The organism is Bradyrhizobium sp. UFLA05-108, from assembly GCF_059803455.1.
The window spans coordinates 1-47,799 of the sequence record NZ_JBANAZ010000071.1 but is presented as its reverse complement, the minus strand read 5'-3'; the positions used below and the strand labels follow the sequence as shown (position 1 = coordinate 47,799).

Annotated in this window: 51 protein-coding genes and 2 pseudogenes; 20 read left to right on the top strand and 33 right to left on the bottom strand. The window is 63.2% G+C overall.

What is annotated here, in order from left to right; genetic code table 11:
- Nucleotides 1-145: 145 nt before the first annotated feature.
- Nucleotides 146-2,119 (bottom strand): aq_1923 C-terminal domain, encoded by a 1,974-nt coding sequence (locus tag SO140_RS36730; protein ID WP_449382552.1) that lies wholly within the window; start codon nt 2,117-2,119, stop codon nt 146-148.
- 248 nt (nt 2,120-2,367) lie between these two features.
- Here SO140_RS36730 and SO140_RS36725 point away from each other — a divergent pair, with 248 nt between their 5' ends.
- Nucleotides 2,368-4,680 (top strand): NADP-dependent malic enzyme, encoded by a 2,313-nt coding sequence (locus SO140_RS36725; RefSeq protein WP_449382551.1) that lies wholly within the window; start codon nt 2,368-2,370, stop codon nt 4,678-4,680.
- A gap of 283 nt (nt 4,681-4,963) precedes the next feature.
- Nucleotides 4,964-5,416 (top strand): DoxX family protein, encoded by a 453-nt coding sequence (locus tag SO140_RS36720; protein WP_449382550.1) that lies wholly within the window; start codon nt 4,964-4,966, stop codon nt 5,414-5,416.
- 333 nt (nt 5,417-5,749) lie between these two features.
- On the opposite strand, the gene SO140_RS36715 is transcribed toward SO140_RS36720, so the two are convergent.
- The 6 genes from SO140_RS36715 to SO140_RS36690 form a co-directional block, all read right to left on the bottom strand.
- Complete coding sequence (locus SO140_RS36715) at nt 5,750-6,676, bottom strand: nucleoside hydrolase (protein WP_449382549.1); 927 nt, start codon at nt 6,674-6,676, stop codon at nt 5,750-5,752.
- A gap of 212 nt (nt 6,677-6,888) precedes the next feature.
- On the bottom strand, nt 6,889-7,530 hold the full coding sequence (locus tag SO140_RS36710) for an HAD-IA family hydrolase (RefSeq protein ID WP_449382548.1): 642 nt from the start codon (nt 7,528-7,530) through the stop codon (nt 6,889-6,891).
- A gap of 124 nt (nt 7,531-7,654) precedes the next feature.
- Nucleotides 7,655-8,218 (bottom strand): DinB family protein, encoded by a 564-nt coding sequence (locus tag SO140_RS36705; RefSeq protein WP_449382547.1) that lies wholly within the window; start codon nt 8,216-8,218, stop codon nt 7,655-7,657.
- Nucleotides 8,219-8,384: 166 nt separating this feature from the next.
- On the bottom strand, nt 8,385-11,360 hold the full coding sequence (gene uvrA, locus SO140_RS36700; protein ID WP_449382546.1) for an excinuclease ABC subunit UvrA: 2,976 nt from the start codon (nt 11,358-11,360) through the stop codon (nt 8,385-8,387).
- 265 nt (nt 11,361-11,625) lie between these two features.
- Nucleotides 11,626-12,294 (bottom strand): outer membrane protein, encoded by a 669-nt coding sequence (locus SO140_RS36695; RefSeq protein WP_449382545.1) that lies wholly within the window; start codon nt 12,292-12,294, stop codon nt 11,626-11,628.
- A 236-nt stretch (nt 12,295-12,530) separates the two neighbouring features.
- A complete protein-coding gene (locus SO140_RS36690; protein ID WP_449382544.1) occupies nt 12,531-13,301 on the bottom strand; it encodes an outer membrane protein in 771 nt (256 codons plus the stop codon).
- Between the two features lie 446 nt (nt 13,302-13,747).
- Here SO140_RS36690 and SO140_RS36685 point away from each other — a divergent pair, with 446 nt between their 5' ends.
- The 3 genes and pseudogenes from SO140_RS36685 (at nt 13,748) to gyrA (ending at nt 17,755) form a co-directional block, all read left to right on the top strand.
- Nucleotides 13,748-14,239, top strand: coding sequence for a single-stranded DNA-binding protein (locus SO140_RS36685; RefSeq protein WP_449382543.1), 492 nt, complete (start codon nt 13,748-13,750; stop codon nt 14,237-14,239).
- Nucleotides 14,240-14,453: 214 nt separating this feature from the next.
- A pseudogene (locus SO140_RS36680) lies at nt 14,454-14,851 on the top strand (DUF2306 domain-containing protein).
- Between the two features lie 168 nt (nt 14,852-15,019).
- Nucleotides 15,020-17,755, top strand: coding sequence for a DNA gyrase subunit A (gene gyrA / locus SO140_RS36675; protein ID WP_449382541.1), 2,736 nt, complete (start codon nt 15,020-15,022; stop codon nt 17,753-17,755).
- Nucleotides 17,756-17,812: 57 nt separating this feature from the next.
- Here the strand turns inward: gyrA and SO140_RS36670 are convergent, their stop codons facing one another.
- Together SO140_RS36670 and SO140_RS36665 are read right to left on the bottom strand one after the other, a co-directional pair.
- A complete protein-coding gene (locus SO140_RS36670; RefSeq protein ID WP_449382558.1) occupies nt 17,813-19,666 on the bottom strand; it encodes a potassium transporter Kup in 1,854 nt (617 codons plus the stop codon).
- Nucleotides 19,667-19,846: 180 nt separating this feature from the next.
- Nucleotides 19,847-20,104 (bottom strand): hypothetical protein, encoded by a 258-nt coding sequence (locus SO140_RS36665; RefSeq protein ID WP_449382557.1) that lies wholly within the window; start codon nt 20,102-20,104, stop codon nt 19,847-19,849.
- A 247-nt stretch (nt 20,105-20,351) separates the two neighbouring features.
- Here SO140_RS36665 and coaD point away from each other — a divergent pair, with 247 nt between their 5' ends.
- The 5 genes from coaD (at nt 20,352) to queA (ending at nt 23,563) form a co-directional block, all read left to right on the top strand.
- Nucleotides 20,352-20,849, top strand: coding sequence for a pantetheine-phosphate adenylyltransferase (gene coaD, locus SO140_RS36660; protein WP_449382540.1), 498 nt, complete (start codon nt 20,352-20,354; stop codon nt 20,847-20,849).
- A gap of 36 nt (nt 20,850-20,885) precedes the next feature.
- A complete protein-coding gene (locus SO140_RS36655; RefSeq protein ID WP_449382539.1) occupies nt 20,886-21,461 on the top strand; it encodes a peptidylprolyl isomerase in 576 nt (191 codons plus the stop codon).
- An 8-nt stretch (nt 21,462-21,469) separates the two neighbouring features.
- Nucleotides 21,470-21,880 (top strand): UCP034077 family protein, encoded by a 411-nt coding sequence (locus SO140_RS36650; RefSeq protein ID WP_449382538.1) that lies wholly within the window; start codon nt 21,470-21,472, stop codon nt 21,878-21,880.
- Nucleotides 21,877-22,341 (top strand): peptidylprolyl isomerase, encoded by a 465-nt coding sequence (locus SO140_RS36645; protein ID WP_449382537.1) that lies wholly within the window; start codon nt 21,877-21,879, stop codon nt 22,339-22,341. The genes SO140_RS36650 and SO140_RS36645 overlap by 4 nt, the downstream gene beginning before the upstream one ends.
- 145 nt (nt 22,342-22,486) lie before the next feature.
- Nucleotides 22,487-23,563, top strand: coding sequence for a tRNA preQ1(34) S-adenosylmethionine ribosyltransferase-isomerase QueA (gene queA / locus SO140_RS36640; protein ID WP_449382536.1), 1,077 nt, complete (start codon nt 22,487-22,489; stop codon nt 23,561-23,563).
- A gap of 120 nt (nt 23,564-23,683) precedes the next feature.
- Here the strand turns inward: queA and SO140_RS36635 are convergent, their stop codons facing one another.
- The 4 genes from SO140_RS36635 to SO140_RS36620 form a co-directional block, all read right to left on the bottom strand.
- Nucleotides 23,684-24,721, bottom strand: a complete 1,038-nt coding sequence (locus SO140_RS36635; RefSeq protein ID WP_449382535.1) for an aspartate-semialdehyde dehydrogenase — start codon at nt 24,719-24,721, stop codon at nt 23,684-23,686.
- Nucleotides 24,722-24,953: 232 nt separating this feature from the next.
- A complete protein-coding gene (locus tag SO140_RS36630) occupies nt 24,954-25,571 on the bottom strand; it encodes a PepSY domain-containing protein (protein ID WP_449382534.1) in 618 nt (205 codons plus the stop codon).
- Nucleotides 25,572-25,812: 241 nt separating this feature from the next.
- The gene (locus SO140_RS36625) at nt 25,813-26,553 is read right to left on the bottom strand and encodes a TetR/AcrR family transcriptional regulator (RefSeq protein WP_449382556.1); all 741 of its coding nucleotides are present in this window, start codon (nt 26,551-26,553) and stop codon (nt 25,813-25,815) included.
- A gap of 141 nt (nt 26,554-26,694) precedes the next feature.
- Nucleotides 26,695-27,810, bottom strand: a complete 1,116-nt coding sequence (locus SO140_RS36620) for a patatin-like phospholipase family protein (protein ID WP_449382533.1) — start codon at nt 27,808-27,810, stop codon at nt 26,695-26,697.
- A 272-nt stretch (nt 27,811-28,082) separates the two neighbouring features.
- On the opposite strand from SO140_RS36620, the gene tgt reads away from it, so the two are divergent.
- Nucleotides 28,083-29,231 carry a tRNA guanosine(34) transglycosylase Tgt gene (gene tgt, locus SO140_RS36615; RefSeq protein ID WP_449382532.1) on the top strand — a complete coding sequence of 383 codons (1,149 nt, stop codon included), beginning with the start codon at nt 28,083-28,085 and terminating at the stop codon, nt 29,229-29,231.
- A 3-nt stretch (nt 29,232-29,234) separates the two neighbouring features.
- On the opposite strand, the gene SO140_RS36610 is transcribed toward tgt, so the two are convergent.
- Nucleotides 29,235-29,450: a hypothetical protein gene (locus SO140_RS36610; protein ID WP_449382531.1), complete on the bottom strand. Its 216-nt coding sequence runs from the start codon at nt 29,448-29,450 to the stop codon at nt 29,235-29,237.
- 221 nt (nt 29,451-29,671) lie between these two features.
- On the opposite strand from SO140_RS36610, the gene cysK reads away from it, so the two are divergent.
- Nucleotides 29,672-30,649 (top strand): cysteine synthase A, encoded by a 978-nt coding sequence (gene cysK, locus SO140_RS36605; protein WP_449382530.1) that lies wholly within the window; start codon nt 29,672-29,674, stop codon nt 30,647-30,649.
- Between the two features lie 2 nt (nt 30,650-30,651).
- Nucleotides 30,652-30,891 carry a BrnA antitoxin family protein gene (locus tag SO140_RS36600; RefSeq protein ID WP_449382529.1) on the top strand — a complete coding sequence of 80 codons (240 nt, stop codon included), beginning with the start codon at nt 30,652-30,654 and terminating at the stop codon, nt 30,889-30,891.
- Between the two features lie 208 nt (nt 30,892-31,099).
- Here the strand turns inward: SO140_RS36600 and SO140_RS36595 are convergent, their stop codons facing one another.
- From SO140_RS36595 to SO140_RS36550, 10 genes and pseudogenes are all read right to left on the bottom strand, one after another.
- The gene (locus tag SO140_RS36595) at nt 31,100-31,696 is read right to left on the bottom strand and encodes a tetratricopeptide repeat protein (protein ID WP_449382528.1); all 597 of its coding nucleotides are present in this window, start codon (nt 31,694-31,696) and stop codon (nt 31,100-31,102) included.
- Between the two features lie 46 nt (nt 31,697-31,742).
- Nucleotides 31,743-32,048 (bottom strand): RHS repeat-associated core domain-containing protein, encoded by a 306-nt coding sequence (locus SO140_RS36590; protein WP_449382527.1) that lies wholly within the window; start codon nt 32,046-32,048, stop codon nt 31,743-31,745.
- Nucleotides 32,032-32,706: a transposase gene (locus tag SO140_RS36585; RefSeq protein WP_449382526.1), complete on the bottom strand. Its 675-nt coding sequence runs from the start codon at nt 32,704-32,706 to the stop codon at nt 32,032-32,034. Before SO140_RS36585 ends, SO140_RS36590 begins: the two co-directional genes overlap by 17 nt.
- Before the next feature lie 30 nt (nt 32,707-32,736).
- A pseudogene (locus SO140_RS36580) lies at nt 32,737-32,961 on the bottom strand (hypothetical protein); the annotation flags it as partial.
- 18 nt (nt 32,962-32,979) lie between these two features.
- Nucleotides 32,980-33,450, bottom strand: coding sequence for an SEL1-like repeat protein (locus SO140_RS36575; protein WP_449382555.1), 471 nt, complete (start codon nt 33,448-33,450; stop codon nt 32,980-32,982).
- A 373-nt stretch (nt 33,451-33,823) separates the two neighbouring features.
- Entirely contained in the window at nt 33,824-35,263 is a 1,440-nt protein-coding gene (locus SO140_RS36570) for a caspase family protein (protein WP_449382524.1), read from the bottom strand.
- A gap of 190 nt (nt 35,264-35,453) precedes the next feature.
- The gene (locus SO140_RS36565; protein ID WP_498541065.1) at nt 35,454-36,326 is read right to left on the bottom strand and encodes a DMT family transporter; all 873 of its coding nucleotides are present in this window, start codon (nt 36,324-36,326) and stop codon (nt 35,454-35,456) included.
- Between the two features lie 217 nt (nt 36,327-36,543).
- On the bottom strand, nt 36,544-37,089 hold the full coding sequence (locus SO140_RS36560; RefSeq protein ID WP_449382523.1) for a hypothetical protein: 546 nt from the start codon (nt 37,087-37,089) through the stop codon (nt 36,544-36,546).
- A complete protein-coding gene (locus SO140_RS36555; RefSeq protein WP_449382522.1) occupies nt 37,034-37,384 on the bottom strand; it encodes a hypothetical protein in 351 nt (116 codons plus the stop codon). The genes SO140_RS36560 and SO140_RS36555 overlap by 56 nt, the downstream gene beginning before the upstream one ends.
- Before the next feature lie 186 nt (nt 37,385-37,570).
- Nucleotides 37,571-38,158 carry a formyltransferase family protein gene (locus SO140_RS36550; RefSeq protein ID WP_449382521.1) on the bottom strand — a complete coding sequence of 196 codons (588 nt, stop codon included), beginning with the start codon at nt 38,156-38,158 and terminating at the stop codon, nt 37,571-37,573.
- A 201-nt stretch (nt 38,159-38,359) separates the two neighbouring features.
- Here SO140_RS36550 and SO140_RS36545 point away from each other — a divergent pair, with 201 nt between their 5' ends.
- The 3 genes from SO140_RS36545 to SO140_RS36535 all read left to right on the top strand — a co-directional run bounded on the left by SO140_RS36545 (nt 38,360) and on the right by SO140_RS36535 (nt 39,469).
- On the top strand, nt 38,360-38,512 hold the full coding sequence (locus tag SO140_RS36545) for a hypothetical protein (protein ID WP_449382520.1): 153 nt from the start codon (nt 38,360-38,362) through the stop codon (nt 38,510-38,512).
- A gap of 123 nt (nt 38,513-38,635) precedes the next feature.
- Nucleotides 38,636-38,929 (top strand): hypothetical protein, encoded by a 294-nt coding sequence (locus tag SO140_RS36540; RefSeq protein WP_449382519.1) that lies wholly within the window; start codon nt 38,636-38,638, stop codon nt 38,927-38,929.
- Nucleotides 38,930-39,250: 321 nt separating this feature from the next.
- On the top strand, nt 39,251-39,469 hold the full coding sequence (locus SO140_RS36535; protein ID WP_449382518.1) for a hypothetical protein: 219 nt from the start codon (nt 39,251-39,253) through the stop codon (nt 39,467-39,469).
- An 11-nt stretch (nt 39,470-39,480) separates the two neighbouring features.
- On the opposite strand, the gene SO140_RS36530 is transcribed toward SO140_RS36535, so the two are convergent.
- The 4 genes from SO140_RS36530 to SO140_RS36515 form a co-directional block, all read right to left on the bottom strand.
- Entirely contained in the window at nt 39,481-39,783 is a 303-nt protein-coding gene (locus tag SO140_RS36530) for a hypothetical protein (protein ID WP_449382517.1), read from the bottom strand.
- 91 nt (nt 39,784-39,874) lie between these two features.
- Nucleotides 39,875-40,012 carry a hypothetical protein gene (locus SO140_RS36525; protein ID WP_449382516.1) on the bottom strand — a complete coding sequence of 46 codons (138 nt, stop codon included), beginning with the start codon at nt 40,010-40,012 and terminating at the stop codon, nt 39,875-39,877.
- Between the two features lie 103 nt (nt 40,013-40,115).
- Nucleotides 40,116-40,289, bottom strand: a complete 174-nt coding sequence (locus SO140_RS36520; RefSeq protein WP_449382515.1) for a hypothetical protein — start codon at nt 40,287-40,289, stop codon at nt 40,116-40,118.
- Between the two features lie 246 nt (nt 40,290-40,535).
- Complete coding sequence (locus tag SO140_RS36515) at nt 40,536-40,760, bottom strand: hypothetical protein (RefSeq protein WP_449382514.1); 225 nt, start codon at nt 40,758-40,760, stop codon at nt 40,536-40,538.
- Nucleotides 40,761-41,025: 265 nt separating this feature from the next.
- Between SO140_RS36515 and SO140_RS36510 the strand changes: the two genes are divergently transcribed.
- Entirely contained in the window at nt 41,026-42,105 is a 1,080-nt protein-coding gene (locus tag SO140_RS36510; RefSeq protein ID WP_449382513.1) for an AI-2E family transporter, read from the top strand.
- 356 nt (nt 42,106-42,461) lie between these two features.
- Here the strand turns inward: SO140_RS36510 and SO140_RS36505 are convergent, their stop codons facing one another.
- From SO140_RS36505 to SO140_RS36485, 5 genes are all read right to left on the bottom strand, one after another.
- Nucleotides 42,462-42,890 carry a GFA family protein gene (locus tag SO140_RS36505; RefSeq protein ID WP_449382512.1) on the bottom strand — a complete coding sequence of 143 codons (429 nt, stop codon included), beginning with the start codon at nt 42,888-42,890 and terminating at the stop codon, nt 42,462-42,464.
- 289 nt (nt 42,891-43,179) lie between these two features.
- A complete protein-coding gene (locus tag SO140_RS36500; RefSeq protein ID WP_449382553.1) occupies nt 43,180-43,446 on the bottom strand; it encodes a DUF3551 domain-containing protein in 267 nt (88 codons plus the stop codon).
- Nucleotides 43,447-43,526: 80 nt separating this feature from the next.
- The gene (locus tag SO140_RS36495) at nt 43,527-43,718 is read right to left on the bottom strand and encodes a hypothetical protein (protein ID WP_449382511.1); all 192 of its coding nucleotides are present in this window, start codon (nt 43,716-43,718) and stop codon (nt 43,527-43,529) included.
- Nucleotides 43,719-43,766: 48 nt separating this feature from the next.
- A complete protein-coding gene (locus SO140_RS36490) occupies nt 43,767-43,988 on the bottom strand; it encodes a hypothetical protein (RefSeq protein WP_449382510.1) in 222 nt (73 codons plus the stop codon).
- 1,253 nt (nt 43,989-45,241) lie between these two features.
- A complete protein-coding gene (locus SO140_RS36485) occupies nt 45,242-45,454 on the bottom strand; it encodes a hypothetical protein (protein WP_449382509.1) in 213 nt (70 codons plus the stop codon).
- A gap of 347 nt (nt 45,455-45,801) precedes the next feature.
- Between SO140_RS36485 and SO140_RS36480 the strand changes: the two genes are divergently transcribed.
- The 3 genes from SO140_RS36480 to SO140_RS36470 all read left to right on the top strand — a co-directional run bounded on the left by SO140_RS36480 (nt 45,802) and on the right by SO140_RS36470 (nt 47,741).
- On the top strand, nt 45,802-46,044 hold the full coding sequence (locus SO140_RS36480; protein ID WP_449382508.1) for a hypothetical protein: 243 nt from the start codon (nt 45,802-45,804) through the stop codon (nt 46,042-46,044).
- Between the two features lie 877 nt (nt 46,045-46,921).
- Nucleotides 46,922-47,143, top strand: coding sequence for a hypothetical protein (locus tag SO140_RS36475; protein ID WP_449382507.1), 222 nt, complete (start codon nt 46,922-46,924; stop codon nt 47,141-47,143).
- A 355-nt stretch (nt 47,144-47,498) separates the two neighbouring features.
- The gene (locus tag SO140_RS36470; protein WP_449382506.1) at nt 47,499-47,741 is read left to right on the top strand and encodes a hypothetical protein; all 243 of its coding nucleotides are present in this window, start codon (nt 47,499-47,501) and stop codon (nt 47,739-47,741) included.
- The last annotated feature ends 58 nt before the right edge of the window (nt 47,742-47,799 follow it).

Genomic DNA, 47,799 nt, shown 5'->3' with positions numbered 1-47,799 from the left:
CCAGGTTGAATGGATTCAGCAACCTCAGTCTGGCCTCAGACCCGGTCGCTATCCACTCCCCATGGAATCTTCGCTGCAATCGCAATGACGAAGAATGAGGGCTGTCCACGAGTCTAATTTTCACCGAACCCGCGAAAGATGCGCCCTACAACCCCGTCGACGCCTCGATCTTGAATTGCGCGAGCGCGGTCTGCGGCTCGATCTGCAACAGTTGCATCAATTGCATCAGCGGCACCTTGGCACGCGGCGTGAGCTTGATGGTGAGCGTCTGACCGGGTGTTTCGACGAAGCTTGCGATGGCATCCACCGCCGTGCCCGCATCCGGATTGGCCGCGGCGACTTCCGCGCGATGCACCCTGACGCTGTCGGCGAGCGCTTGGCGCGCGGCGTCGCGGCTGAGATTTTTCCCCCGTGCATACTGCGTCACCGCGGAATCGACGCCGCCGCTGTCGCGCAGTGCGAACTCAATGGTGCCAGTCTCGACCTGGGCTACCTGGCCCATGAGCTGCGCCAAGTCGGCAGAGAACAGCCCGCGCGGTACGTTGCCGAGTGCGACGCGCAATTGTGCTCTTGCGATACCTCCGATGTCGAGGGTCGCCGGCGCCAGCGCGAAGCTGTTGGACTGCTCGGTCCAGGCTGCGCCGAGATCGAGGTCGATCGGGAGCTTGTCGATCCCGCCGGCGATCAATGGAAGCTGCTTCGGATCGGATGGATCGGTCGGCGTGACCAGTTTGGCGATGATGTGGGCCTTGGTCGGGATTGAGCCCACCATTTGCCCCCAGTTCACGCTCAGCGTGTCGATTGTGACCAGCTTCTTGGTGGTCTTATAGGGCGCGGCAACCCCCTTGACCTCGGCGCCTTCCAGCACCCGGAACAGACCGAGCATCTGATCCGGCGAGGGCGCCTTCCCGGGGCTCGCGACGCTCGCTGCCCAGCGCATCAGGCTCGCCACGCTGAAGGATTTCAGCGCGAAGCGCTCCACCTTGAACTGCCCCTGTGGCGCGGGTGCGTCGAGGCCCTCGAGCGAGAGCTCGCCTTGGGCGTATTTGATCGCATTCAGACGGGCGGTCCCTTGCGGCGTGCCCATCGACAGATTGCTGATCTCGATCTTGCCGACGCGCAGGCCCTCATACATCGCGGCCACCTTCTCCATCATCTCGCGCCCCTGCGCAGGCGTCGGTGGAGACGATGGGTCGTTTGGCAGCAAGGCCAGAAACTCGGCCGGCCGGAATTTTGACGGCTGAAATCCGAGGTCCTCGATGGCGATCCCATCGACTTGCGCGCGCACTCCTTGTGTCGATGTCAGCACATAGGGGCCGACCGAAATCCTCCGGTAGGCCTGATGATAGCTGTCGTCATTGGCCTTCTCTGGATCGAGGGCAGCGAGCACGGCACTCACGTCGACATCGTCGATGACCATGTCGGAAAACTCGCCGACGAGCTTGTCGGGCTTGGCCGCCTGTGGCGTGCCGAAGCTGAAAACGGCGCGATCGATCTTCGCCGTATCGACCTTCCCGCGGTTGACGTTGCGGATCGCGAGTCCCGAATAGGTGATCTCGCCGCTGCCGGCCGCGTTTGAGCCGGTATTCATGGTGACGCTCACGGTCGGCACCGAGACCGAGGCCGCCGTGATGCTCGCATACTGCTCGAGCGCGAAGCGGTAGGCGTCGACCAGCGAGGGTGAGGCCGGCGCGCCCTGGGCGCGGGTCGGGCCGGAGTAGCCGGTCACCGTGATCTGCGGGATCTTGTACGTTGCCTTTACCTTCGCCGGGCCGGCGGCTCCGTCGATGGCAAGCTCGGCGCCTGCGATGTCGATCGTCTCGGCCGAAAAATGCGCCTCGTCGGTCTGGCGGATGCCGGCCGCCTTGATGCTGGCGACCTTGAGCCCGGCGAGCGGTGGCTGTCCCGGCTCGATGGCGATGTCCTCGACCGTCAGGGTCCGCGTCATCAGGTCGAACGCCACCTTGCCATGGCTCGCCTTGCCGCCGCGGCTGCGGATCTGGTCGAAGCTCGCCTCGACCTCGGCGGTGGCGCGGTGCTGAACGTAGAGATTGAAGCCGAGCCATCCGCCTCCCACCAGAACGGCAAGCGCGATCAGGCCGGTCAGGATTCGTCTCATGCGGTCAGCTCCAGTTGCTGGCTCAGGGCAGAACAACCTGCCATATTCGCAATAGCTTGCACGGTCCAGGGAAAGCTATGGTTTTCAAATGTTTGACGGCGCGGTCTGTTGATGGGGCTGCAATCGGATGTTGCCACCAAGCCGCCGGCCGTGCTTGATCCCGTTTCCATGATCCGGAATACCGCCTTTTAGGGCGGGCCGGTCAGGGAAGAGACCTTTGGGCTGCAAAACGCGAGGCGAGGCACGGCATGTCGTCTTATTCTGAAGATCTCCACCAGGCGGCGCTGGCCTATCACCGTCTGCCGCGGCCCGGAAAGCTCGAGATCCAGGCGAGCAAGCCTCTCGCCAACCAGCGCGACCTTGCGCTCGCCTATTCGCCGGGCGTCGCCGCCGCCTGCACCGAGATCGCCAACAATCCGGCCGAAGCCGCCACGCTGACGTCCCGCGCCAACCTGGTCGCTGTGGTCTCCAACGGCACCGCGGTCCTGGGCCTCGGCAATATCGGCCCGCTGGCCTCCAAGCCCGTGATGGAAGGCAAGGCGGTCCTGTTCAAGAAATTCGCCGGCATCGACGTCTTCGACATCGAGATCGCCGCCGACACCATCGAACGCGTGGTCGAGACGGTGGCGGCGCTGGAGCCGACCTTCGGTGGCATCAATCTCGAGGACATCAAGGGACCCGAATGTTTCGAGATCGAAGCGCGGTTGAAGGAGCGCATGAAGATTCCGGTCTTCCATGACGACCAGCATGGCACCGCGATCATCGTTGCCGCCGCGATCAGCAACGGCCTGCGGCTGAACGGCAAGAAGCTCTCGGACGTCAAGATCGTCGCGTCGGGGGCAGGGGCGGCGGCGCTCGCGACGTTGAACCTCCTGGTCTCGATGGGCGCACAGCGCAAGAACATCTGGGTCTGCGACATCGACGGCCTCGTCTATGACGGGCGCAACACTCTGATGGACCGCTGGAAGGCGGTCTATGCCCAGAAGACCGATAAGCGCACGCTGGCCGACGTGATCGGCGGGGCCGATATCTTCATCGGGCTCTCGGCACCGGGCGTGCTGACGCCCGATATGGCCAAGGCGATGGCCGACCATCCGCTGATCATGGCGCTTGCGAACCCGACGCCGGAGATCATGCCGGAGGAGGCGCGCAAGGCGCGTCCCGACGCCATGATCTGCACCGGGCGGTCCGACTACCCGAACCAGGTCAACAACGTCCTCTGCTTCCCCTTTATCTTCCGCGGCGCGCTCGACGTCGGCGCCACCGCGATCAATGAGGAGATGAAGCATGCAGCGGTCGATGCCATCGCGCAGCTCGCGCGCGAGGCACCATCGGACGCGGTCTCACAAGGCAGCTTCGACACCGGCGAGGCGGGCGGCTTCGGCCCGGGCTCGCTGATCCCGAGCCCATTTGATCCTCGGCTTATCCTGCGCATCGCGCCGGCGGTCGCCAAGGCCGCGATGGAATCCGGGGTTGCGACGCGTTCCATCACCAATTTCGACGAATATGCCGCCCAGCTCACGCGCTTCGCCTTCCGCTCCGGCATCGTCATGAAGCCGATGTTCGCCAAGGCCAAGACCCAGCCGGTGCGCGTGATCTACGCCGAGGGCGAGGACGAGCGCGTGCTGCGCGCCACGCAGGTGGTGCTGGAGGAGAAGCTCGCGCGTCCTATCCTGGTCGGCCGTCCGTCTGTGGTCGAGGCCCGCATCAAGCGCTTCGGTCTCTCGATCAAGGCGGGCAAGGATTTCGACCTGGTCAACCCCGAGGACGATCCCCGCTACCGCTCGTATGTGCAGTCCTATGTCGAGGTCGCTGGCCGCCGCGGCGTCACGCCGGAGGGTGCGCGCACCGTGGTGCGCACCAACAACACCGTGATCGCGGCGCTTGCCGTGGGACGCGGCGAGGCAGATGCGATGCTCTGCGGCGTCGAGGGCCGCTACATGAGCCATCTGCGCCACGTCCGCGAGATCATCGGCTTCTCGAGCGGGATCAGCGACTATGCGGCGCTGGCGCTGCTGATCACCACCAAGGGCGCGTTCTTCATCGCGGATACCCAGGTGCGGCCCAATCCGAGCGCGGAGGAGCTGGCCGAGATCGCTGCGCTCGCGGCCATCCACGTGCAGCGCTTCACGCTGAAGCCGAAGGTCGCCTTCGTGTCACACTCGGATTTCGGCAGCTATGACACGGACTCATCGCGCAAGATGCGCCGGGCGATCCAGCTCCTGAAGGAGAAGCATCCGGAGATCGAGGCCGATGGCGAGATGCAGGCCGATACCGCGCTGTCGGGGGCGGCACGCAAGCTGGTCCTGCCGCACTCGAACCTGGAAGGCGAGGCCAACATCCTGATCATGCCGACGCTGGATGCGGCCAACATCGCCTACCAGACCATCAAGGTGCTCGCGGACGCGCTTCCCGTCGGGCCGATCCTGATCGGCCCGGCGCGGCCGGCACACATCCTCACGCCGGGTGTCACCGCGCGCGGCATCCTCAACATGACCGCGGTTGCCGTGGTGGAGGCCCAGGAGCGGGCGGCACGGCAGCAGCCGAGTTTGTTTACGTAAGGGGGCACCTCGCCCCGCTTGGCGGAGGAAACCGAATTCGAGCGCAGCTCGAATTCGGGCGAGGGGGAAGTTTCCGCGGGACCGTTTGTTACTCGCCTCTGGGAGGGGCTTCGGGGACTCCAACCAAAAATATCGAAAACAACCCCATGCAAAGTAGCGCGGTGGTCCCCGGCAAGGATGACAACTTCCGGATTTCTCCTTTGAAAACCGCCCGTAGAATCTTCATAATCGCGTCGTCGTCGCGTCAGCGTCCCGCCCTTAAAGCAATGCCAAGAGGCCGACCATGCCAGCGTTCGTGACTTTCGGGCGAATCCTGTTCGCCGTGCTGTTCATCTATACGGGCGCCACGAAGCTGTTCGCGATACAGGCGACGGCCGATTTCATCGCCAGCAAGGTCACCGTGCCCGAGATGATCGCGCCCTATGCGCAGCAGGTCGAGCAGGCCACCAGCATGACGACGCCGCAATTGCTCGCGATCGCCGTCGGCGGGCTCGAGATCATCGCGGGGCTGATGATCGCGCTGAACTTCGGCGCGCGCTTCTTTGCGATGCTGCTGATCATCTACGTCGCGATCTCGACGTTCCTGTTCTACGACTTCTGGAACCAGACCCCGCCCGAGAACGGCAAGATGCTGGTTGACGCGCTGAAAAACCTCTCGATCATCGGCGCGCTGTTCATGATCATGGGCTATGGCCGCGCCACGCGCCCGGTCGAGGCGGCCTACGGCGACGTGTAAGGTATCCAGCAAGTTCGCGCCCCAGCCAGCCTGCGCCTCCGAGAGCGCGGTGGTCGCGGTCCGTCCGTTGTCATCAGGGCTGCGCGCGCCGGGCAGGTGGCGCGTGATGGCATAGAGCATGATGGGATTAAGCTTGATTGTTGCCTCAACGAAGGTGCACTCCATCCCCCGCCTGCGGGGGAGGGCTGGGGAGAGGGTGTCTCCTCAGGTGAACAATCCCCAAGTGGAGAGAGCCCTCACCCGGCGCTTCGCGCCGACCTCTCCCGCAGGCGGGAGAGGTTGAGCAAGCCCGTGGCCAATCGATTCAACCAAAACCCATCGCGCTTTAGGCGGCTACGAATTCTTCGCTTCGGCAAATGCCTTCAACTTCAAAAAGAAGTCCCTCAGGATCGGATTCCGGTCCACGTAGGTCACGTACCTGATCGCATGTCGGCTGCGATCGATGCTCCACGTCATCTGCTCCGTTACGACAGGCGCCGGGATGATAACGCTCGGCGCCCAATCCGGGTTCAGGAGCCAGCCGACCGGCGCCATGTCCCAGATTTCCTTCGACCAGCCGAGGTGATCGGGCGCGTAGTCCTTGAAGCGCATCGCCAGGAACGCGCCGATGCTGCCGCAAGGTTCGACATAGCGCTCGATTTCCGGCACCGTGCTGTGAAGATGCGAGGTGACGCCCTTGCACGGCACCAGCACCAGGGGCACGCCGCTGTCGAACAGCACCTGGGCACCCCCGACATCCTGCTTGAGATTGAATTCGATCGTGTGTGGCCATTCCAGCGCATGGCCGCCGAGCCACACCACCACGACGCGATCCCTGATATCGGGCGCTTTGAGAAGTGCTGAGGCGACGTTGCTGATGGCACCAATGGCAACGATGTAGAGCGGCTTGTCAGGCGATCCGGCCCGCGCTCGCGCGATCATGTCTTCGACCGCGGGCGCCTCGCGGGCCTCCTTCCGAGGGCCGACATAGTCGGTGACGCCGCGATGAACCAGGCCGTCGGGTGAGATGTTCAAACGCTCCAACAGACGCAGGATTTCCTGGTAGCTCAGCTCCATGCCGTGGCCCGGGCTGGTCGCGCGCTTGTTGAAGAACGGGGCGGCGTAGATCGCCTCGACGTCGAAGCGCTCCTTCGAGAGCAGCATCTGGACGAGCGCGAACTGATCGTCGATTTCGTTGTAGGTATCGGTATCGAGCACGACGCGCACCTTGCCGACTGGCGGCGCCAAAAGCTTCAGACGGGCGGCTTCCGTGATGGGCATCGTCACCTCCTTGTTGGCGCATAGGATGGGTTGTTAGCTAGTTTTACTGCGTTACAAGACCCTCATGGTGAGGAGCGCGGAGCGCGTCTCCGGACGATGCTGCGCATCGCCGGGCGAACCATGAAGGCCGGGATCTCACCCGCGGCCATCCTTCGAGACGCGCGTTCCGCGCTCCTCAGGATGAGGGAAGGGGGGCTTGTGACGCAGTAGAGCTAACCCACCCTAAGCTTGCGGCACAATGCGTCCGCTATCTCGTCCATCTGTTCAAACGTGTGATCGGGCGCCAGCGCCCGCAACGCCGCCGGCGCCGCATAACCCCAGCATACCGCTCCGCACGCAGTCCCCACCGCGCGCGCCGCCTCGATATCGCGGACCTCGTCGCCGATCGCGATCACCTGGTTTGGCTGCACGCCGGCGCGACGGATGACCCGGCGGAATTTGGCGGGCTTGCCGAACAGCGAGGCGGCGCAGTCGAAATGCGCGAACAGGCTCGCTGTCGCACCTAGCTTCTCGCGCGCATTGACTTCGCTGTCCGATGTCACCATCGCGAGCTGTACGCCGCTTGCGGCAAGCGTGTGCAGCATGGCCTCGACGCCGGCGAACAGGGAAATCTCCGCAGTTGCCTCCGCCTTCAGCCGCCGCGCATGCCGCGCGATCGCCGGCAGCTTCCACAAGGGCACCTCGAGCCGCCGCAGGATCTCGCGCGTCGAAGCATGCCGCAGGCTCTCGACCTCCTCATCGGCCACGCGGCGAAAGCCGAAGCGATCGGCGACGTCGTTGATGGTGCGCAGAAACCACGGAAAGCTGTCGGCCAGCGTGCCGTCGAGATCGAAGATGGCGAGGGAGTAGGGCATGAAATCCAGACGTAGGGCGGCTTAGCGGAGCGTAACCCGCCGCTTTCGCCGAAGACAAGTTGGCGGATTACGCTCCGCTAATCCGCCCTACGAAGAGAGAGCTGACGCTGTTCGATCCGTCCAGCTAGGATTTCCACACCGTGTCCTCGGCCCAGCCGAGCTCGGCGAACTCGGCAGCCCGCAGCGGCGCTTCTCCCTCCGCAAAGAATTCGTCGAGCTGAGGCGGCGCAACGTTCGTTTCGGACAGCATGGCGTGCGCCTGCCCGCGATGATGGATCTGATGTTGAAACAGATGCATCAGCAGCCGGTCGCGGCGTTCAGTTTGGACGCGCGTGTCGCGGTTGATCCGGGCAGAGCCATTGAGAAGCTCAGGCGTCAGCGCGTCGCAGACGGCGATCAAGCGCTGGTCGGTTGCGGCTTGCGCGGGTTTCAGCGCGGCAATTGAAGGATACGGAATCTCGTTCTTCCAGGCAGCCGGTCCGAGCCATCCTCCCTCGAGCGCGTCTACATAGAAGAGGTCAATGACATGGATATGGTTCAGCGTTCGTTGAATGCTCGGGAAGAAGCCGGTCCGTTCGGCTTCGAAGTCAGCTTGGGACAACGCGGCGCAGGCGGTGAGCAGCCGATGGTTCGCCCAGGCATTATTGTGGGCGAAAGCGCGGTAGGTTTGGACGAGCCCGGCGGACATGTCGGTTCTCCCATGCAGTCAGCGCCACGAGTGCTCGGCCTGGCGATTGAGTAGTCCGCGTGAGCGAAGCGATATGCGGGGCCGTAAAACGGACTCTATAGTCCCGGATGTCGCTTCACTCGTCCGGTCTACGCCGATCTGACGCGAACGCATGCAGTCCAATCGCCTACTCCGCTGCCTCGCTCGTGCTCCTGCGCTTCGGCTTGCCCGCCTTCTTCAGCACCGGCTCAAGGAATTTCCCTGTGTAGCTCCGCGGCGCCTTCACGATGTCTTCCGGCGGACCCCAGGCGACGATCTCGCCGCCGCCGTCGCCGCCTTCGGGGCCGAGATCGATGACCCAGTCGGCCGTCTTGATGACCTCGAGATTGTGCTCGATGACGACGACCGTATTGCCCTGCGCGACCAGCTCGTGCAGCACCTCCAGCAGCTTCTTGACGTCGTGGAAGTGCAGGCCCGTCGTGGGCTCGTCCAGGATGTAGAGCGTGCGACCGGTGGCGCGTTTTGACAGCTCTTTCGCCAACTTGACGCGCTGGGCTTCGCCGCCGGAGAGCGTGGTGGCCTGCTGGCCGACATGGATGTAGTCGAGGCCGACGCGGTGCAGCGTATTGAAGGTTTCGCGGACGCGCGGTACCGCCTTGAAGAACTCGGCGGCTTCCTCGACGGTCATGTCGAGCACGTCGGCGATGCTCTTGCCCTTGAACAGGACCTCCAGCGTCTCGCGGTTGTAGCGCTTGCCCTTGCAGACGTCGCAGGTGACGTAGACGTCGGGCAGGAAGTGCATCTCGATCTTGATGACGCCGTCGCCCTGGCAGGCCTCGCAGCGGCCGCCCTTGACGTTGAACGAGAATCGGCCGGGCTCGTAGCCGCGTGCCTTCGCTTCGGGAAGGCCGGCGAACCATTCGCGGATCGGCGTGAAGGCGCCGGTGTAGGTCGCGGGGTTGGAGCGCGGGGTGCGGCCGATCGGCGACTGGTCGATGTCGATGATCTTGTCGATGTGCTCGAGGCCCTCGATGCGGTCGTGTGGAGCTGCGCCTTCGCTGGCGCCGTTCAGCTTGCGGGCGATGGCGCGGTAGAGCGTGTCGATGAGGAGCGTCGACTTGCCGCCGCCGGAGACGCCGGTGACGCAGGTGAACAGGCCGAGCGGAATCTCCGCCGTGACGTTCTTGAGGTTATTGCCGCGCGCATTCACCACCTTGATGGTGCGGCGATGGTTCGGCGGGCGCCGCTCCGGCACCTCGACCTCGAGCTCGCCGGTGAGATACTTGCCGGTGAGCGATTTCGGGTTGCGCATGATCTCGGCGGGCGTGCCTTCGGCGACGATGTGGCCGCCATGCATGCCCGCACCGGGGCCGATGTCGAGGACGTAGTCGGCGAGGCGAATGGCGTCCTCATCATGCTCGACCACGACCACGGTATTGCCGAGGTCGCGCAAGCGCTTGAGCGTATCGAGCAGGCGCGCATTATCGCGCTGGTGCAGGCCGATCGACGGCTCGTCCAGCACGTAGAGCACGCCTGTCAGCCCCGAGCCGATCTGCGAGGCCAGGCGGATGCGCTGGCTCTCGCCACCGGACAGCGTGCCGGAGGAGCGGGAGAGGGTGAGATAGTTGAGGCCGACGTCGAGCAGGAAGGTGAGGCGCTCGCGGATTTCCTTGAGGATGCGTCCCGCGATTTCGTTCTGCTGCTTGTTCAGCGCTTCGGGCACGCCCTCGAACCATTCGCCGGCGCGCTTCACCGAGAGCTCGGAGATCTCACCGATATGCCTGCCGCCGACCTTGACGCAGAGCGCCTCCGGCTTGAGCCGAAAGCCCTTGCAGGCCTCGCAGGGGACGTCGTGGAAATACTTCGCCAGCTCCTCGCGCGCCCACTCGCTCTCGGTCTCGCGATAGCGGCGGTTGATGTTGGTGATGACGCCCTCGAACGGCTTCTTGGTGTCGTAGGAGCGGACGCCGTCTTCATAGGAGAATTTGATCTCGTCTTCGCCCGAGCCATGGAGGATCGCGTTCTGCGTCTTCTTCGGCAGATCCTTCCACTTGGTTGTCAGCGTGAACTTGTAGTGCTTGCCGAGCGCCGTCAGCGTCTGCGTGTAGTAGGGGGACGACGATTTGGCCCAGGGCGCGATCGCGCCCTTGCCGATCGCGAGCTCCTTGTCGGGGATGACGAGGTCTTCGTCGACATGCTGCTCGACGCCAAGGCCGCCGCAGGCGGGGCAGGCGCCGTAGGGGTTGTTGAAGGAGAACAGCCGCGGCTCGATCTCGGGGATGGTGAAGCCGGAAACCGGGCAGGCGAACTTTTCCGAGAACAGGATGCGCTCTGGCCCGCTCTTGTCGTGGATCTTGGCGGTCTTCTTTTTCTCCTCGGTGGGAGCGGCCGCCGGTGCGTCCGCGAACTCGACGACGGCGAGGCCCTCGGCCAGCTTCAGCGCAGTCTCAAAGCTCTCGGCGAGGCGCTGGCCGATATCGGCGCGCACCACGATGCGGTCGACGACGACGTCGATGTCGTGCGGGAATTTCTTGTCGAGCGTCGGCGCTTCAGCCAGCTCGTAGAAACTGCCGTCGATCTTGACGCGCTGGAAGCCCTTCTTGAGCCATTCCGCAAGCTCCTTCCTGTACTCGCCCTTGCGGCCGCGCACGACCGGGGCGAGCAGATAGAGGCGGGTACCTTCGGTCAGCGCCAGCACGCGGTCGACCATCTGCGAGACGGTCTGGCTCTCGATCGGCAGGCCGGTTGCGGGCGAATAGGGTACACCGACGCGCGCCCAGAGCAGGCGCATATAGTCGTAGATCTCAGTCACCGTGCCGACGGTTGAGCGCGGGTTCTTCGAGGTCGTCTTCTGCTCGATCGAAATGGCGGGCGACAGGCCGTCGATCTGGTCGACGTCCGGCTTCTGCATCATCTCCAGAAACTGGCGGGCATAGGCCGACAGCGACTCGACATAGCGGCGCTGGCCCTCGGCGTAGATGGTGTCGAAGGCGAGCGAGGATTTTCCGGAGCCAGACAGCCCGGTGAACACCACGAGCTTGTCGCGGGGAATCTCGACGTCGATGTTCTTGAGGTTGTGCTCGCGCGCGCCACGGATCGTAATTGCGCGCAGGTGTGATCCCGCGTTCTGTTGTTGGCGCTTCGCCTTGATCACTTCGTCCATCCCAGTGGTCCCCAAGGAGATTCCCACGCTGCGCGGCCGCGCCGGCGTTCAGGCGCGCCTCGCCCGGAACCGGGGATGGACGCCGTTGGGTAGGCTGCGAACGTAGGAAGAACGAGAGCGGATTTCCAGTGCGAGTTGCGAATCGTCAACGGATTGTTGTGGCGCTGGCGGCACTTGGCAGTAGCGAGGGCGCAAGGCCCGTCCGGAACAAAAAAAGGCCGGCGCAAGGCCGGTCTTTCCGTCGAGAATTCGCGTCAGGCGAAGCTCAGTACTTCGCAACCACCGGGCCACCGAAGTGGTAGTTCACGCCGACCTGGAACGTGTGCAGGTTGAGCGTGCCCGAGGGAACGGTGCCGGTGAAATAGTTCTCGCTGCCGAGGCTGCGATAGAGGTACTCGCCCTTCACCGACCACTGCGGGGCGAAGAAGGCTTCGACGCCCGCGCCGACCGTCCAGCCCGAGTGGAACTTGCTGTCGGAGACGGTCACGCCGAGGGCCGAGACGCTGATCTTGTTGTCGATCCAGGCGTAGCCGCCGGTCGCGTAGAGCAGGACCTGATCGAAGGCGACGCCGACGCGGCCGCGCACGGTGCCGAGCGCATCGGTCTTCGAGCTCACCGTGACGCCGAGTGCGGTCGCCGAGGCATTCACGTCAGCCCAGCCGCCATCGGCTTCGAGACCGAACACGATGTTGCTGGTCTGCCAGTTGTAGCCGACCGTGCCACCGGCGAAACCACCCTTCAACTTCGGGTCAGTGGAGGTGTTTTCCCAGGCGTAGCCGCCGAAGCCACCGAGGTAGAAGCCGGTCCAGTTATAGACCGCCGCTGCGGCCACCGGAGCCTTGGTGTAGGGGCGGGCCGCCAGATCGGCAGCCATGGCCGGAGCGAACGCGCTGAGTGCGAACAAACTGGCCGAAGCCAACAAAACCTTCTTCATTTTCAACTTAATCCCAGTCCCAGTTTCTGTTTTTGCCTTCCGTGCGCGGAAGGACAGCGGACGCTCTGGTCCAACTGAGGTCGTGCTTACACCAGTGAAGCCCATAGTTGTGTACCCGAGAAGCCACACCACGCCAAAACGTGTAAGTGTAGCTGACCTATTCTCGCCGAATGCATGCGCGCAGCAAAAAGGCCGGCGTTAGCCGGCCTTTTCGAGAAGAATAGTTTTGGCGGAGATCAGTACTTCGCGATGAGCGGGCCGCCCCAACGATAGTTCAGGCGGACGAGGCCCATATCGACGTCCTGGCCGATTCGGTCGCTGCCGAACGACAAACCGCCGGGCGTTGTGAAGCCAATGGTGCGGTGGCCGAGGAAGAGGTGGTCGTACTCGACGCCCACCGACCAGTTCGGCGCAAAGCCAAATTCCAGGCCGGCGCCGACTGTACCACCCCAACGCGTTTCGCGAGCCGAAGCCAGCAGCGCGCCGCTTGGGACGTCGAAGACGTCATACTTGTCGCCGACAACCGCACCGCCGCCCTTCACATAGAACAGCACGTTGTTCCAGGCATAGCCGATTTGGCCAGTGATCAGGCCGAAGGAGTCGATGCGCGAACGGTTGCGGTCGGTCAGGAAGACGGCGCTGGTGTTGTCGCCCCGGAAGTCGGCCCAGTTGCCCTGGCCTTCGAAGCCGAACACCCACTGGCTGGTCTGCCAGCGATAGCCGATCTGACCACCGACCGTGCCGCCGGTTGCGTTGTGGCAGCCTTCACCCACGAGACTGCCGGGGACGCCAGTCACGAAGCCGGTGCTGTCCACGAAGTCCCAGCATTTGTGGGCCGAGCCGCCGCCGCCGTTGATGCCGATGTAGAAGCCGCTCCAGTCGTAGATTGCGGCGACCGCCGGGGGCGGAGCCTTCACGTATGGACGCGCCGCGAGATCCGCTGCGCTCGCCGGAGCCGACAGGCTCAGCGCAACGGCACCAACGACCCCCACCAAGATCTTCTTCATTTCTGTCCCTCCGGCTGTACCCGCTTCTTTAGTCCCCGAAGCGGTCAATCAGGCGCGACGCCCAATGAATTGATGTCGCACCAAGCGTAGTCTGATTTGGAGGTAGAGTCCGTCTCCAAAAAGCAACAGTCGCGAGTGAACTGGGAGGTTCCTAAGTTAATGAATGTTAAGCGGTATTTCGCGCGCGCTGGAACCCGAAAAAGTTCCATGCGGTTCCGGTGATTTTTCGAGTATGCAACCCCATGTTGCGCGCGCATCCGGTCGCCGCCCATAGGAACAAAGCTGGAACGCTGCCTGCCCAGGTGCTATATGTGGGGATAACCTGCGGGACCGCGGGCTCGGCGACGTCCGCCAGCGTATAGGGTCCTTCAGCAAGCGGCAGCGAGCGGTTTTGGCACGGCTCCGGCTTTTTCGAGCAATTTCGCAGTTTGGAGTGGAGAGCGGCGATGGCGGGAAGCATCAACAAGGTCATTCTGGTCGGCAACCTCGGCAAGGATCCGGAAATCCGCCGCACCCAGGACGGGCGGCCGATCGCCAATCTGAGCGTCGCGACGTCGGAGACCTGGCGGGACAAGGCGACCGGTGAGCGCAAGGAAAAGACCGAGTGGCACCGTGTCGTGATCTTCAACGAGGGGCTCGCGAAGGTCGCCGAGCAGTACCTGAAGAAGGGCGCCAAGGTTTATGTCGAAGGCGCGCTCCAGACCCGCAAATGGACCGACCAGAGCGGTGCCGAAAAATACTCGACCGAGGTGGTGCTGCAGGGCTTCAACTCCAACCTCACGATGCTCGACGGTCGCGGTGGCGGAGGAGGCGGCAGCTTTGGCGAGGAGCCGGGCGGCGACTTCGGCTCCTCTGGCCCGGTGAGCAGCGCGCCGCGCCGCGCTGTCGCGGCGGGCGGTGGCCGCAACAGCGATATGGATGACGACATTCCGTTCTGAGCTGACTTGCCGTCCTAAGAGCCTGGTTCGGCGCCTTCGCACAAAGGGTCAGCGTCTCTTACCAATCTTTTGATCAAGCTGGTATTTACCGGCCGCGCTGATGTTGCGCCTGAGGATTTGATGTCGGGCGATGTGAATGGTATTAACTTCATGTTAATGCTATTTACATTGCTCGCGCCGGCTTCTCAGGCGCCATCGCCAGGACGCCTCAGCCATGACCCTCGCGCCTCTGCTTGACGCTGCTCCAGCCATTCCGCTCCATGCCTTTGCGGCGATGGCCGCTTTTGCGCTTGGCGTCGTCCAGTTCGCGGCGCCCAAGGGGACGCTGCCGCACCGGACCGTCGGCTGGATCTGGGTGGCGCTGATGGCCATCGTGGCCGCGTCATCGTCTGGATCCACCAGATCCGGCTGGTCGGGCCGTTCAGTCCGATTCATCTGCTCTCGATCTTCACGCTTGTGATGCTGCCGCTCGCGGTGTGGCGGGCGCATACCCATCGCGTCGCCGATCACCGGCGCATAATGATCTTCATGTTCGCCGGCGCACTGGTGATCGCAGGGCTGTTCACGCTGCTGCCGGGACGCATCATGCATCAGGTGATATTGGGCTCATAAGGCAGGGTTCCAGAGGGGCCTTTCCGCTCCCTCCTGCCGAGTCTTCGCAGAAGCCGTAAGTCGTTGGAAAAATAAGCGGAAAAAGCGCCTCCCGGGACTGCGCGAGGGTGGTTATCAGACCCCCGATGCGCTATATGATTCCCGGACAAGAACTCACCGGATTTCCCCTTGGCTGACGACGATAACGACAAGCCCGGCGACAAGCCGGAGCATCCTTCGGATATTCGCCCGATCTCGATCCTCGACGAGATGAAGAAGTCCTACCTCGATTACGCCATGAGCGTGATCGTGGCGCGCGCGCTGCCCGATGCGCGTGATGGCTTGAAGCCGGTGCACCGGCGCATCCTCTTCTCGATGAACGAGGAGGGCTATACGCCCGACAAGAAGCACAAGAAGTCCGCCGGCATCGTCGGCGACGTCATGGGCCAATACCACCCGCACGGCGACCAGGCGATCTATGACGCGCTGGTGCGCATGGCGCAGCCCTTCTCGATGCGCGAACTGCTCGTGGACGGGCAGGGCAATTTCGGCTCGGTCGACGGCGATCCGCCGGCGGCGATGCGCTACACCGAGTCGCGCCTGACCAAGATCGCGCTCAAACTGCTCGAGGACATCGAGAGCGAGACGGTCGACTTCCAGGACAATTATGACGGCTCGACCAAGGAGCCGGTGGTCCTGCCGGCGCGGTTCCCGAACCTGCTGGTCAACGGCGCCGGCGGCATCGCCGTCGGCATGGCCACCAACATCCCGCCGCACAATCTGGGCGAGGTGATCGACGCTTGCCTGGCCTTGATCGACAATCCTTCGCTCACCATCGACGAACTGAACCACATTATCCCAGGTCCGGATTTCCCGACCGGCGGCATCATCCTGGGGCGCCAGGGCATCCGCAGCGCCTACCACCTCGGCCGCGGCTCGATCGTGATGCGCGGCAAGGTCGAGTTCGAGACCATTCGCAAGGAACGCGAGGCGATCGTCATCACCGAGATCCCGTATCAGGTGAACAAGGCGACGATGGTCGAGCGTATCGCCGAGCTCTACAAGGAAAAGAAGATCGAGGGCATTTCCGACCTGCGCGACGAGTCCGACCGCGACGGCTACCGCGTCGTCGTCGAGCTCAAGCGCGACGCCATGCCCGACGTGGTGCTGAACCAGCTCTACAAGTTCACGCCTTTGCAGACGAGCTTCGGGGTCAACAGCGTTGCGCTCGACTCGGGCCGTCCGCAGACGATGAACCTGAAGGATATGCTGACGATCTTCGTCGGCTTCCGCGAGCAGGTCGTCACCCGCCGCACCAAGTACAAGCTGCGCAAGGCGCGCGAACGCGCCCATGAGCAGGTTGGTCTTGCGATCGCCGTCGCCAATATCGACGAGATCATTCGCGTGATCCGGACTTCGCCCACGCCGGCCGCCGCGCGCGATACCCTGATGACGCGCGACTGGCCGGCGCGTGATGTCGAGGACATCATCACGCTGATCGATGATCCCCGCCACCGCATCAACGCGGACGGCACCATCCGTCTGTCGCTGGAGCAGGCCAGGGCAATTCTGGAGCTGCGTCTGGCGCGCCTCACCGCGCTCGGCCGCGACGAGATCGGCGAGGAGCTCTCAAAACTCGCCGGCGAGATCGGCAACTATCTCGACATCCTGCGTTCGCGCGCCCGTATCCTCGACATCGTCAAGACCGAGCTCGCCGAGGTGAAGGCGGAATTCGCCACGCCGCGCCGGACCGTGATCATGGAGCAGGAAGGCGAGGTCGAGGACGAAGACCTGATCCAGCGCGAGGACATGGTCGTCACCGTCTCGCATGCCGGCTACGTCAAGCGCGTGCCACTGTCGGCCTATCGGGCGCAGCGCCGCGGCGGCAAGGGCCGCGCCGGCATGCAGACCCGCGATGAGGACTTCGTCTCGCGCCTGTTCGTGGCCTCCACGCACACGCCGGTGCTGTTCTTTTCGTCACGCGGGCAGGTCTACAAGGAGAAGGTCTGGCGCCTGCCGATGGCCGCCCCCAACGCGCGCGGCAAGGCGCTGATCAACATCCTGCCGCTCGAGCAGGGCGAGCGCATCACCACCATCATGCCGCTGCCGGAGGATGAATCCACCTGGGGCCAGCTCGACGTGATGTTCGCTACCACCGGCGGCAATGTCCGGCGCAACAAGCTGTCCGACTTCGTCGATGTGCGCCGTTCCGGCATCATCGCGATGAAGCTCGACGACAATGAATCGATCGTCGACGTGCAGATCTGCACCGAGCGCGACGACGTGCTGCTGACCGCCGCCGGCGGCCAGTGCATCCGCTTCCCCGTCACGGACGTGCGCGTGTTCACCGGGCGCACATCGATGGGCGTGCGCGGCATCGCGCTGGCGGAGGCCGACAAGGTGATCTCGCTGGCGATCCTGCGCCATGTCGACACGACCTCGGACGAACGCTCGGCGTACTTGAAGATGCGCCGCGCGGTCGCCGGCGAAGGTGTGGCTGATGAGGCCGCAGCGGACGCCGAGGCCGAGGAGACGTCCGGCAGCTTCCAGCTCCCGCAGGAGCGCTATGTCGAGATGTCGGCGGCCGAGCAGGTGGTGCTGACCGTCTCCGTCAACGGCTATGGCAAGCGGACGTCGTCCTACGAGTACCGCACCACGGGACGCGGCGGCAAAGGCATCGTCGCGATGAGCGTCAACAACCGCAACGGCAATCTGGTGGCGTCCTTCCCGGTGGAAGAGGCCGACCAGATCATGCTGGTGACCGACAAGGGCCAGCTGATCCGCTGCCCGGTCGAAGGCATCCGCATCGCCGGCCGCTCGACGCAGGGCGTGATCGTGTTCGACACCGCCGACGACGAGCACGTCGTCTCGGTCGAGCACATCACGGAAGAGACCGAGAATGGCAACGGCGAGAATGGCGAGTAGTGTTTGGCGAATAGCGAATGGACAGATTTCCATTCGCTATTGGCTATTCGCCATCCGCTAGATCTCCAGCTCCGTACCGAACTCCACCACCTGTCCGGTCGGCACGCCGAAAAACGCGGCGGAACGTTCGGCGTTGCGTTGCAGGAAGGCAAACAGCGACTCTCGCCATACCCACATGCCCGGAATGTCCTCGCTCGGGATGATGGTCTCGCGGCCGACATAGTAGGTGATGTCGGAGAGGTCGATGCCCGGCAGCTTGCCCTGCCGGCAGGCGAGCTTCAGTCCCTCATAGATGGTCGGGTTCTGCATGAAGCCGTAATGCATGACCACGCGCGTGATCGCCGGGATGATCTCGATAACCTCGGTGCGCTCCTCGTCGGGCACGTGCGGGATTTCCTCGATCAGGACGGTCACGAGCAGCACGCGTTCGTGCAGCACGCGGTTGTGCTTGACGAATTGCGTCAGCGCCAGCGGCACGCCTTTCGGCGCCGAGGCGAGATAGACGGCGGTGCCGGGAAGCCTGGCGCGGCACTTGTTGACGGCGGTCTCGATCAGATCCTCCTCGGGCTGGCGGAGCTTCGCGCGGGCGCGCTCGACGAGCTTGACGCCGCTGCGCCAGGTCAGCATCAGGAAGGCGACGAGGCCGGCGAGCAGCAGCGGAAACCAGCCGCCCTCGAACAGCTTGATCGAATTGGCCGCGAAGAAGATCACGTCGATCGCAAAGAAGAAGCCGTTGACCGCAACGACCAGCCACGGCGAATAACCCCACTGGATCGCGACAAGCGCGGCGAGCAGCGTGGTGATCGCCATCAGGAGCGACACCGCGATGCCGTAGGCGCCGGCAAGCGCGTCCGACGTGCCGAAGGAGAGCACCGCGCCGAGCGTTGCGGCGGCCAGCAGCCAGTTCACCAGCGGTACATAGATCTGGCCGATCGCATCGCTCTGGGTGTGACGGATCTGCATCCGCGGCAGGAAGCCGAGCTGGATCGACTGCTGGGTCAGCGAGAACACGCCTGAGATGATGGCCTGCGAGGCGATCACGGTCGCAACAGCCGAGAAGGCGACCAGCAGGTAGTGCAGCGAATCCGGGCAGAGCTGGAAGAACGGATTCTCGATCATCGTGGGGTCGGTGATCAGGAGCGCGGCCTGTCCGAAATAATTGAGCACCAGGGCCGGCAGGCAGATGGCGAACCAGGCCAGCCGGATCGGCAAGCGCCCGAAATGCCCCATGTCGGCATACATCGCTTCGCCCCCGGTCACCGCCAGGAAGGCCGCGCCGAGGATCGCGAAGGAAATGTGGAAGTCCTGGTGGATCAGGAATTCAAAGGCATAGAGCGGACTCAGCGCGGCGAGCACCGCTGGCGCCTTGACGATGCCGTGGATGCCGAGTGCGGCGAGCACGCCGAACCAGGCCAGCATGACGGGGCCAAAGATCCGGCCGATGAAGCCGGTGCCCTGCTTCTGCATCATGAAGAGGCCGATCAGGATGGCGATCGTGATCGGCACCACGACCGGCGCGAGCGATGGCGCATCCACTTTCAGACCTTCGATGGCGCTCAGCACCGAGATCGCCGGCGTGATCGCACCGTCGCCATAGAGCAGGGCGGCGCCAACGAGGCCGACCACCAGGAGATGTGCACGCCATGTGCCCGGCTGGGCGTGACGCGCATGCAGCAGTGCCAGCAGCGCCACGATGCCGCCTTCGCCGCGGTTATCGGCGCGCAGGATCAGCAGTGCGTATTTCAGCGAGATGATCAGGAGCAGCGCCCACAGGATCAGGGACGCAACGCCGAGCACGGCGTCCTGGGTGACCGTCCCGCCATGGGCTGCCGCCTTGGCGGCCTCCTTCAAGGCATAAAGGGGGCTTGTTCCGATATCGCCGTAGACGACCCCCAGGGCGCCCATGGTCATGGCAAGGGGCAGCGGATTGGGATGGTGGCCGGTAGCGACAGCAGGCGTACTGGTCAATGGCAACCCCCTGATGGCGACGCGCCCGCCGGGCTATCCGGAGGGCGCGGTCGTCAGCTCAGTCTGCGACGAGACGCCGCAAATTTCCATGGGGTTTGTGTGACGCCGGATTAGGCAGCTTGCCTACGGCGTCCGGTCGGCGGTCACCAGGCGCACCTCGCGGACGTTTGCCTTGGTGCCGGCGCGGCGCAGGCAGGAGGCTTCGAAATTCGGCCAGGCCTGCTGCGAGCAATCCTTGCCGATGACGCGGATATCCAGCCGGTCACCCTTGGCGAGGGGCTGCGGCACGCTGGCTTCGACGGTCGGAGCGAAACCGGGCAGCACGGTAAGAGCCGCGGCAACGCATGCAGCAACAGCGATCGCTGAAAGAGTCTTGATCATAGACGGTCCCCTGTGATGCGGCCGCTGCGCCTGTTTGCGGCCCGTCATTTCGTTGCGCGGATTAGTAACCATGGCCAGTTTCCGGACGTCTTCGCGGATACGGGAAATGGTTTCGTTCGCGATCCGTTTTGTTTCGTCGCTGCCCTCAGGACGAAACAGTTCAGGGGGTTCCGACATTTCTTGCGGGAAAAGCGGGCAGGGAACCTGCCGGCTTGCCGGGCAATGCAGGGCGCGGTAGGAGGAGGCCATGCCGCGTATCGCCTTTTATCCGGGTTCCTTCGACCCCATCACCAACGGCCATCTGGACGTGGTCCGGCATGCCGTTCCCCTGTGCGACCGTCTGGTCGTTGCGCTTGGCGTGCACCCCGGCAAGAAGCCGCTGTTCTCGACCGAGGAACGGCTCAAGATGCTCTACGACGTCTGCGGGCCGATCGCTGCCCAGGCCGGCTGCGCCTTCGAAGCCACGACCTTCGACGACCTGACCGTGACCGCGGCGCGAAAGCACGGTGCGACCATCATGATCAGGGGGCTTCGCGACGGCACTGACCTCGACTACGAGATGCAACTTGCCGGCATGAACGAGGCCATGGCGCCGGAGGTGCACACCGTCTTTCTGCCGGCCTCACCCATGGTCCGCCCGATCACCGCCACACTGGTGCGCCAGATCGCCGGCATGGGCGGGGATGTCTCGGCATTCGTGCCGCCGCTCGTCGCAAGCCTGCTCAAGGCAAAATTCGCCGGCTAGCGGCGCGCGTTTCATCTCATCTGATCCGGAGTTTTCATGATCCGTCGTCTCGCAATTCTTGCCACGATCTTTGCCGCGCTGATCGGCATTGCCCCTGCCGTCGCTCAGACCCTGCCGGCGGGCCTCGACAAGGCCAACGCGCTCGTCATCGACACGACCAAGGGCCGCATCGTCATCAAGCTGCGCACGGATCTTGCGCCCCAGCATGCCGAGCGGCTGAAGCAACTCGCGCGCGAAGGCTTCTACAACAACGTGCCGTTTCACCGCGTGATGGACGGCTTCATGGCGCAGACCGGCGACGGCCAGAACGGCAACGGCACCGGCGGCTCGAAATATCCGAACCTGAAGCAGGAATTCTCCAAGGTGCATTTCGCCCGCGGCGTCGTCGGGATGGCCCGCCGCGGCGACAGCGTCGATAGCGCCAATTCGCAGTTCTTCATCATGTTCGCGGACGGCGGCAGTCTCGACGGCCAGTACACCGTAGTCGGCGAAGTCGTGCAGGGCATGGACGTCGTCGACAAGCTGAAGAAGGCACCGCCTGGTTCCGGCAGCGGCACCGTCACCGACCCCGACAAGATGGTGAAGGTGCAGGTCGCCTCCGACATCAAATAGGAGAGGCGATGACGCGCCGCGGTGAAAAGCTCCTCGTAGCTGCCGCGGTGCTCCTGCTTGGCATCACGAGTGCAGCGGCGCAGGACGAGCAGGTCAACACCATCCGCGATATCTTCGTGCGGTTGGGCCGTTGCTGGAAACCGCCGCCGCCCTCGAAGGCCCGCCCCATCGACATCACGGTCGTCGTGAGCTTTAACCGCGCCGGAGAGATTTTGGGCCACCCGAGGATCACCTACGAGTCCAAGGATGCCTCAGATAATGACCGGCTCGAATACCGGATCGCGGTGATGGAGGCATTGCAACGCTGCACGCCGATGCCATTTACCGAAACGATGGCCGGCGCCGCTGCGGGGCGTCCATTCGCGGTCCAGTTCCACGGCCGGAAGACTTCACCCCCAACCCCAGAGAGAAAAGCATGAGCGTCACCGAAAACACCCTGATCCTCGAGACCACGCAGGGCCCCGTCACCATCGAGATGCGGCCCGACCTCGCGCCTGGCCATGTTGCACGCATCAAGGAGCTGGTACGCGAGGGATTCTACGACGGCATCGTGTTCCATCGCGTGATCGACGGCTTCATGGCGCAGACCGGCTGCCCACACGGCACCGGCACCGGCGGCTCCGGCAAGAAGCTGAAGGCCGAGTTCAACAAGGAGCCGCATGTGCGCGGCACCGCCTCGATGGCCCGCGCCGCCAATCCCGATTCCGGGGACAGCCAGTTCTTCATCTGCTTCGACGACGCCCGCTTCCTCGACAACCAGTATACCGTGTGGGGCAAGGTCACCGCGGGCATGGAGAATGTCGACAAGATCAAGCGCGGCGAGCCCGTGATGAATCCCGACAAGATCGTCAAGGCGCGCATGGCGGCGGACAAGGAGTAAGTGTTTCCCCTCATGGTGAGGAGGCGCGAAGCGCCGTCTCGAACCATGAGGCCACCGCTGTAGCAGCAGTCGGGCCTTCATCCTTCGAGACGCGCGTTCCGCGCTCCTCAGGATGAGCGGCTGGCTGTACCGCGGCCGAGTCCAAATGCGCACCGATCTCTTCGACTTTGACCTGCCCACCGAGCGCATCGCACTGCGCCCGGCGCATCCGCGCGACTCCGCCAAGATGCTGGTCGTGGAGGGCGGCGCGCTGCGCGATCACCTCATCTCCGACCTGCCGCAGTGGCTGAAGCCGGGCGACCAGCTCGTCGTCAACGACACCAAGGTGATCGCGGCGCAATTGAAGGGCCGCCGCATCGGCCGCGAGACTGAGCCGAAGATCGAGGCGACGCTGATCAAGCGTCTCGACGGCTCGCGCTGGCAGGCGCTGGTGAAGCCGGCGAAAAAGCTCGTCGCCGGCGACCGCATCCGGTTCGGCAATGAAGGCAAGGTCTGCCTGCTCGGTCATCTCGACGCCGAGGTCGAGGCCAAGGGTGCGGAAGGCGAGGTGACGTTGTCGTTCTCGTTTCATGGGCCTACGCTCGACCAGGCGATATCAGATCTCGGCAGCCCGCCGCTGCCGCCCTACATCGCCTCGAAGCGCACGCTGGATGACCAGGATCTGGCCGACTACCAGACCATGTTCGCGGCCAATGAGGGCGCCGTCGCAGCGCCGACAGCCGGCCTGCATTTCACGCCGGCGCTGGAGCAGGCGTTACGCGCGCGCGGCGTCGGCCTCAACCGCGTCACGCTGCATGTCGGCGCCGGAACGTTCCTGCCGGTGAAGGTCGACGACACCGAAGGCCATAAGATGCACGCCGAATGGGGTACGATCTCGGCCGAGACGGCGGATGTGCTGAACACAACGCGAAAGAACGGCGGCCGCATCGTCGCGGTCGGCACCACGTCGCTGCGGTTACTGGAGAGTGCGGCTGACGAGGATGGCACGATCCAGCCATTCGCAGCCGACACGGCGATATTCATTACCCCCGGCTATCGCTTCCGTGCCGTCGATATCTTGCTGACCAATTTTCACCTGCCGCGCTCGACGCTGTTCATGCTGGTGTCGGCGTTTTCAGGGATCGAGACGATGAAGGCCGCCTACGCGCATGCGATCGCGGAGGGGTATCGCTTCTATTCGTATGGCGATGCGTGCCTGCTGTTTCGGGGCACAAGCAATTAGCCGCACGTTGTAGGGTGGGCAAAGCGAAGCGTGCCCACCGTCTTTCTTGACTGCGCGAGAGAAGAGGTGGGCACGGCGCTTGCGCGCCTCTGCCCACCCTACGCATCTACAACTCTTCCGCTACGCAATCACGCGCTGCGGCAGCAGCTCCGCGATCTGCACTGCGTTGAGTGCTGCACCCTTGAGCAGCTGATCCGCGGCCACGAACATCGAGATCGAATGCCCGCTCGGGTCGCTCAGATCCTTGCGGATGCGGCCGACGAGAACGTCGTCCTGGCCGGAAGCGTCAATCGGCATCGGGAAGTAGTTCTTGGCGCGGTCGTCGACGACCTTCACGCCGGGCGCCTGGGCCATGATCGCGCGGACCTGGTCCTCGGTGATCGGCTTCTCGCATTCGAAGGTGATGGCCTCGCAATGGGCGCGCAGCACCGGCACGCGGACGCAGGTGACGCCGATGGCGATCTTCTCGTCTTCGAAGATCTTGCGGGTCTCCTTGATGACCTTGGTCTCCTCGTCGTTGTAACCGGTCTCGGGATCAACGGCGGTGTTGTGGTTGAAGAGATTGAAGGCGTAGGGGTGCGGCATCACCTTGGGCGTGTAAACCTGCCCGTTGAGGTTTGCGCGGGTCGACTCGACGAGCTCCTCCATCGCGGCAGCACCAGCGCCGCTGGCGGCCTGATAGGTCGAAATGATCACACGCTTGATGCGGTTCTTCTGGTGGATCGGCCATAGCGGCACCAGCGCAGTGATTGCCGCGCAGTTCGGGTTGGCGATGATGCCCTTGTGGTCGCGGATGCGGCTCGCGTTGATCTCGGGGATCACCAGCGGCACGTTCGGGTCCATGCGGAAGGCGGAGGAGTTGTCGACCACGACCGCGCCGGACTTCACCGCGATCGGCGCGTACTTCTTCGAGATGCTGCCGCCGGCGGAGAACAGCGCGATGTCGACGCCGTCGAAGGAACGCTCGCCGAGTTCTTCGATCACGACCGGCTGGCCGCGGAACGACACCGTCTTGCCGGCGGAGCGGGCGCTTGCCAGCGCCTTCAGCTTGCCGACGCGGAAACCACGCTTGTCCATGGTGGCGATGAATTCGGCGCCCACCGCACCGGTGACGCCGACAATCGCGACGACGGGATCGTTACTCACATTCTCCTCCATTGAGCTTTAGACAACAAAAAAGCCCCGGACCATCACGGTGCGGGGCTGCGGTAGAGCTGATGCGTTAAGTCTGTGACTACGCGCGCACGCCTCCCCGGGCCCCGAAGGCCGTGGTGGTTTTCGTCGTGCGTTTCGTCGCGGTCATCATGGCGGCGACTTATGCGGGAGAGTCTTGGCGTCGTCAACGGCTTTTCAGCCCGATCCGGGGCTGTAATGGAGCAGGCGCCTCGTATTACCGCCGGCTCGCGGCGCCGGGCGGCTCGAGAATGACCTCCTTGAGATCGGTGCCGCTCATGACGACGATCGCGAAGTTCAGTCGGCCGCCCTCGCGGACCATGCCGCCGCTGATCGCCTTGCCGGAGGCCGCGTGCTCGGCCACGCGCACAGCGTCGGCCAGGCGGTGCTGGATGGTCTTGAGGGTGGCAAGGTTGCTGCGGTCATCTGCATCGAACTCGTCGAGCGGTGAGGCCGCGCCGCCGCCGACGATCTTGCCGGTTGTGGCGTCGATCGCGTGTTGCCAGACACGGTCGTTGTGCAAGGTTTTTACCCGGTAGACCGGCGAGGCGGCGGCCCCGTCGAAACTGACGTCCGCCGTCGTCGAACCCGCATGCTGCGCCTCGGCGATCGCCATCGCCTGCCTCAGCGAGATCGCGGAGTCGCGGAACAGCGCGAGCTCGCGGTCGACCGTCCGCTGGTCCAGGGCGGCGCCGTCGTCGGCCTCGCTCCGGAGCGCGGCTCTCGCGTCTGCCGTCGCCGCCACCGCATAAACCGGCGCAGGGAGCAGGGCCGCCCACAGAGTGAGCACGAGCAGTGATTTCCAGCGTTTCGGAGCGCGCATCGGTGCCGTCATCGTCTTCACCCGTGCGGAGGTGCAGGAAAGGGCGCGGCCGACCGGGGGCAACTGGCCGGCCGCGGAACGCCGCAACAGCGTAGGATGTTGCAGCGATCAAAGTCTTAAGAACGGTGCGGGCCTGCCAGGGGCTGGGAAGGCATCAGCCCGTACCTTGCTTATAAACAAAACCATACCGTATCGTTTTATTACGAGCAAGGTGCAATTCGTCATCGGGCGGAGATAACCGGTCACGAATCTGTCAGCGGGACGGGCGGCGCCGAACAGCACCTTTGGTCGCGGCCTGGACGCGGCCCGGGGGGCCGAGCGCACCGGCCAAAAACAGCCGGATCGCCGAGCGCATGCGCTTTTCGGCCGTCTTCATCTCAAGCGGTGTCCCGAACGTCGCCATCCGGTGGGTATGGCCGACCACGACGTCGAGAAAGACCTCGGCCGCGATACCGGTATCCTCGAGGTCCATCGCGCCCTGCGCGACCAGATGATCGAAGAACCGCGCCGTCGTGGCGACGGCCTTCATCCAGCCTTCCTCCTTGCCGAGCTTGGCGATGTCGGGGAAGTTGATGGCCTGTGACGTCATCATGCGGCTGAAGGCGACGGCGTCGGGGCCGCAGGTGAACATCAGCATCTCGCGCCCGACCTCGACCAGGCGCTGCTCGACCGAAATGTCCGAGGGGCGCGTGAGTTGCACCTCGGCGGCCTCGGCGAGCGGCGCCAGCCAGCGCGCGATCTCGCGCCTCAGAACCTCGGCAAACAAACCGCGCTTGTCGCCATAGCGCGCGTACACGGTGGGCTTGCTGACCCGGGCCGCCTCCGCCACGGCATCGAGCGAAGTCGCGTCATAGCCGCGATCGAGGAACAGGCGTGTCGCGACCTCGATCAGCCGCTGGTCGCGCTCGATGGCCGCGCTCTTGGTCGGCCGGCCGCCACGCGATTTCGGGACCTCCCGTTTCGCCGCTCTCGTCTTGATCGCAGTCAATCCCATGCCCAATGATTCCTGCGCGGTCGTGATCGTCGTCATCGCTCTATAACGCGCAGCAAGAGGGGCGTCACCGCGAATCTGGCCGAATCGGCCACATCATCAACTGTCTCGGCAACGCGCCGTTCCGCCGCGGCTCCTGCGGCCTTAGGGAAGCGTCGAGCTCCAGGCGCGGCCGGCCGCGGCCTTCTCGTACCCATACTGATAGAGCGCGCGCATATAGGCCGTGTCGAATCCTTGCGAGGGCGGCGGCGGATAATCGCGCTCGATATAGGACAGGTGAAAGCCGAGGTGATTGCGGCGCGCGAAATCGTAGGTCGAGAAGATCACCGAGCGTGTCTGTGACTGGGTGATCGAGGACAGGCTGCGCGAGGCGACCTCGATTGTGCCATTGGGTACGAGCTCGAAAGTGCGTTCGATCTTCTTGTTGACGAGAATGTAGATGTTCACCCGGCTGTTGCCGGGCAGGCGCCCGTGGAACAGTAGGTCTTCGGGAAGCGTCAGGACCGGCGCCGTGACGCCGCCATCGACATGCATCTCCTGAAAGCGCCGGCCCTGGCCTTCGGCTTCGATCAGGATCGGCGGAAACACCAGCGGAATGCTGGCGGAGGCCGCCATCACGTCGCGAAACAGCTTGAGCGCCTCGGGCGTACCGAGTGCGGCGATCCTGCCCATGTCCCAGACGGCGGTGCGCTGGGTGTCGAGATCGGTGGTCACGACGAGCAGCTTGCGGCCCTTGGCATGCTCGCGCGCGACCTGCGCCAAAATTTCCGGCCCGACATAGCGGGCAACCAGCTCGCGCAGCCGCGTGTTGCCGAACAGGCCCGAGCCGAACAGCACGCGCATGATGCTGGGATCGCTCAGCAGGCTCTCCGCGATGCCGCTGGTGTAGAGCTCCCTGAGCGTGTCGTCATATTGCGGCCCGAGGAACGCGAACGGTGCAATGAGCCCGCCGGTGCTGACGCCCGAGACGACCGAGAAGGCGGGGCGCCTGCCGGCCGCGGTCCAGCCGTTCAGCACGCCGACGCCATAGGCGCCGTCGGCGCCGCCGCCGGACAGCGCCAGGTACGTCGTGGCCGCCGCGGCGTCGTCCTTGCCTGAGCGGAATTTGTCGATGGGCTCGTCGGTGTAGCGGCGCAGGCCGTCGATATCGAGAACGCGCGAGCTGCTCGCATCGGCCGCCGAGTAGGGCGTCCGCGGCAGGGTCGTGCACCCGGCCAGCGCCAGGCCGCAGAGCAGGGTGGCCAAGCGCAGCAGGCGCATGCCCGTTCTGCAGATCCCGTCATCGAACAGGATCGATCCGGTCAAAAATGAAGGGGAAGGCATTCGCCGTAAGTCACCCACACGCACGCGGCCGCCGGCATATCGCCTGCGGCATTCCCATCCTGCCCCTTGTTAAAACTATACGGTATCGTTTTATTTAACAAGCGGAAGGCCGGCTGGGCGGCTCAATTGTGTCGGGCCGGGGACATGGACCAGATCCAGGCTTGCACAGGTGGTTGATCCGCACCCGCCGGCACGCAATAAGCAGCGCCATGAATCTTCCCAATCGCGGTCTTCCCAATCATTTCGAGCTGCTCGCAACCGATGGCGCTGCGCGCGCCGGCCGCCTGACCACGCCCCATGGCGTGGTGCGCACGCCCGCCTTCATGCCAGTCGGCACCGCGGGCGCCATGAAGGGCATGCATTGGCGCGAGGTACGCGAGGCCGGCGCCGACATCGTCCTCGGCAACACCTACCATTTGATGCTGCGGCCGGGCGCGGAACGCATCGCGGCGCTTGGCGGTTTGCAGAAGTTCACGGGGTGGAACGGCCCGATGCTGACGGATTCCGGCGGCTTCCAGGTGATGTCGCTGTCGGATTTGCGCAAGGTCAGCGAGAACGCGGTCACCTTCCGTTCGCATATCGACGGCGCCAAGGTCGAGTTGTCGCCTGAGCGGTCGATCGAGGTGCAGCGCTACCTCGGCTCCGACATCGCCATGCAGATGGACGAATGCGTGCGGCTGCCGGCCGAGCGCGACGACATCGAGCGCGCGATGCGGTTGTCGTTGCGCTGGGCGGAGCGGAGCAAGCGCGCATTCGAGAGCGCGCCTGAAGGCTACATGCTGTTCGGCATCGTGCAGGGCGGCGACGTTCCGTCGCTGCGGCATGCGAGCGCGGAAGGACTGGTCGAGATCGGCTTTCACGGCTACGCGATCGGCGGGCTCGCGGTCGGCGAGCCGCAGGAGGTGATGCTGGCGATGATCGACGAGACCGCCCCGGCGCTACCGTCCGACCGGCCGCGCTATCTGATGGGCGTCGGCACGCCAGATGATCTTCTCGAAGCCGTGAAACGCGGCATCGACATGTTCGATTGCGTGATGCCGACGCGCAATGGCCGCCACGGGGTCGCATTCACGCGCTTCGGCCAGGTCAACCTGCGCAACGCGCGCCACGCCGACGATCCGCGGCCGCTCGATGAGGAAAGCGCATGGCCGTCGGCGCGCAACTACGCGCGCGCCTACCTTCACCATCTCGTCAAGTCTGGCGAGACGCTCGGCGCCATGCTGCTGTCAGATATCAATATCGCCTATTACCAGTCCCTGATGCAGGGCATCAGGGACGCGATCCAACACGGCAAGTTCGAAGAATTCTATCAGCGTAGGCGGGAAGACTGGGCGAGGGGCGACATCGCACCACGCTAGGCGTCAATTGCAAGTGAACCGCTTGACCGAATGTTTGGTCACAAAGCCATAGCCGCAGGTATCACAGGTCCAGAGATAGCTGATCAGTTGGTCCGAGACATAGGCCGAAGCTTCGGCGGCGACCATGGAGTCGGCGCAGACCGGACAGGTGGGCAACTCGCTGCAACGTGGATCGCGGTTACGTGCGACGGTCGACAGGACTTCAGCTACTGCTGACATCGTGGGACCTCCCTGCTGTTAAACGTAAGTCTAACATAAGCAGAGTTCGTTGACGAGGTCGCAACACAAATACGTTGGTTTTCTGATATTTAATCTTTGAGCGATTTTGCGATGCAGCGAATTGGCAATGCCTCTCATTGTTGCTTGCGTGTCGTCACACGCTGCCTCTAACTGAACAAGATCGCTGACAAAGCGAACATTGTTGTCATAGGGAGTTCATCATGGACGCTTCGTCCACCACGGGTGCAGTGCACTCAGCCGGCCGCGGCCGGGTTTATGACTCGATCGTGGACGCCTTCGGCGACACGCCGATCGTGCGGCTGCGCAGGTTGCCGGGTCTGCAAGGGGTGAATGCGACCATTCTCGCGAAACTTGAATATTTCAATCCGGCCGCGAGCGTGAAGGACCGCATCGGCGCGGCCATGATCATTGCAATGGAGAAGGCGGGCATCATCAAGCCCGATACGGTGCTGATCGAGCCGACCTCCGGCAATACCGGCATCGCGCTCGCCTTTGTCGCCGCCTCGCGCGGCTATCGTCTGAAGCTCGTGATGCCGGAATCCATGTCGATCGAGCGGCGCAAGATGCTGGCCTTCCTCGGCGCCGAAATCGTGCTGACGCCGGCGGCGCAGGGCATGAAGGGCGCGATCGCAACCGCCGAGGAGCTGCTCAAGACGACGCCGAATTCGGTGATGCCGCAGCAGTTCAAGAACCTCGCCAATCCCGAGGTGCACCGCCGCACCACCGCCGAGGAGATCTGGAACGATACCGGCGGCAATATCGACTTCTTCGTCGCCGGTGTCGGCACCGGCGGCACCATCACGGGTGTCGGCCAGGTGCTCAAGCCCCGCAAGCCGTCGTTGCGGGTCGTGGCGGTCGAGCCGGAGGAGAGCCCGGTGCTGTCAGGCGGTCAGCACACCCCGCACAAGATCCAGGGCATCGGCGCCGGCTTCATTCCCGACATTCTCGATCGCTCGGTGATCGACGAGATCGTGAAGGTCAACTCGACGACCGCGATCGAAACCTCGCGTGCACTGGCGCGGCATGAGGGCATCCCGGGCGGCATTTCCGCGGGCGCAGCGATCGCCGCCGCGCTCCAGATCGGCAAGCGGCCGGAAGCTGCGGGAAAAACCATCCTGGCAGTGGTGCCGTCGTTCTCCGAGCGCTATCTTTCGACTGCTCTGTTTGAGGGAATCTAGGCATGGCGGATCAACCGAGGCGGCCGCGGACCCTGGGCGATGCCAGGACGGAGGCCGAAGCCGCGTTCAAGAAGGTGACCGCCAAGGTCGCCGAGGCCCCGCCGAAGAAGAACGTGGCGCCCGGCATCAAGGAGCAGGTCACCTTGCGGATCGATCAGGACGTGCTGGAGTTCTTTCAGTCCAGCGGCCCGGGTTGGCAAGACCGGATCAACGATGCGCTGCGCAAGGCTGCGGGGAAGTAGGGCTCCAATCCCTCATGGTGAGGAGGCGCGCAAGCGCCGTCTCCGGACGATGCTTCGCATCGCTCGGAGAACCATGAGGGCCCCCGTAGAGGCTGCTCGGCCTTCGAGACGCTTGCTAAGCAAGCTCCTTCTCGAAATGCCTGTCACTGAAATTATCGTGTCTCACTTCAGGGGGCAGTCCAGGAGCTAGGGATACCCCCGCATGCCATCAGCTTCTCATTCGTTGACCTTCGGGATCAGAGACTGCACCCATGACAGCCTCAGCCAGCCCAGAGGCAAACAACCAGATGCCTCTAGTGAAGTCGACGGGTCCACCCCTGCCTCGAAGCAACAGGCCAGCTAGACGCCGTTTTGCAAAGACGTGCCCTAGGGAGGATGCTCTTTCAAAAAACTCGCGGGCCGAAGTTGGCTGCGGAGTTACCCCGGTGCCATCCGCAAACATCATGCCAAGCCGGTATAACGACGGCAGGTAGTTCCAAGACGCTCCAAGGCGGAACATCTCTTCCGCGCGTTGGTACTCTTTCAAATCCAAGCACAGCAATCCGAGTTGATGTGGAGCTACGCGCGATCCCTCGCTCGTCGCGCGATTGAGCCAACTCTTGGCACGTTCAACATCAGGCGGGGCGCCTAACCCTTTTCGATAAACATCGCCCAGATATACCATGCTCATCAATGATCCTCTGCCCGCCAACTCTTCCAGCATGGGCAACGCCCTTTCGGGGTGCGCTTTCAACAATTCGTGGGCCGCAGACAGCGCTGGCAAATCAGGCTCTTGCTGAAACTCATTGAAGTCGGACCCACTCATGGCAGGGAATCCAATTGACGATTAATCGAACGGCAAAGCTTTGTTGTCATTTTTTCGGATCTTTTGATCCCGTAATGACGTGTCGTCTTGGTGGCGTTATTTCGATCCGCGGCGGCGTCGAGCCGGTAACATAGCACATGACCGCCAGACAAATCGCTCTGACCTTCTCGCAGAACGTGGCCAATCCTAAATGATCCGTAAACTGAACGGGATTCCCAAGAACGTAGGCGTATAAGTTGGCGCCTTCCATAAATTGTCTTGGGTCTTCGGAGAGGAAGTGCACCTGCGCAAGGGCAAAACTGTCGATTCCGAAATTACGGTGACAGTGTACAAAACTATTCGCTATCGCCATCAGTCTGAGGCTTCGGTCCACGCTTGGCCGGTTTGAGAGGTCGCCCTGTCAATCGCTCGAGGCGGGCGATGAAGCGGTCGTTACCGAGCGGTCGGCCGATGCTCTCCGCTGCACGCAGTTGGGCGAACAAGTCGGTCTCCGGCGCGCTGTCGAGCAGATCGGCGAAGCGCGGGAAGCGGTCCCTGACCGGCGCCAGCATGGTTACCCCATCGTCCTTGCCGCGCAGATGCGCGCGCGTGCTCGCCCATCGCCAATCCTGCGCACGCTGCACCAGCCGGGCGCGCACGGGGTTGAGCGATACGTAGCGTAGCGCTGCTGCGAGATGGTCTTCGTCCATGGCAACCGCGCCGAACCGCCCTTGCCAGAAATGCCCCGTGCGTTTGCGCCGCGCCTGGATCGCGCCGGCATAGGACCGGTGCACGCGCGCGAGCGCGCGACGCAGCCCGTCGGGATCGGAGGGGACCAGGATGAGATGCACGTGGTTCGGCATCAGGCACCAGGCCCACACCTCGACGCCGGCGTTCCGGCAATTCGCCGCGAGCAGGTCGCGATAGAGCGCATAGTCAGCGTCGCCAAAGAACGTTCGCGCCCGGCCGTTGCCGCGCTGTGTGACGTGATGCGGATGACCGGGAATGACGACACGGGCGAGACGGGCCATGCCCCAGCATGCCGGCCAGAGAGAGTGGTGTCAATTGAATGCACTGTCACCGTAATTCGTCCGTAATTCGTCATAGTCGTAGGTTGCCGTCCATCCCTCCGAGTCCGTGTAGGTTTTGACCCGGTCATAAGCATCGTAAGTGAAGCTGGCCGCGGTGGCGTTGTTGGCATTGACGATCGCGGTGAGATCGCCGCTGGTGTTGTACTGATAGCTCGTGGTCTGGCCGCGGGGATTGGTCACCGACGTTACCTGGCCAGCCGCGTTGTAGCCGCCTCAAGTAAGGGTACGCTCATTGCTCTCGTTGCGCCAAGCGGCGGCCGCCACGGCCAAAGCGGCGCGCAACGCAGGAATAGCCGTAGTAAGACGACGTCGAAGGCCCAACTTGCTAATCTTCCATACAAAATATTGCGAAGGCAGATGGCCCATCTGAGCCGCCCTCCCGAAATATTCAACCGCGCTCGCTAGACCTGATTGTCCCCCCACCCGGTTTAGTGAGTACACCCCCATCAGGTAAAGGGATGGTCCAAATCCGGCACTACAATCTGCTCGAATTTCTTCGATGAAAGAAGCATCGCCTTCGGCGTATTTCATTTTCGCGATGTTGAACCGTGCTAGTTCTGGATTCGTCCTCTCCCATTGCCTGAGCTGCGCGATGGCGGCGACAGCGTCCTTCGGAACGAACTCTCCCCTGAAGTATTCCCAAGCCAATCGATAAAGAGCATCCGCATCACCACCGGCTGCCAGTTGACGGTATTCTTCAACTTTGGTCTTGCCATCCGATCATCCTTACGATTGTCCCTCACATGAGTTGCAAGTGTAAATCAATGCAACGCAGGATTTCGTGCTTGATTCAAACGCGTCTCAAAACTGTCATGCCGTCTCGCGCCGCTGTTTTGCCCGACGTGTCAAACGGCCCGCGGTATGTGCAAGCCAATGATCCGCGACCATCGGCTACTTTGCACGGGGTTGTTTTCGATGTTTTTGTCGAACCGTCCAGTCGGGCTGTGCGGCAGAACCGCTCCGTGAAGAGAGCGCGCATCATGACGGTTGAGAAAGAACAAAGCCCGGCGCGAGCCGGGCTTTTTGTGTCGCTGCTTTGGAGCTACGGACTGGCGTCTCACCGCCGCAACATGCCGCCCATCATGCCGCCCATGACACCGCCGATGAAGGCTGCGCCGGCGGCATCGCCGCCGCCGCTGCGCTGGGCGGGCGCAGGCGCGCTGGCGGTGTTGCTGGGGGCGCGACGGGGAGGCTGCTGGCTGCTCCCGTTACTCGCGGTCGGCGCGGTCGTGGCGACGATCTCGGAGAGCAGCGCCTTGTGCTGGAGCTTGTTGAAGTAGCCAGAGGCCGGATAGCCGCGGGCGGCCTGCCAGCGCTTGATCACGCCGCGGGTCTCGTCGCTGAACGCGCCGGTCTGCTTGGTGTCGAAGCCGAGGCCGGTGAGGCGGCGCTGCACGTCGCGGCGCTGGTTCTTGTCCAGGCCGATCTGGTCTTCGGTGAGCTGGCTCGCTTCTTCGGTGAAGGTTGCGGGATCGATGCCGGCGTTCAGGGTCCGGGTCGCGGTCGACGGGCCGTTCTGGATCGCGGCGATGCGTGCCAGCGCCAGGGCCTTGAACTGGCCGTTCGGATAGGCGGAGAGATAGGCGTTGAGCTCTTCCGGCTTGTTGGATTCCTTCACCGAGCGCCAGTACTCGAGCTCGACATTGGCCGCGTCCGCGTTGCCGCCTGCAGCGGTTGGGGCCGCCCCCGTCGCGGTCGGCGCGGCGTTGGCCACCTGCTGGCCCTGCTGCGACGGATTGAGATAGACGGCGCCGATCAGGTTGGTGTGGCCCCAGGGAAGCTGACCCTTGTGAGTCTCCTCGTTGACCTGGGCGCGCACCGACGTCATCGCCTGCTGGATCTCGATGCCGGGCTTGGTGATGTTGTCGATCAGCGCGCGTGTGAACGGGCTGTTGTTGCCCTCCTGGCCGTCGAGCGCCGTTTGCCCCGGACCGGTCGCGAACGCGATCAAGGTGCCTTCACCAGACTTCATCTCGGCAAGGCCGCTCTGCACGTTCACGCTGCGGGTGGCGGAGTTCGACTTGATTTTGGCGGCAAAGGGATTGTCGCGGCAGGCGTCGAGGAACACCAGCTTCACCTTGGCATCGCCCATGGTCTGGTCGAGGGTCAGGTCGATGTTGATGGCGGCGCCTAACTTGACGTCCATCTCCGACTTGATGTCGGCATCGACCGGCAGGAGGTAGTTGGTGCCGCCGACGGCAATGCCGTGGCCGGCATAATAGAACACCGCGATGTCGGAGCCCTGCGCCTTGCGGCCGAAGTCCAGCAGCTTTTCCGTCATCTGGTCGCGGCTGAGATTGGACCCTTCGATCACCTCGAAGCCGACATTGCGCAGCGTCGCCGCCATCGCCTTGGCGTCGATCGGCGGGTTCGGCAATTGTGCGACGTTCTTGTAGGCGCCGTTGCCGACCACGAAGGCGACACGACGATCGGCCTTCGCGGCGCTGACCGACAACGCCATGCAGATCAGCGAAACGAGGATGGTGAGGTAGCGCATGTGAAATCCCCAACAGAATCGAATTCGAAGCAGCAAATGCGGGTGCAAACTTACACGAAAACGCCGCGCGTCAGCACCCACAGTGCCCAACCCTTGTCGACAACCAAGCAAGCCCCGAGAAGCCGCCCCTTCAGCGTGATCCAGATCACGCTTTGCCACCTGGATTGGTCGCGAGCCGTATCGAATTGGTTCACTGCGCGCGGGCGGGAACCTGTGTCGGCTTCAAATTCAGGAGATTGCCCAGCAGGATCAGCACGGCGCCGAACACCGTCCACGCGTCGAGCCGCTCTGAATACAACAGCCAGCCGGCCATCGCCGTCAGGGGGACCCGCAGGAAATCCATCGGCACGACGATCGTGGCGTCGGCGTAGCGCATCGCGCTGGCGAGGCAGTAATGCGCGAATGTGCCACAGATGGCGACCACCATCACCCAGCCCCAGAGATAGGTCGGCGGCCAGGCCCAGACATAGAGGGCCGGAAAGAAGCCTGCGACCGCCTGCACGACGATCATCCAGAACAGGATCGCCAGCGCGCTCTCGGTGCGCGCCAGCGACTTCACCAGCACCATCGACACGCCAAAACCCATGGCGGCGCCGAGCGCGATCAACTGACCGGGATTGATCTCGCCCGCGGCGGGCCGAACGATGATGATCACACCGACGAGGCCAAGCACGATTGCGGCAATCTTCCACGGCGTCATGCGCTCGGACAGAAAGCTTGCAGCCAGGATCGCGGTCCAGATCGGCATGGTGAACTCGATCGCCACCACCTGACCGATCGGGATCAGCGTCAGCGCGAAGAACCAGCCGAGCTGCGAGACGTAGTGGATCAGGTTGCGCACGATGTGCTGGGGCAGGCGAACAGTCTTGAGCGTCGCAAAGCCGCCAGCGCGATAGACGAACGGATAGAGCAGGACGAAACCGATCAGCGAGCGCACCTCCATCAGTTGGAAGACGTTCATCTGCCGCGCGGCTTCGCGGCCGGCCACCGCCATGACCAGCGTCAGTGACAGCCAGCCGGCCATCCAAAGCGCGGCCATCGGTTTGGACGGGGTGATGCTCATCGGCGCAGGAGAGGGGACGTGAGAGGGCAGGCCGGTATCGGCGACCAGGCGCGAGTTTGCAACGGCCAAATCTGTCGATGCAACGATGCACGGCTGCGCGGGAAGGGCGCCATGCCCTGATGTCATTCCGGCGCGGCGCGGAGACGGAGGTCGCGCGCCGAGGCATAAAAAACGATCCGGCGGGGTGGCCGGATCGCGTGTCGATAACGGATTGAAGCTAGCGCGACAGCGCGATGTTCGCACCGCGGAACTGGCTGTCCGCCCGCATCGTGACCGTCTGCTTGGTGCCGCTCGTGTGCAGGGCGATGCTGGCGTTGAAGCCGGCGGTCTCGGCGACGACCTCGAAGTTTGCGCCGCCGCCGCGGCCCTTGATCACGCCGCTGATGTTGCGGCTGGCCTCGCTCCAGCTGCCGGTGATGGCATTGCCTTCCGCGCGGACACTGGCGGAGAGGTTGAACTTGTAGGCGTCGCTGGCGCAGGTCAGCGACATTTCCATCGCAGGACCTGCGGGCGCGTACTTGGCGCGGCAACGGATGCGTTCGGTCGATCCGTCGTCGAGCATGACGGTGCCGCCACCACTCCAACTGCCGGCAAGGGCAGCGAACGGGCCGGACTGCGCCTTGCTTTCCGAATTTGCGACTGAGGCCGCAAACAAAACGGCGGCCGCAACGAGCAGCCGCCGGTTCATAACCCGAGCCTCGGTTGGCTTATTGGCGCGATGCTTCCCACCGCCCGCTGCACGGTATGCCTGCTGATGCTCCATTCCACTTTCCCGATCCGGCGTTGCCGCTGAGTTGACCGTTGGCATATGCACCATTGATCGAAACTTTCACAAGACCTTCGCGGCCGATGGTGCCGGAAACGTTAGCTCCGGGCGCCGTGATCCGGCCCTCGGAAACCGTCAGCATGGAGCTTGCGGTCGCTTCGCAGGAGCCGCTCTTGGTCACGATGGTGACCTGCCAGTTGCCGTCGTAGGGATTTTGGGCGAACGCGGGCGCCGCGAGCGAACCGGTGGCAATCGCGGCGGTAAAAATCAACGCAATGCGATCAAAACGCATGAATTTCTGTCCTGCCTATGTCTGTGATGCTGACGCTTATTCGGGGAAAATGTGACAGAAATTTGCTGCATCGCCAAAGTGAAAATTGTTCCTGTGGAAACAATGGTTTATTTGAGCGTTCGTGACCCGTTTTGGGCACGGAATCGGCCAGATTCGGGACGTTAAGGATGAATCCCACGGCAGCGCCTACGACAGGCTCGGCGCGGCGGTCGCGAACTGCTCGTCTTGCGGCTTTGCCGGCAGCGCCTTGTGGACCTTGATGTAGTCGATGACTTCCGCAAGCAGCTTCAGGCCGAGAGGGGCCAGCGCCCGCTCCCAAAGATCGCGCGCCGTCTCGCCCTTCTTGACGAAACACCAGTCCTGGGCGGCGACGGCGCCGGCGTCCATGCGATCGGCGAGGTGGTAGATCGTGCCGCCGGCGATCGGGTCCCCCTCCTTGATGGTCCACTCCACGGCCGCCTTGCCGCGGTGACGCGGCAGCAGTGACGGGTGGTAGCCGATGCCGCCAAGCCTCGAGGCCGCAAGCGCCTCCCTGGAGACGCGGGCATGGCTGTGTGCGGTGATGATCAGGTCGGTGTTTGGCGCGATCTCGGCGGCGGTCACCAGCTTTGGGTTGGCCTGGACCACCACCTCGATGCCGGCCGAGCGGGCGGTCGTCGCGAGGCGGTCCTCGCCATCGGCGACCACGACCCGCGCGATGTCCACGCTGTGCTCCCGGAGCATGTTCAGGGTGATCACGCCGAAATGGCGGGAGCCGATCAAGGTGATGCGCATGGGGTCTCGGTTCCGTCTCGGGAGCTTTCGTCACCCCCGGATAACACGCCATAAGGCCCTGTCACCCCCCGCGCGCCCTTTGCGCCGGTTATCAACAATGCGCGGGACGCAAGTCTGTCGAACCGGCCGTCCATTCGAAGCGTCCAACGGGCGCGCAACGCGAAGGGGATCGCCGTGTCGAAATGGCCGAGATTGATGCTGATGAGCGGAGTTGCGTCGGCCGTGCTCATCCATGAAATCACCAGCTCGACCGAAGCGCCGAGCCATGCGCTGGCCGTGCTGCAATATGTGCTGCTGGCTGGCGGCCTGATAGGGCTGGTCGGTTCGTCCCTGATGCACGCTCAGGAAAAGTGACAACCGGCGCGCTTCGGTCGTGCTCGCATCCGAGGTCGTCTAACCCCAATATCTCCGCCATTGCGCCGCCCGCTGCGCGCGTGCTTCGATGCGCAAGGCCGTCGGCCTTCTCGGAGCTGCCGAATGCGAAATGCATGCATCATCGTCACCATCGTTGGCGCTGCCGCGCTCGCGCCACCTGTACGTGCGGGCGAGCTTTGGCCGGCAATTCCACCGGAGATCGGCGTGGCGCCGCGCGTCGGACCGGCGTGGGACGAATATCGCTGCAATCTCGGGCCGGTCTACAATTTCTATCACGGCGCCTATTACGGCGAGGAGCCGCCGGCACTCCGGCATGGCTACGCGTACCGGCCCTATTATCGGTATTCCGCCTATCGCAAGCTGCCGCGGACCTATTTCTGCGTCGAGGTGGAATGATCCGGGGATTCCAGGTTCCTGTGTACGGTTTCGGGCAGAACGAGCCGGCAGCCTGCTCTTAGGATGGCCTTGCCCGGGGCTGGCAGACATTTCATCCCGAATCCGTTTTCGAACCCGGCTGGCCGCTGGTGATATTGCCAGCGGCCTTTTCATGTCCGCGCATCGCGCAAACGCGCGCCGGATGAGCAAGGTAGTAACGGGTTCTCTACCGGCCTGGCGTATCGACGAATCTGTTGCGGATTTGTATTGCGAAGCGGGACACAAACGTTGGCCCGCTGGTGTGCATATCCGGTGCGGCCTATTTCTTCCTGGAATCACCGGATGCCGAGCGCGATTGAGCAGATCGTCGACACCTATGTCAGGCTGAAGAATCGCCGTGGCCTCGACGCACTGATGATGCACCGCCAGCGGCTGGCAATCGATCTCAAGAGCCGCTCCGGCTATGATTTCAGCCTGCCCATCGGTCAGGTCGACGAGGAGATTGCAATCATTGAGGCCGGCCTGAGCCGGCTGAAAACGTCTAACCCCGCCGTGGCCTAAGGCGCAGAGGCCTAGTCGGCCTTGCCGCCATCGATGACCGTGAACAGCGGCCGCGCCTTGGTCGGCTCGACCAGGAGCTCCTCGACCATCGCGCTCGCAGCCTCGACGTATTTCCTTGTCGGCTTGTCCAGTGGCCGCAGCGCCTCATCGTCGAGCGCGACCTTCGCAGCTTCGACCAGCTTGCGCATGCGCGCCGCGTGATCGTCGCCAGCGGTCAGTGTTGCCCGCGCCAGCGAGCGCAGCACGAACAGCTCGCCCTCGAGCCTGAGCAGACGGTCGTTGAGCTTGGCAAGGACGGCGTTGAGATCCGGCATGGCGGCCTACGGCGGAGGGGCAAAGGCACCCGATCTAACCGCTCAGGGGTGAACGGACTGCAAACGGCGCTGCTCGGAATTGGCGCACCCCTCACAAGCCGGGCGGCATCCGGATCAAGAGGCTGACTGCGACGACCAGCAGGCAGAAGCTGCTCGACAGGACGAACAGGAAGAAGTCGTCCATCGAGAATTCGCTGTGGCGCTCGCGTCGGTCGGGATCATTCGACATCCACTGGTCCCTTGCAAAGCTTCTGAGATCCGCCCACCGTCTCAACGGTCCGCCTGGGGATTTCGTTCCGTGGGAACAGGTCCGCAACGCGGCAGGGTGACCTTCAGGGCCCGTCGCTGCGGTCGTGGTCGCCGTAATCCTGGCCGCCGTCCTCGAGTAGATTGAGCGCGGTATCGACCTGCTCAATGAGGCGTTCGATTTGATCGCGCTCATGCGGGCCGGGGTCGCCCTTGAGCCGTTCCAGCAGCTCCTGCTTGCGCGCGAGTAGGTTTGCCATGGTGCTCATTGCAACCTGACAAGCCGCTCGACCGCGCATGGTTCCCCATCACCCCTCGCAGGCATCCATCGCAGGGAAGACCAGAGAGTATGCCGGGCGGACCGGTGTTGCCGAATTTCGCTGATCAATATCTTGACCTGGGACCGGTGTTGAAGCGTCAATTCACGCCGAGCGTGAAGGTTTGCACATTCGGGCGGAGCTCGACCGGGAACATCGGGAGGTTCGTGCAACCGGTGTCCGCGCCTATCAGCGCACGCCTGCCCACCGCCGGCCGAACACCGGTGGTTTCGCCTTGATGGCCGCCCAGCCGAAGTAATGATGATTGCCGGACCAGGTGTGGACCACCGCGTTGCAGACGCCGCACTTGAAACTGCCGGCGTGCCTGGCCTCGTGCTCTTCCCTCGTCGCGGTGTAGTTCATGCTGCAGCTCGGGCAGGAGAATTCTTCGATCGTCCAGACGGTATTGGCCATGGCACAGCAACATGTTTGAGGTGACGGTCTCCAGTGTAGGTTTCGCGCGCTTGCGCTCGCGTAAATCGATCGGCGCAAATCCGGTTAACGGCGGTTAGGCAAATCCGGCCGCCGAGTTGCGCCTAAGCGAAGCAACGCCCACAGGCGGGTCGTCTTGACGCCCGACCCGCGGCTGGCAATAAGGCGAGGGCCTGCCCCGCGCGCAAATCGCGGCGGCCGCCGGCACTGGGATATCGCTTAGATAGTCGCAAGGAAAGCTGCGCCCGTGAAGACCCTCCGCCAGTTCCTGACGGGAGAGGACATTGTCCAGCTTCTGATCCGGCTCGGCCTGCTCGCGCTCCTGATCATCTGGACGTTCGTCATTATCCGGCCTTTCGTGCCGATCCTGACCTGGAGCGCCGTGCTGGCGGTCGCGTTCTATCCAGCCTTCAGCTGGCTCGCCAAGCTGCTTGGCGGCCGTCCCAGGACGGCCGCAGCGATCCTCACCTTGATGACGCTTGGCATCGTCATCGGGCCGGCGACCTGGTTGGGGTTGAGTGCGGTCGAGGGGGCGAGGGAGCTCGCGCGCCAGCTCGGCACCGGCGACCTCGCACTCCAGTCGGCGCCGGAGCAGATCAAATCCTGGCCAATCATCGGCCCGCAGCTCTACGAGCTCTGGGAGCAGGCCTACAACAACATCCGCGCCGTGCTGCGCGAGGTGGCGCCGTATCTGCAGCCGCTGGCCGGACCGCTGCTGTCGCTCGCCGGCGATGCCAGCGTCGGGACGCTGCAGTTTCTCGTCTCGGTCTTCGTTGCCGGCTTCCTGTTTCCCCATGGTCCGCGGCTCGTCGCAGCCGGGCGCGGCTTCTTGTTTCGCATCGTACCCGAGCAGAGCGAGCATTTCCTGGAGCTCGCAGGCGCGACCATCCGCGCCGTGTCGCAAGGGGTGATCGGCGTTGCGATCGTTCAGGCGTTGCTCGCAGGCGTCGGCTTCAAGCTCGCGAGCGTGCCAAGCGCCGGCCTTCTCGCCTTCATCGTGCTGCTGCTGTCGATCGTGCAGATCGGCGCCTTCCTCGTTCTCCTGCCCGTGATCATCTGGATCTGGACCGCAAAGGACGTCACGACGGCGCTGCTGCTGACCGTGTTCCTCGTCCTCGTCGGCTTCATCGACACCATGTTGAAGCCGCTGGTGATGGGACGCGGGCTCAATACGCCGACCATCGTGATCTTCGTCGGCGTGATCGGCGGCACGCTCGCCCATGGCATCGTCGGCCTCTTCGTAGGGCCGATCGTGCTGTCGGTAGCGTGGGAATTGGCGATGGCGTGGATCCGGACCGATCGGACGGATCCTGCGGCTGAGGGCTGACGAAGCCAAAAAGGACCCGCCTCCGAGTCTGTGGGAAGAACGGAGGGAAACGTATCAAAAAACATCGCCCTACGGACTTTAAACCATGGTCCGGAGGCGGGGCCACAAATGGCTAAAGTATCCAGCGAGCGGCAGTCCGAAGGCCACAGCCCGCTACATCAGACCTAGGAGGAATGATGTGCGCGCAACGTAACATGGTGGCTCGAGTTCAGCCATCGGGAAAACGTGGTATGGCGCAGGAGGGGAGCGGGGAGTGCGTCGCAGCAACGTACCTCTGCTGGCGATCGGTTAGTCTTATCTCAACGACCACTCCGTCCCGCGATAGACGGAAGCCTCGTCGATGGATGCAGCCTATATCAGCCAGACGTACCCGAGGTCTTGTGCAGGCTGCTTTGCTGGAAGTGCTCAACGCCAGCCCCCCCGATTTCAACCCAGGCATGTTTCGACTGCTCGAAAACCGATCTGGCCGGAGCCGGATAATCTGCGTCCGCGATCGTGCCGATGGCAACGCCGATGAACGCGGGAAGATTGCTGGATTTCCAATAGACCGTTGAGCCGCAGTCCGGGCAGAAATAGCTCTGGACCTTCCCGCCGCTTGCGGCAGCGCGCGTGAACTCCTTCGGTTCCCCTGAAACGGTGACGGACTCGGCGGGATAGAACGCACCCACACCGAACGGCGCGCCGGTTCGCCGCTGGCAATCGATGCAGTGACAGGCGACGATGAGTTGGGATGGTCCGGGAAGCGAGAGCGTCACGGCGCCGCAACCGCATCGGGCAGTGGTCATCGGGGTCTCCTATAACCTGTTGAGCTGCGGGGCCGAGCATCAAGTCTTGCCCCATGAGAACGCCGAGAGGGTCTGAAGCGAATGCCGGCCGGGGCGACGCGGCACATCCGACGCGCCGAAAGACCGCTGGCGGCCGAGAGCAAGAAGCGCCGGCGGCGATCGCACCGTAAACGCAATCATCAACCGCTGACGGCGCCCACCCGCCAGCTGAGGCGGTGAAAGACCTTGGCCTGCCGGTTCGAGCCTGACGGGCCTACGCTTCGACGATACGGAGTGGAGGCATCCGTTTTCAATGTCTCCGGTACGCCCGAGGCTGTGGCACACCCTGCTGCGGCACGGCCTGCTGCTGGAATAGAACGCGCCGGTTCTCTTTACATATCACGTTTGACCGGCCGGACGCGGAGGCCAAGCATTGCTCCCTCGTCTCATAAGAGCAGTCACCGGAATAGCCGAGCTCCCCACCATAGACGCACCAGGGATAATCGTATGAAACGGGGGAGGCGGAGCCCGCGACTGCAGCGGTTCCGGTTGCGAGCAAGGTGAATATGACTAGCATCGTGCGCATGATCATATTTCCTGTCGTGATCCATGAGGTTAGGGTGCAGAGAGTCCGGCCGGCATCAACCGGTTGGACTGTCAACGCGGTGCAGGGATCTGCGGGATGATCAACGGCACCACGATCACCCGCACGCTATAGCTGCACCGGTAGTCCGCGCAATAGCCCTTCACGCCCCTCTCGCCGATTGTGATCTTGATCGGGCGGTGACCGGGCGGTGTACGGCTCTCGCAGCGGACAAAACGCATGCCGCCGTCAAAGCGCCGACGCACGCACCCTCGCAAGATTATCAATTCCCAGCACTTCGGGACGGCAGCGGGCTACTGTGCCTCGCGGGTGTGGAGAACCGATCCCGACTGAGGAGTGATAGCTTCCTGGAGCGGCCGAGCCGTTATCTCATCACGCGCAAGGCGAGTGCGCGCACTGTGTCCGTTCATCGCTTTCACTGCCTCGTTTTCATCGGCACAAAAAGCGATGCATCGTCGATCGGCAAACACGAGCCACTGACGAGAGCCAACTTCCCTGATGACGTACTCGGTCATTGTCGAGTCTCCAGCAGCGAGTTGATTTCATTTTATGCCAACAGCGTTGCTCATTCATTAATCGGGCTTCGGTTTGGCTGGTTGAGCGCAGGGCGCGAAAAAAACAGCAAGAGATGTACCGCTGGGTACGATCACTCCTGCCAAATCATCTTCGGGAAGACGCCAAGTACTGGATTTCCGGCATGGAAGTGGAGCCTGGCTCCAGCATCGTCATCGTGGGAAATACCTCGGAATGAGGAACGTGCCAAAAGCACGCGAGGGCTTCATCGCCGACTACAATCGAAGCTTTCTACGAAGCTTCGGAAGTTTGGTGATGGCGCCGCGCCAATTACTCGCCAACGTCGCGCAGAGCTTTTGACCGTCCGCTTCCGTTGGATCGTCGAAGGGCAGCCGCCGGCCCTTCTCATTCTTCAGCGCTAGGGATGCTTTCTTGTCCACAGTGTGAATTGCGACACAGCACATCATTGGGAATCGCCGTACGTTCGGGGTGCGCCTTCACGGCGTCTTACTCTCCTCTCCCTCAGCCTTGAGCCCGTCGCCAATGGCGGGCTTTCTTCAGTGCAAGTGTCCGACCGGGGGGAGCTTTGGCGACGCATTAGCGGGGGTGAGATACCAAAACCGGAGCGGGGCCACGTTGCGCTAACGACTAACGAAGAGGCGACCGGTTCTATTTGACACTATTGACGTCTTGTGGCCCAGGTCGGCAGCTAGCGACCGCTGGACACGCTCGGCTTGGTCTTTCGTCAGATTAACCGCTAGGGCCAGACTGGTCCCGACCAATGCCGGGCCTTTACGTTGTCGATCGTAGACCATCCAACCCTGAGAAGCCTGCCGCACCATAAATCTCGGCGCAGACGGTAGCTTATCGCTCATGTTCTCGCCCTTTTGTTCTTAATCTTGAGCACGCGTGCGTGCGCCACGGAGCAACAAAAAATCGGGCTGCCGGGCTCGAAATGCCACGGGTCCCGCAGCGATCTAATCTCCAACTGGGGACTGAAATCCCGGTTGATTTAATATGCAACGGTTATGCCACGGTCGTGTGACGGTCTCGGGAGTCAATAAGGCCCGCCGGTTCACGATGGCAGGCCTTGTTTCTGTTCTTTCAGCGAGGGCTCACAGGTCAGAAGCCGCAGGCTGCAGATTGGTTTGATGCGCCACCGGCGTTCGCTCGGCTCATCTTACGGCGACAAACTCACGTGGGCCTTACAGGGCGCGGAGCTTCGGTCCCACGTTTTCGGCGGGGCTTTTCTCGGCTAACCGTCCCGGCAAGAGATGCCGAAGTTATCGCAGGTGAGTGCGAAGGCTTTTTTCGCCTTGGCGTCCTCGAAGCAAAAGAGCGTGCCGATGTCGGCGCGATCTATGTGCCAGTCCACTTTATTTTCTTTGGCGATGCGAGAAGCTTCCCCGCGCAGCAGATCCAATTGTCTTCCTGCAGCAAAAACGATTAGGCAGTTATCTTTTGGCATTATTGCCGTCCTTCAATGTCAATTAGACGCAATAAACTGCCTCTGCTTGCCGAAATTCAATGTGAATTAAATCACAATGATTTGGGTTCCATTGATTGAGGAAAGGCCCGCCGAGGCAGGATGAAAACGGGCTTCACCCGCAACGATCCCCTGCGGCCCGGCGGATACAATGCGGCCACCGCCGTCTGTCCAAAAGTGGACATAACAAAATCCAGGGCCGGTCTAGGCTCGCACGGCTTGGTCCCGAATACGCCAAGCAACCTCCAACGGCCCCGGCATTTAGGGTTGTGCTGGGGCCGTTTCGTCCTACGGCGGAGGTTAAAAAATCTGGTTCGATCGGGTGCCTCATGATCAGAAAACTGATCGGCGCTTCGATAGTTTTCGGCAGCCTAATCATCGCCGCCGAAGCGCAGAACTGCAGGCAATATCCGCCAGGACCTTTCCGCTTTCAGTGCAAGGCGGGGAGACATCCAGACATTGTCGAGAAAAAGGAAATGTGCCGCGACGAGGCACATGCAATGGGTCTCGTCAAAGCCAAGAAAGACTCCGGCTTTAAAGATTACGTGCACGCCTGCATGCACCGACGATAGGGTCGCGCGCAGCTAGCGGGCTCCGTCTTCGGGAGCCAGGTTCGTGGTGCGGCGGCACTCGGGTCGTTCAAGCCCTAGCGGTCATAGTATCTCGGCGCGTACCCATATTCCGGATAGGCGCCATATCTGTGATGTCGGTAATAACCGTAGCCGTATGACTCGGGTGCCGGCCGATTGTAGGCGCCGGGGGCGTGGTAATTGTTCGGATAGCAGTGGCCGTTCGAAAAATTGAAGTCGTAGCCGGGCGGACATGCACCGTCCGGACGGCCCCGAAACTGGACTTGTTGGACTGAAGCGTCCTGGGCGCTTGCAGCCGAAATTGGTCCCAGAGTAGCCAGCGCCAGTAGTGCAGCACGAATAAGTAACACTGTCGTTCTCCCTCTTGCGTGATCCCTAACGAAGGGCACTCATGCGAGTTCCACCGACGAGTGGGTATACGCCGCCCACGTGCAACGGCCACTGAATGAGGCATTCACCAACCGTTCACGTGAGGGGAGGCCCAACGATCAGCGCAAGATCGCCCGCGAACGGGTTCCTGGACGGGCTCGATCCCGGCGGCGAGCTCGACGAGCTTGCGCGAACTGGGGTTTCCGGATTTGCGAAGGGACGTTCGCCGTGGTGCTTGGATCTGCCTGCAAGAGGCATCGCTTCGGTGAGCGCAGCGGATATATGACGCTATTGCGCCGGAGGTCGCGCGCCGCTGCCGAGCTGGCGAAGCGAATCCGCGTGCCTGCTATGTAAGCGATGAAGCACCGCACGAAGATCAGCGCTGCCTCGGGACGTGCTCTGCGACAAGTTGACCACATTTAATAGCGCCATTTAAATTGACTAATTAATCGATCTGGCTATTATTTGTGCTTCAATTGGATAATTCAAAATGACGAAATTTGCTCAGATTGCGGCGCTGTTTGCACTGGCCGGTGCTCTGGCGCTCGGTATCCCGAATGTGGCCAACGCCCAAAATAGCCAAGGTCAAAACAATAATGACCAAGGTGGTGCTCGCGGTGCGCCAGGTCCGATTGCGGGCGCAGGATTGCCCATCCTAGCGGTGGGCTATGGGGTCTACTGGCTGGTTAGGCGCCGCCGCAAGGCACCATAGGTCGCTGCAATCGCTCGACCACCTGGTTTGTTCGGAAGACCGCCGCGAGGCGGTCTTCTTTATTTGGATCAACCATCAAGAATTAAGCGCCGGTCACCGTGCCTGAACGGCAGTCAGAGGCGCCCATGGTGCGCATCTCGCCGAAGGTGGCTGAGGCGGTGAACCTGAGGCCCGCCGGTTCACGTTGGCGGGCCTCGTCAGGCGGGTGTCAGCCCACCATGCGATCTACTGTCGTCGTCGATTCCCCCGCGGGGTTGGCGGCCGCGAGGCCCGGTTCGGATTTGCCTCCAATGCCGGGCCTCGCATCGGTCATCAACAGGCCTTGACGAGCATCGGGCCGCCGGAGTCCGCCGCTATGGGGCGGCATCAGCACATCATCGACGAATTCGGGCGCATGGAGAGCATCTGCCGGCATCTGGCCGACGGCAGCACCATGCTGGAGGAACGGACAGCGCTGCTCATCATGGCGAACAACTACGGCGCCGCGATCCTGGAAGCGAGGGCCGGCAATGCATTTGCAGGCACGGTGCAGACACGAGGTTTTTTTGGAAGGTTGGCGCTTCGTCTTAAGTCTTTGATTGAGCAGCCTGAGACATAGGTGACGGTACGTACCGGACACATGGGTTACACTTTCCGCTTTTGTTCTGCGGGAGGTG

Bases quoted from the DNA above. Each gene is read 5' to 3' on its own strand.
- SO140_RS36730 (WP_449382552.1), bottom strand. From the start codon at position 2,119: ATGAGACGAATCCTGACCGGCCTGATCGCGCTTGCCGTTCTGGTGGGA.
- SO140_RS36725 (WP_449382551.1), top strand. From the start codon at position 2,368: ATGTCGTCTTATTCTGAAGATCTCCACCAGGCGGCGCTGGCCTATCAC.
- SO140_RS36720 (WP_449382550.1), top strand. From the start codon at position 4,964: ATGCCAGCGTTCGTGACTTTCGGGCGAATCCTGTTCGCCGTGCTGTTC.
- SO140_RS36715 (WP_449382549.1), bottom strand. From the start codon at position 6,676: ATGCCCATCACGGAAGCCGCCCGTCTGAAGCTTTTGGCGCCGCCAGTC.
- SO140_RS36710 (WP_449382548.1), bottom strand. From the start codon at position 7,530: ATGCCCTACTCCCTCGCCATCTTCGATCTCGACGGCACGCTGGCCGAC.
- SO140_RS36705 (WP_449382547.1), bottom strand. From the start codon at position 8,218: ATGTCCGCCGGGCTCGTCCAAACCTACCGCGCTTTCGCCCACAATAAT.
- uvrA (WP_449382546.1), bottom strand. From the start codon at position 11,360: ATGGACGAAGTGATCAAGGCGAAGCGCCAACAACAGAACGCGGGATCA.
- SO140_RS36695 (WP_449382545.1), bottom strand. From the start codon at position 12,294: ATGAAGAAGGTTTTGTTGGCTTCGGCCAGTTTGTTCGCACTCAGCGCG.
- SO140_RS36690 (WP_449382544.1), bottom strand. From the start codon at position 13,301: ATGAAGAAGATCTTGGTGGGGGTCGTTGGTGCCGTTGCGCTGAGCCTG.
- SO140_RS36685 (WP_449382543.1), top strand. From the start codon at position 13,748: ATGGCGGGAAGCATCAACAAGGTCATTCTGGTCGGCAACCTCGGCAAG.
- SO140_RS36670 (WP_449382558.1), bottom strand. From the start codon at position 19,666: ATGACCATGGGCGCCCTGGGGGTCGTCTACGGCGATATCGGAACAAGC.
- SO140_RS36665 (WP_449382557.1), bottom strand. From the start codon at position 20,104: ATGATCAAGACTCTTTCAGCGATCGCTGTTGCTGCATGCGTTGCCGCG.
- coaD (WP_449382540.1), top strand. From the start codon at position 20,352: ATGCCGCGTATCGCCTTTTATCCGGGTTCCTTCGACCCCATCACCAAC.
- SO140_RS36655 (WP_449382539.1), top strand. From the start codon at position 20,886: ATGATCCGTCGTCTCGCAATTCTTGCCACGATCTTTGCCGCGCTGATC.
- SO140_RS36650 (WP_449382538.1), top strand. From the start codon at position 21,470: ATGACGCGCCGCGGTGAAAAGCTCCTCGTAGCTGCCGCGGTGCTCCTG.
- SO140_RS36645 (WP_449382537.1), top strand. From the start codon at position 21,877: ATGAGCGTCACCGAAAACACCCTGATCCTCGAGACCACGCAGGGCCCC.
- queA (WP_449382536.1), top strand. From the start codon at position 22,487: ATGCGCACCGATCTCTTCGACTTTGACCTGCCCACCGAGCGCATCGCA.
- SO140_RS36635 (WP_449382535.1), bottom strand. From the start codon at position 24,721: ATGGAGGAGAATGTGAGTAACGATCCCGTCGTCGCGATTGTCGGCGTC.
- SO140_RS36630 (WP_449382534.1), bottom strand. From the start codon at position 25,571: ATGACGGCACCGATGCGCGCTCCGAAACGCTGGAAATCACTGCTCGTG.
- SO140_RS36625 (WP_449382556.1), bottom strand. From the start codon at position 26,553: ATGGGATTGACTGCGATCAAGACGAGAGCGGCGAAACGGGAGGTCCCG.
- SO140_RS36620 (WP_449382533.1), bottom strand. From the start codon at position 27,810: ATGCGCCTGCTGCGCTTGGCCACCCTGCTCTGCGGCCTGGCGCTGGCC.
- tgt (WP_449382532.1), top strand. From the start codon at position 28,083: ATGAATCTTCCCAATCGCGGTCTTCCCAATCATTTCGAGCTGCTCGCA.
- SO140_RS36610 (WP_449382531.1), bottom strand. From the start codon at position 29,450: ATGTCAGCAGTAGCTGAAGTCCTGTCGACCGTCGCACGTAACCGCGAT.
- cysK (WP_449382530.1), top strand. From the start codon at position 29,672: ATGGACGCTTCGTCCACCACGGGTGCAGTGCACTCAGCCGGCCGCGGC.
- SO140_RS36600 (WP_449382529.1), top strand. From the start codon at position 30,652: ATGGCGGATCAACCGAGGCGGCCGCGGACCCTGGGCGATGCCAGGACG.
- SO140_RS36595 (WP_449382528.1), bottom strand. From the start codon at position 31,696: ATGAGTGGGTCCGACTTCAATGAGTTTCAGCAAGAGCCTGATTTGCCA.
- SO140_RS36590 (WP_449382527.1), bottom strand. From the start codon at position 32,048: ATGGCGATAGCGAATAGTTTTGTACACTGTCACCGTAATTTCGGAATC.
- SO140_RS36585 (WP_449382526.1), bottom strand. From the start codon at position 32,706: ATGGCCCGTCTCGCCCGTGTCGTCATTCCCGGTCATCCGCATCACGTC.
- SO140_RS36570 (WP_449382524.1), bottom strand. From the start codon at position 35,263: ATGCGCTACCTCACCATCCTCGTTTCGCTGATCTGCATGGCGTTGTCG.
- SO140_RS36565 (WP_498541065.1), bottom strand. From the start codon at position 36,326: ATGAGCATCACCCCGTCCAAACCGATGGCCGCGCTTTGGATGGCCGGC.
- SO140_RS36560 (WP_449382523.1), bottom strand. From the start codon at position 37,089: ATGGAGCATCAGCAGGCATACCGTGCAGCGGGCGGTGGGAAGCATCGC.
- SO140_RS36555 (WP_449382522.1), bottom strand. From the start codon at position 37,384: ATGCGTTTTGATCGCATTGCGTTGATTTTTACCGCCGCGATTGCCACC.
- SO140_RS36550 (WP_449382521.1), bottom strand. From the start codon at position 38,158: ATGCGCATCACCTTGATCGGCTCCCGCCATTTCGGCGTGATCACCCTG.
- SO140_RS36545 (WP_449382520.1), top strand. From the start codon at position 38,360: ATGAGCGGAGTTGCGTCGGCCGTGCTCATCCATGAAATCACCAGCTCG.
- SO140_RS36540 (WP_449382519.1), top strand. From the start codon at position 38,636: ATGCGAAATGCATGCATCATCGTCACCATCGTTGGCGCTGCCGCGCTC.
- SO140_RS36535 (WP_449382518.1), top strand. From the start codon at position 39,251: ATGCCGAGCGCGATTGAGCAGATCGTCGACACCTATGTCAGGCTGAAG.
- SO140_RS36530 (WP_449382517.1), bottom strand. From the start codon at position 39,783: ATGCCGGATCTCAACGCCGTCCTTGCCAAGCTCAACGACCGTCTGCTC.
- SO140_RS36525 (WP_449382516.1), bottom strand. From the start codon at position 40,012: ATGTCGAATGATCCCGACCGACGCGAGCGCCACAGCGAATTCTCGATG.
- SO140_RS36520 (WP_449382515.1), bottom strand. From the start codon at position 40,289: ATGGCAAACCTACTCGCGCGCAAGCAGGAGCTGCTGGAACGGCTCAAG.
- SO140_RS36515 (WP_449382514.1), bottom strand. From the start codon at position 40,760: ATGGCCAATACCGTCTGGACGATCGAAGAATTCTCCTGCCCGAGCTGC.
- SO140_RS36505 (WP_449382512.1), bottom strand. From the start codon at position 42,890: ATGACCACTGCCCGATGCGGTTGCGGCGCCGTGACGCTCTCGCTTCCC.
- SO140_RS36500 (WP_449382553.1), bottom strand. From the start codon at position 43,446: ATGCTAGTCATATTCACCTTGCTCGCAACCGGAACCGCTGCAGTCGCG.
- SO140_RS36490 (WP_449382510.1), bottom strand. From the start codon at position 43,988: ATGACCGAGTACGTCATCAGGGAAGTTGGCTCTCGTCAGTGGCTCGTG.
- SO140_RS36485 (WP_449382509.1), bottom strand. From the start codon at position 45,454: ATGCCAAAAGATAACTGCCTAATCGTTTTTGCTGCAGGAAGACAATTG.
- SO140_RS36480 (WP_449382508.1), top strand. From the start codon at position 45,802: ATGATCAGAAAACTGATCGGCGCTTCGATAGTTTTCGGCAGCCTAATC.
- SO140_RS36475 (WP_449382507.1), top strand. From the start codon at position 46,922: ATGACGAAATTTGCTCAGATTGCGGCGCTGTTTGCACTGGCCGGTGCT.
- SO140_RS36470 (WP_449382506.1), top strand. From the start codon at position 47,499: ATGGGGCGGCATCAGCACATCATCGACGAATTCGGGCGCATGGAGAGC.